This is a genomic window from Trinickia symbiotica (assembly GCF_002934455.1).
Classification (GTDB): domain Bacteria; phylum Pseudomonadota; class Gammaproteobacteria; order Burkholderiales; family Burkholderiaceae; genus Trinickia; species Trinickia symbiotica.
In genome coordinates this window covers 57672-100680 of sequence record NZ_PTIR01000023.1, presented here as the reverse complement: position 1 = coordinate 100680, position 43009 = coordinate 57672, and the positions used below count along the sequence as shown (strand labels likewise).

38 protein-coding genes and 2 pseudogenes (1 of these 40 running past the window's edge) are annotated in these 43009 nt (G+C 61.6%); 20 read left to right on the top strand and 20 right to left on the bottom strand.

The features are described 5' to 3' along the window. Positions 1-307: 307 nt before the first annotated feature. A complete protein-coding gene (locus tag B0G57_RS26050; protein ID WP_018441790.1) occupies positions 308-1366 on the bottom strand; it encodes a tyrosine-type recombinase/integrase in 1059 nt (352 codons plus the stop codon). A gap of 441 nt (positions 1367-1807) precedes the next feature. Between B0G57_RS26050 and B0G57_RS26045 the strand changes: the two genes are divergently transcribed. The 8 genes from B0G57_RS26045 to B0G57_RS26005 all read left to right on the top strand — a co-directional run bounded on the left by B0G57_RS26045 (position 1808) and on the right by B0G57_RS26005 (position 17897). Then, entirely contained in the window at positions 1808-3493 is a 1686-nt protein-coding gene (locus B0G57_RS26045; protein WP_083925675.1) for an OmpA family protein, read from the top strand. Between the two features lie 6 nt (positions 3494-3499). After that, a complete protein-coding gene (locus B0G57_RS26040; protein ID WP_018441788.1) occupies positions 3500-5257 on the top strand; it encodes a hypothetical protein in 1758 nt (585 codons plus the stop codon). A 78-nt stretch (positions 5258-5335) separates the two neighbouring features. Continuing rightward, a complete protein-coding gene (locus B0G57_RS26035; RefSeq protein WP_146013397.1) occupies positions 5336-6199 on the top strand; it encodes a hypothetical protein in 864 nt (287 codons plus the stop codon). A gap of 876 nt (positions 6200-7075) precedes the next feature. After that, positions 7076-11737: a DUF4347 domain-containing protein gene (locus tag B0G57_RS26025; RefSeq protein ID WP_018441784.1), complete on the top strand. Its 4662-nt coding sequence runs from the start codon at positions 7076-7078 to the stop codon at positions 11735-11737. Positions 11738-11790: 53 nt separating this feature from the next. After that, positions 11791-13380, top strand: a complete 1590-nt coding sequence (locus tag B0G57_RS26020; RefSeq protein ID WP_026229870.1) for a TolC family protein — start codon at positions 11791-11793, stop codon at positions 13378-13380. Continuing rightward, positions 13377-14261, top strand: coding sequence for an efflux RND transporter periplasmic adaptor subunit (locus B0G57_RS26015; protein ID WP_026229869.1), 885 nt, complete (start codon positions 13377-13379; stop codon positions 14259-14261). The genes B0G57_RS26020 and B0G57_RS26015 overlap by 4 nt, the downstream gene beginning before the upstream one ends. Positions 14262-14268: 7 nt before the next feature. Then, entirely contained in the window at positions 14269-15738 is a 1470-nt protein-coding gene (locus B0G57_RS26010; RefSeq protein ID WP_018441780.1) for an efflux RND transporter periplasmic adaptor subunit, read from the top strand. A 47-nt stretch (positions 15739-15785) separates the two neighbouring features. Then, the gene (locus B0G57_RS26005) at positions 15786-17897 is read left to right on the top strand and encodes an HlyD family efflux transporter periplasmic adaptor subunit (RefSeq protein WP_018441779.1); all 2112 of its coding nucleotides are present in this window, start codon (positions 15786-15788) and stop codon (positions 17895-17897) included. Between the two features lie 86 nt (positions 17898-17983). On the opposite strand, the gene B0G57_RS26000 is transcribed toward B0G57_RS26005, so the two are convergent. The 7 genes from B0G57_RS26000 to B0G57_RS31180 form a co-directional block, all read right to left on the bottom strand. Beyond that, positions 17984-18262: a hypothetical protein gene (locus B0G57_RS26000; RefSeq protein WP_026229868.1), complete on the bottom strand. Its 279-nt coding sequence runs from the start codon at positions 18260-18262 to the stop codon at positions 17984-17986. A gap of 835 nt (positions 18263-19097) precedes the next feature. Further along, positions 19098-19838 (bottom strand): class I SAM-dependent methyltransferase, encoded by a 741-nt coding sequence (locus tag B0G57_RS25990; protein WP_018441775.1) that lies wholly within the window; start codon positions 19836-19838, stop codon positions 19098-19100. 165 nt (positions 19839-20003) lie between these two features. Beyond that, on the bottom strand, positions 20004-20570 hold the full coding sequence (locus B0G57_RS25985) for a hypothetical protein (protein WP_018441774.1): 567 nt from the start codon (positions 20568-20570) through the stop codon (positions 20004-20006). Positions 20571-20582: 12 nt separating this feature from the next. After that, the gene (locus B0G57_RS25980; RefSeq protein ID WP_018441773.1) at positions 20583-21128 is read right to left on the bottom strand and encodes a hypothetical protein; all 546 of its coding nucleotides are present in this window, start codon (positions 21126-21128) and stop codon (positions 20583-20585) included. A gap of 618 nt (positions 21129-21746) precedes the next feature. After that, positions 21747-22460: an Imm52 family immunity protein gene (locus B0G57_RS25975; protein ID WP_018441772.1), complete on the bottom strand. Its 714-nt coding sequence runs from the start codon at positions 22458-22460 to the stop codon at positions 21747-21749. Position 22461: 1 nt separating this feature from the next. After that, complete coding sequence (locus tag B0G57_RS31185) at positions 22462-22815, bottom strand: restriction endonuclease fold toxin 5 domain-containing protein (protein ID WP_158256631.1); 354 nt, start codon at positions 22813-22815, stop codon at positions 22462-22464. A gap of 233 nt (positions 22816-23048) precedes the next feature. Beyond that, complete coding sequence (locus B0G57_RS31180) at positions 23049-23450, bottom strand: hypothetical protein (protein WP_158256630.1); 402 nt, start codon at positions 23448-23450, stop codon at positions 23049-23051. Between the two features lie 307 nt (positions 23451-23757). On the opposite strand from B0G57_RS31180, the gene B0G57_RS25960 reads away from it, so the two are divergent. Both B0G57_RS25960 and B0G57_RS25955 read left to right on the top strand, forming a co-directional pair. After that, complete coding sequence (locus B0G57_RS25960) at positions 23758-24561, top strand: sulfite exporter TauE/SafE family protein (protein ID WP_018441768.1); 804 nt, start codon at positions 23758-23760, stop codon at positions 24559-24561. A 33-nt stretch (positions 24562-24594) separates the two neighbouring features. After that, positions 24595-24813: pseudogene (locus B0G57_RS25955) on the top strand (VOC family protein); the annotation flags it as partial. A gap of 86 nt (positions 24814-24899) precedes the next feature. On the opposite strand, the gene B0G57_RS25950 reads toward B0G57_RS25955, so the two are convergent. The 3 genes from B0G57_RS25950 to B0G57_RS25940 all read right to left on the bottom strand — a co-directional run bounded on the left by B0G57_RS25950 (position 24900) and on the right by B0G57_RS25940 (position 26957). Continuing rightward, on the bottom strand, positions 24900-25610 hold the full coding sequence (locus B0G57_RS25950; protein ID WP_018441766.1) for an Imm52 family immunity protein: 711 nt from the start codon (positions 25608-25610) through the stop codon (positions 24900-24902). A gap of 160 nt (positions 25611-25770) precedes the next feature. After that, entirely contained in the window at positions 25771-26490 is a 720-nt protein-coding gene (locus tag B0G57_RS25945) for an Imm52 family immunity protein (RefSeq protein WP_223258741.1), read from the bottom strand. 119 nt (positions 26491-26609) lie between these two features. After that, complete coding sequence (locus tag B0G57_RS25940) at positions 26610-26957, bottom strand: hypothetical protein (protein ID WP_018441764.1); 348 nt, start codon at positions 26955-26957, stop codon at positions 26610-26612. A 343-nt stretch (positions 26958-27300) separates the two neighbouring features. Here B0G57_RS25940 and B0G57_RS25935 point away from each other — a divergent pair, with 343 nt between their 5' ends. From B0G57_RS25935 to B0G57_RS32430, 5 genes are all read left to right on the top strand, one after another. After that, on the top strand, positions 27301-27660 hold the full coding sequence (locus B0G57_RS25935) for a helix-turn-helix domain-containing protein (protein WP_018441763.1): 360 nt from the start codon (positions 27301-27303) through the stop codon (positions 27658-27660). Between the two features lie 92 nt (positions 27661-27752). Continuing rightward, positions 27753-27986 carry a SymE family type I addiction module toxin gene (locus B0G57_RS25930; RefSeq protein WP_026229864.1) on the top strand — a complete coding sequence of 78 codons (234 nt, stop codon included), beginning with the start codon at positions 27753-27755 and terminating at the stop codon, positions 27984-27986. A gap of 290 nt (positions 27987-28276) precedes the next feature. Next, complete coding sequence (locus tag B0G57_RS25920; RefSeq protein ID WP_018441761.1) at positions 28277-28618, top strand: helix-turn-helix domain-containing protein; 342 nt, start codon at positions 28277-28279, stop codon at positions 28616-28618. A gap of 224 nt (positions 28619-28842) precedes the next feature. After that, a complete protein-coding gene (locus tag B0G57_RS25915) occupies positions 28843-29787 on the top strand; it encodes an AAA family ATPase (RefSeq protein ID WP_199189652.1) in 945 nt (314 codons plus the stop codon). Next, a complete protein-coding gene (locus B0G57_RS32430) occupies positions 29679-30005 on the top strand; it encodes an AAA family ATPase (RefSeq protein ID WP_399278820.1) in 327 nt (108 codons plus the stop codon). The genes B0G57_RS25915 and B0G57_RS32430 overlap by 109 nt, the downstream gene beginning before the upstream one ends. Before the next feature lie 198 nt (positions 30006-30203). On the opposite strand, the gene B0G57_RS25910 is transcribed toward B0G57_RS32430, so the two are convergent. From B0G57_RS25910 to B0G57_RS25900, 3 genes are all read right to left on the bottom strand, one after another. Continuing rightward, entirely contained in the window at positions 30204-30395 is a 192-nt protein-coding gene (locus B0G57_RS25910) for a hypothetical protein (protein WP_018441759.1), read from the bottom strand. Between the two features lie 96 nt (positions 30396-30491). Next, a complete protein-coding gene (locus B0G57_RS25905; protein ID WP_018441758.1) occupies positions 30492-30809 on the bottom strand; it encodes a YnfA family protein in 318 nt (105 codons plus the stop codon). Between the two features lie 2 nt (positions 30810-30811). Further along, complete coding sequence (locus B0G57_RS25900) at positions 30812-31867, bottom strand: cation diffusion facilitator family transporter (protein ID WP_026229862.1); 1056 nt, start codon at positions 31865-31867, stop codon at positions 30812-30814. A gap of 81 nt (positions 31868-31948) precedes the next feature. Between B0G57_RS25900 and B0G57_RS25895 the strand changes: the two genes are divergently transcribed. Further along, positions 31949-32284, top strand: coding sequence for an ArsR/SmtB family transcription factor (locus B0G57_RS25895; protein ID WP_018441755.1), 336 nt, complete (start codon positions 31949-31951; stop codon positions 32282-32284). A gap of 93 nt (positions 32285-32377) precedes the next feature. On the opposite strand, the gene hpnI is transcribed toward B0G57_RS25895, so the two are convergent. Next, entirely contained in the window at positions 32378-33610 is a 1233-nt protein-coding gene (gene hpnI / locus B0G57_RS25890; RefSeq protein ID WP_020566309.1) for a bacteriohopanetetrol glucosamine biosynthesis glycosyltransferase HpnI, read from the bottom strand. A 344-nt stretch (positions 33611-33954) separates the two neighbouring features. Between hpnI and B0G57_RS25885 the strand changes: the two genes are divergently transcribed. Then, a complete protein-coding gene (locus B0G57_RS25885; protein ID WP_018441753.1) occupies positions 33955-35643 on the top strand; it encodes a hypothetical protein in 1689 nt (562 codons plus the stop codon). Between the two features lie 160 nt (positions 35644-35803). On the opposite strand, the gene B0G57_RS25880 is transcribed toward B0G57_RS25885, so the two are convergent. The 3 genes from B0G57_RS25880 to B0G57_RS25870 all read right to left on the bottom strand — a co-directional run bounded on the left by B0G57_RS25880 (position 35804) and on the right by B0G57_RS25870 (position 38722). Next, positions 35804-37156 carry a TRAP transporter large permease gene (locus B0G57_RS25880; RefSeq protein ID WP_018441752.1) on the bottom strand — a complete coding sequence of 451 codons (1353 nt, stop codon included), beginning with the start codon at positions 37154-37156 and terminating at the stop codon, positions 35804-35806. 5 nt (positions 37157-37161) lie between these two features. Next, on the bottom strand, positions 37162-37641 hold the full coding sequence (locus B0G57_RS25875) for a TRAP transporter small permease (protein WP_018441751.1): 480 nt from the start codon (positions 37639-37641) through the stop codon (positions 37162-37164). Between the two features lie 94 nt (positions 37642-37735). Then, the gene (locus B0G57_RS25870) at positions 37736-38722 is read right to left on the bottom strand and encodes a TRAP transporter substrate-binding protein (protein WP_018441750.1); all 987 of its coding nucleotides are present in this window, start codon (positions 38720-38722) and stop codon (positions 37736-37738) included. A 453-nt stretch (positions 38723-39175) separates the two neighbouring features. Between B0G57_RS25870 and B0G57_RS25865 the strand changes: the two genes are divergently transcribed. From B0G57_RS25865 to B0G57_RS25855, 3 genes and pseudogenes are all read left to right on the top strand, one after another. After that, the gene (locus B0G57_RS25865) at positions 39176-41323 is read left to right on the top strand and encodes a glycoside hydrolase family 28 protein (RefSeq protein ID WP_026229860.1); all 2148 of its coding nucleotides are present in this window, start codon (positions 39176-39178) and stop codon (positions 41321-41323) included. A 130-nt stretch (positions 41324-41453) separates the two neighbouring features. After that, positions 41454-41884: pseudogene (locus B0G57_RS32425) on the top strand (STM2901 family protein). Further along, positions 41885-42241: a DUF1493 family protein gene (locus B0G57_RS25855; protein WP_018441747.1), complete on the top strand. Its 357-nt coding sequence runs from the start codon at positions 41885-41887 to the stop codon at positions 42239-42241. It abuts the pseudogene before it with no gap. A gap of 45 nt (positions 42242-42286) precedes the next feature. Here B0G57_RS25855 and B0G57_RS25850 read toward each other — a convergent pair whose 3' ends face one another. Together B0G57_RS25850 and B0G57_RS25845 are read right to left on the bottom strand one after the other, a co-directional pair. Continuing rightward, entirely contained in the window at positions 42287-42589 is a 303-nt protein-coding gene (locus B0G57_RS25850) for an acylphosphatase (RefSeq protein ID WP_018441746.1), read from the bottom strand. A gap of 28 nt (positions 42590-42617) precedes the next feature. Next, positions 42618-43009, bottom strand: the 3' end of a protein-coding gene (locus B0G57_RS25845; protein ID WP_018441745.1) for a LysR family transcriptional regulator. 487 nt of this gene lie beyond the right edge of the window; 392 of the gene's 879 nt are visible here — the last part of the coding sequence; its start codon lies beyond the right edge, outside the window — the gene reads right to left on this strand; the stop codon is at positions 42618-42620.

Below are 43009 nucleotides of genomic sequence, written 5' to 3'. Positions count from 1 at the left end.
GCTAACCGCGTCAGAGCAAGATACGCCTCCGTGCTCACCCACATATCCAGACGTCGATCACCGTTGCCATCCTTGCCTGCCGTGTCGCGCCTTGCTCGATAAGCCGCTTGCCGTTGTGCCGTCGTTTGTGTCATCTCCCATCTCCCTCGTTACCCGGTAACTATCGATTCGAAAGATGTTACCCGGTAACGCGAAACCTAACGATGTGGGGCAGATTTAGCGCTTACGGTGGTCTCACGGCTGGCCAGACAGAGTTTGAGGTCAGACTGAAAACCTCGTCGGAGATGTCAAGGCCTAACCGATGATGCTAATCCAGCTTCTTCGCAAGGTCCTCAGCCCGCGGGTGGTAGTAGCGCATCAGCATTTTAGTGTCCCGATGGCCCGTAATCTTCGCCAGCTCATGAAGCGGAAATTTTTCGGCAAGGCGTGAGGTTGCCTCGTGTCGCAAGTCGTGAAAGCACAGGTCGACTAGAAAAGTAGGGTCCGCCGTTACGGCCTCGTTCGCACAGTCCTCCTCATAGGTTTTCCTGGCCCGAGCGACCGCTCTCTCGAACGCCCGAGTTACCGCATCGGGACGCAGTGGGAAAAACAATTCGCGGCCGTCTTTGACGAGCTCTTCAAACACAGCAACGGCTTTGCTCGAAAGGGGGACGTCACGTGAACTTCCATTCTTCGTGAGGGCAAGACGCGCAACGCGCTTTGTAAGGTCAACCTGGGCCGGCCCGAGCGAGACCAGCTCACCTCTACGCATCGCGGTTTCGACCGCTATGTCAATGAGGGCTGGCAGGAACGCGGACTCGGAAGCTGTCTTGACGTACGTGAGCTCATCGGTCGAGGCGCCTCTGATGGCATCTGATTCGATGCTGGCAATGCGGCGTGTGCGTTCGTTCTTGACCGTAGGCTTTCGAACTAACTCGACAGGATTGGAGAGGCTTTCCAGCCCCCACTCCTTCCGGGCAATCGTGAAGAGGTGAGAGATCACAGCTAGACGGCGGACGACCGTCGCCGGACTATGCGTGACACACCATTCGTCACGCAGCTTCGCAATATCAGCCCTCCGAATCCCGGCGAGTGGGCGCTTTGCGAGCCATGAGTCGCGGAGCTGGCGAATAATCGACTTCTCCTGCGTCGCACCTCGTTTGTTCGACGCTATCTCCCGCTCGTAGCGATCCAATGCTTCGGTAAAGGTTGTGCTCTCAGCTTCCGCGCTGCTAACGAAGCGCCCCCGGTCCATCTCCCGTTCGATGGACCTAGCCCACTTCTCAGCGTCGGCCTTGGTATCAAATGTCTTCGATTGTTGGGGGTAACCTTTTCTGCGAATTTTGGCTTGCCACTGCAGGTCGCCGCGTTTGGTAAAGGTCGCCATAGGCTAGGTGCCCGCCAGCAGTCATTTTGGAGAGGTCAGTGTCTCAAAATTGTCCCAATAATGCAATACGTGGCCACAGTGCGCGAATTCTAGAGGCGCGGCCTTCTGATTCGCAATGCGAAGGTCGGGAGTTCGATCCTCCTCCGCCCAACCGGATTTGAATTGGTGCAGTGCGGCCCATCCGACCTTGCGTTCGCCCCGACTGATGGCAAGGACTCGGATCGGACGAGCGGGTCCGCCATGATGGAGGCCGGGGAGCCGAGGCGACGCCAACAGCCGTACCACTAAAGCTTTCAGGCGATCTGCCGATATTAAACGATTAGCGTTTCCACACTGATGCAATGGGCCAATGCATCGGTTAGCGACGGACACGAACGCATTCCGAGCCGGAAGGCAAGTTAAAGGCGTTTACAAAAACATAACGTGTCATCAGGACAGCAAATGAAGCTAAGAAGAGCAGCCAATGCACCGCGGAAGAAGCTGATTGCGCTCGGGGTCTCGACATCCATGCTGGCGGGTTGTGCAATTAACCCACAGAGCGGCCAACCCGAATTCGCCCCGTCGGTGAAGACCACGTTCCAAAGCATCTTTGACAGTCCGGATCCTTGCTCGAGCAATGACCGCAATATCGGCGTGCTGGTCGGCGCCGGCATCGGTGCAATCGCGGGCCATTACCTCGGCAAGAACACGGGTCAAACGCTCGCCGGCGCGGCGGCTGGGGCTTTGGTAGGCGGTCTGATTGGCCATGCCATGGATCAGCGCAGATGCAACCTCTACCGAGTTGCGCAGCAGTACCACATGAAACTGGCAAGTGCGCCGGTCACGGCTAGCGGCCTCGGCATCTCCCCGCAAGCAGGCAGCAGCGCAAACGATACTGTCGGCCTTGATGTCCAAATGGGAAGTCAGGACGACGAATTCCTTCCCGGCACGGCAACCTTGACGCCTCGCTCGCGCGAGTATTTGGCGCACATCGCCGACCAATACAGCCCGGCGGCGTTAGGCCCTCAAGCGACGCCTGCGCAAAAGGCGCAGTTCGCACAACGCCACTTGCTGATCGTTGGACACACGGACGAACGTGACGACGCGTCCGGAGCCGAATTGGCAGCGCTATCCGAGGCTCGTGCTCGAGCAGTCGCCCAAGTATTTGCGGCGCGCGGCGTCCCGGCAGCGAACATCGAATACCAGGGGGCGGGCGACGCATTGCCTATCGTTCCCAATGGCACCCAGAACGGCCACAGCGACAATAATCGCGTCGAGGTCGTCGACATGCCGAACCTCGACTACTTGGCACGTTATGCAGCCAATCGCGCAGCGAACCCGGCGAATTTCTCGGTGGCGCAGCAGGCCGCAGATCGTCCGCACGTTTCAGGCGGAGCATTGGACGAGCAGATCGGCGAGGCGTCGCACACCGCGCCCGCAGCCGCGCTCGATTCGACGCATGCGGCAACAACAACGCACCCGGCCCGCAAGAAGGCGAAATCGAAGCTGCCCCCAAGCACGGTCGACGCGCGTTCGAGCAGCGCGCCCGTCGCCGCTGCCTCTTCAACTGCTCCCGCAATTTCGACGTTCGGCTTCGACGGAAAGCCAATGAATGACGCGGGTTACCGCGTGGACTTGGGCGCCGCGCGCGAGAATTCGTCGTTCTTCAACCTCATCCGCCCTGCCAACGCAGATACGCCGGTCACCATCGGCTCATGCCTGCTCGATCATCCGCATGTCAGTACGTCGATTCGGAACTTGGCGACGAACCAAACGTTGAAAGTTGACGACGCATTGCCGGGCCTCTATGGTCAGCCGTGGTTCGGTGATCAAGGCGCAGCGGGGATTGCGCTGATGCACGTCTACGTGCCGCGCGATGGCGCAGCACCTATTCCCCCTGTTACTGCGGAAATCTTCCGCCGTGATGATCAAGGCTATTCGCATGAGCCCATAGCTCGCTTTGCGGATGCGCCGGTCAACGTTTATCGAGGCAGCAGCGCCACGCTGTATCGAGTCTTCCTGCATGGGGGCGCGCAGTGCATCGATCTCCGCGTACCCGTTAAGTCCGCCAAGGCGGACGGCATCATCGTCTATCCATCGGACGGCAAGGAGTATCAAGCCGCCGGCGCGTTCACTTCGAAGGGATAAGCCATCGTGCACTCCATCATTTCCATTCTCACATCGCTGCCGGTCCTCATCTCTGTCCTGGCGAGTCTCGTGCTGGGAAGCTTCTATTTCTGGCTTCGGGCAGACAATTTTCGTTTCACGTCTTTCGCATATAAGCGTCCTTGGGTTCCCGGTAACGATCACAGCGGTGAATTTCAACGCCTTTCGAAGGAGAGCGGTGACTCAGTCGTTGATGAGAACGGACTGGTCCACGCGGAAGGTACGCTCTGTCAGACCTTCAAGGCGGTGATCGCGGGATCGAGCAATGCAGAGGTAACGGCCGAACAATTCAATCGCGCCAAGAGCTACCTAAAAATTACTCAGCAAAACGATGTTCATCCCCCGTCGATGCTTGCGCGCGTGGGCCTGTTCGTCCTGATCTTGGCCGAGTCTGTCGGAACGGGTTATGTGCTCGCACCTTGGCTATCGAACGACATCACGCCCGCCCGCGCAGATATGGCGGCAGCCGTCCTCGCGCTGGCAGTGGCGATCGTTCTTGCCATCATGACCCACGTCGCGGGTGCGGAAGCTGCAAAATTCTTTCACTATCGAAAGAGGGCGGGCTCCGAGGGGCTGGGGTTGCCAATCGACCTTGGCGACGATCAAGATCAAGACGCGTTCTATATTGATCCGAACACGGGAACGGTAAAGCAAAATCCTTTACCGCGTCGGTTCGCAAACCGCGTCGATGATCCGGGCGCTTGGGGGCCAGTCTTACTGGCGATCGTGACCGGCGTTGTCGTAACGATCATGGTCGTGATCTTTGTGCACCGTGTCGCTGGAGTGGAAAGCGAAGCGACAAAGCAGATTGTGTCGATGGAAGCAAACGGCGTCGCGGACTCAGGCAGTGGTTCAAGCCCGTTCGACACGGCCAGCTCCTCGTCGTTGCCGCCGGACGTTGTCGCGGCTCAGCAGCAGACGCGAAGGACGGTTGCGGAAAGTCTCGGTGGTGACTACAAGACGCAAGGAATGACGGCGTCGATCATGTTGGCGCTGATCTACCTTGTCACCCAATTCACGGCCTTCATCGTTGCGTTCAAGAGCACGTTCAGCGGCCAAGGGGAAGCGGCGTATAGCTTCACCCGCAATCAACCTTCGTTCGACACATTCCGCGCCAAGTTTTTGATGCCGAAGATCGCGCGGGCTGAGAGCTTCCTAACGCAGCTGCGCGACGCCCGTAAGAAGAAAAGCCATCGCATTGGCACTGGTAGATTCGAGGACTTCCTGAAGTCCGGCGAAGCCCGCGAGGCGAGCGCTCGCGATAATCTCATTACCCGAGCGGCGGCCGAGATCTCGACGGGTAAGACTGACGACGATCGCGAGTTGCATTGGGAGCTTGCGCTAAAGAACTACAACTTCTCGTCGGAGGAGCAGACGATCCTCGTCCAGAAATGCGAGGAGGCGCACGTAAAGAAAGATCGCATTCGACTGCGTGAACGCACGCATGATGCGTCTTTGAATCCGGTCGGCGCTGCATCTGTTATGGCGCCTGTGGCGGTGGCTGGTGCGTCATCTCACACGGTCGCTGCGGGCAACGCATCCTCGCCGGTTGTAGATACCCCTGCTATCGACAAACTCGCAAGAGACTTCCTCCAGTTGCCGGACAAGCAGGCAAAGACCGAATTCCTGGCCAAGCAGCAAGGAACCCTCGGCGAGGCGAATTTCCAGCTGCTTGCGGAGGAGATTAAGCGGCAGAAAGAATTGGCAAAAGCCACTGAAAAATATGGTGACCTGCTCGAAGACTGATCCGGTCGCCCTCCGCACGGCGACGCACCTATCATCGTGGCGATGATAGCGCAGGGTGAAAACATTCGATACGAATCTATGAAACTCATCAGAAGGATGGCGGCGTCTGCTGCGCTCGTCGCCATTCAAGCGCTCACGCTCGCTCATGCAGGCCTCGTCAACGACGTGCCGAGTTGCTATGGCGCTTTTCATCTCACGGCCGTTCCACAGCCCCCGGATCGGCTCGTCTATATTCTCATCGATCAAACGGTCGAGCTGGACGCGACCCTGCAGCAGTCCGTCATCGACAACATCGACCGCCTGATACAGCCAGGGTCGAAGTTCGTCATTGCCGAGTTTTCGGCCTTCTCGCAGGGGAGATATCTCCAGGTTGTTCATACCGGCGTCGTCGAATCTCCACTTCCCGAAAACGCCTATAGCGACATTCCTATCGCTAAGGCGCCGCAGATTCGGGCGTGCTTCGAACAGCAACGGACGTACGCCCGGCGAATGGCGGCGACAACGGCGAAACAGGTACTGGGGACCGCAACGTCATCGTTCGACCATTCGGAGATCATGGCGGCGCTCCAGACCGTCGGGCAGGCGATGCGTGCTGATTCCGCGCGAAGCAAAGTGCTGTTTGTTGTGACTGACGGCCTGGAGTACTCGAGTGTCGCGTCGTTCTATTCGCATAACACCGTGCGCGATATCAATCCGGCAACCGAGCTCAGTAAGGCGCGGTCCAGCCAGATGATTGCGGATCTTGCCGGCGCAAAAGTGTATGTGTTGGGAGGCGCGATGATGCCGCCCGCTAAGACCGGGACGCTTGCGGAGCGTAACGGCTATAGGGATGCGAAGACGTTGCGGGATCTCAAGGCGTTTTGGCAAGGCTATTTCCAGGAATCCAATGCTTCGCTGATCGAATTCGGGGAGCCGAGTCTCGTTGAGCCGGTATCCTACTGATCGAAGTTGTTCAGGAGGCGAATGGCTCTTTCTGGATCTCATGCCTCCGTGATAATTGCCGCCGCCACAGAAACGGCGAACCTTTGAAATGCAGTGTCCCGCGCACCAGTAGGGCCGCACAGACAATTGCTTTTTGAGCGGGCGGCTCATATAGCCCAAAGGGTGGCGTCACGCATTTTCCTGGGCGACCTTTAGCGGTCGCCCATCTTCAATGCAGGCTGCCCGTCGACCAAAACGTAGATCGGGGTACTTACGTAGAGGCCCGCGAAGTCGCGCGGTTGCTAGGTCACAATCTCTAGACTAATATCCGCTAGCGTTTGCAAATTTCGGTAAGAATCGGTCGGCCGGGGGATTTTCGACCGCCACGAAGGAACAGACTCGAAACGAGATCTCAGATGGTCGATAGCGTCGATGCTGCTTCCGACTCGATGCAGCTTGGCGGTAACGGCAACGACGACCTGTTGCGGCTCCGGCCTGCTCAAGAACACGATCGTGCTTCTTTACAGACCGCTTTCGAAAGCACTCGTCAAATAGACCAAGGCCGGCGGTGCCGGCCGCCACATAACGAATAACGAGCGGGGCTAGCTTGCGGTGCATCACTACCCATGAAGAACTGACCGAAGCGATCGGGCAAAGCTTCACGTTCGGCCGGGCCGACGGGCAAACCGTCGAGGCGGTGCTGTCACTGGCGCCGGCCGTCATTCTCATGAATGACAGCTTCGTCTGCTATGCGGCTACCTTCGAGTTGCCCCCGTCCCGCTCCGTAATCCATAGGTCAGTATCAACTTCAGCATCGCACTGCAAGGCGTCTTCCCACCGCACGGCTAAGAGCGTATGCGTGCCGCTCGAGCCGTACGCCTTTAAGGACATGAAGCGATGAAACTCGCCGCCCGCCTTTCGAAGATTCGCACCGCGCTACGTGCGTCCCGCACGACATCCCGAAGAGAAGTCGCCGCGCTGCCGGCGCCGCTCATCGTCGCGCTCGAGCCGCGCATCGTCTACGACGCATCGGCTGCCTCCATCGGCGCGGCTGCCGTCGCGGCACCGCACCATGCGGACGCGCAAGCGCATGCAGCGAGCGTCGCGCGCGAGCCGGGGCAGAACGCGGGAGCGGCGTTCGGTATTTCGGCGGCGGCGTCGACCCACACCGCAAGCGTGTCCAATTCGCCGCCGCCGACGCGTGCCGTGCATGGGTACACGCCTGCGGTGGCCAACGAGACGGCGGCCGGAACGGGCGACGCCCCCGCGATGCGAGCCGTCCAAGGCTTCACCGATACGCCGGCGCGCGCGACGGATGCCCAAGTCGTCTTCATCAATTCGAACGTCACCGATTATCAAACGCTCGTCGCCGGCCTGCCCCAGGGCACGCAGGTGGTCATACTGGATTCGACGAAGGACGGGCTTACGCAGATCGATCAATATTTGCAGCAGCATCCCGGTGTCGGTGCGATTCACCTCGTCTCTCACGGGGCCGACGGCAACGTTCAGATCGGTAGCACGTGGCTCAACCAACTGGATCTATCGGCGCATACCGCGCAGCTTGCGCAGATCGGCGCGGCGATGAAGCCGGGCGGCGACTTTTTGATCTACAGCTGCGATGTCGCCGAAAACGCAGACGGCAAGGCGCTGGTGCAGCAGATCGCCTCAATCACCGGATTGAACGTGGCGGCGTCGACCGATGCGACCGGTGCAGCGGCGCTCGGCGGGGACTGGGTGCTCGAATACGATGTCGGCACCGTCCGTACGCCGGTGATTTTTTCGCAGGCGGCGGAGCAGCAATACGGCGAGTTGCTCGTGGATCCGGTGCAACTGACGACCGATTCGGGTTCGGCCGCTTTCGTCGCCGGCGACAATACGGCCTCGACGCCGGTCGCAATCGATTCGGGCATTACGCTGAGCGATACGGCGACGGGTACGCTATCGACGGCGACGGTCGCGATCACGAGCGGCTTTGCCGGCGGCGAAGACGCGCTCGAGTTCACGAACCAGAGCAACATTACGGGTTCGTACAACCCGGCAACCGGGGTATTGACGCTGACGTCGGCAAGCGCCACGCTGGCGCAGTGGCAAAGCGCGCTGCAATCGGTGGCGTATACCGATACGGCCGTCACGCCGAACAATGTGACACGCACGATCAGCTTCACGGCGGTGGACAGTGCAGGGAACACGAGCGCCACGGCGACGCGAACCGTCACGGTGACGGACACCGACCAGACGCCGATCGTGAGGACGACGGGGGGAACGACGAACTATGTCGGCGGCACGTCGGCCACGACGATTGACGGCGGCGTCACCGTCAGCGATCTCGACAACACGACGCAATCGTCGGGGACGGTGTCGATCACGTCGGGCTTCCACAGCGGCGACACGCTGACGTTCGTCAACACGAGCTCGGCGACGTTCGGCAATATCGTCGGCTCGTATAACTCGAGGACAGGCGTGCTGACGCTGACGTCATCGGGCGCGGTCGCCAGCGACGCGCAGTGGTCCAACGCGTTGAGCGCGGTGACGTTCGTGGCGGGTTCGAGTGCGCCCTCGGGCAACCGCACGATCTCGTTCATGACGAACGACGGCACGGAGACGAGTGCGGCAGCGACTGATACGGTGACGGTGCTCGGGCCGCCGACGATTACCACCGACTCGGGCTCTGCAGCGTTCGTCGCCGGGGACAACGTGGCATCGACGCCCGTGACGATCGATTCGGGATTGACGATAACGGACGGCGAATCCCCCACCTTGGCCTCGGCTACCGTCGCGATCACGCAAAACTTCCATAGCGGCGAAGACATACTGGGATTCACGAACACGAGCGCGGCGACGTTCGGCAACATCTCCGCGTCGTACAACGCGGCCACGGGCGTGCTGACGCTGACTTCATCGGGCGCCTCGGCGACGCTTGCTCAGTGGCAGGCGGCGCTCGATGCCGTCACCTACACCGATACGGCCGTCACGCCGAACAATGCGACGCGCACGATCAGCTTCGCCGCGGTCGATACCAGTGCCGTCATCAGCAATACGGCGACGCGCACGGTGACGGTCGCCGACACCGATCAAACGCCGATCGTCACGACTACGGGCGGGACGACGAATTATGTCGGCGGCACGTCGGCTGCGACGATCGACGGCGGCGTCACCGTCAGCGATCTCGACAACACCACGCAATCGTCGGGGACGGTGTCGATCACATCCGGCTTCCACAGCGGCGACACACTGACGTTCGTCAACACGAGCTCGGCGACGTTCGGCAATATCGTCGGCTCGTATAACTCGAGGACAGGCGTGCTGACGCTGACGTCGTCAGGTGCGACCGCCAGCGACGGACAGTGGTCCAACGCGTTGAGCGCGGTGACGTTCTTGGCGGGTTCGAGTGCGACCTCGGGCAACCGCACGATCTCGTTCATGACGAACGACGGCACGAAGACGAGTGCGGCAGCGACCGACACGGTGGACGTACTCGGGCCGCCGACGATCACGACGGACTCGGGCTCCGCGGCGTTCGTCGCCGGGGACAACGTGGCACCGACGCCCGTGACGATCGATTCTGGATTGACGGTAACGGACGGCGAAGCGCCCACATTCGCCTCGGCTACCGTGGCGATCACGCAAAACTTCCATAGCGGCGAAGACATACTGGGATTCACGAACACGAGCGCGGCGACATTCGGCAACATCGCCGCGTCGTACAACGCGGCCACGGGCGTGCTGACGCTGACTTCTTCGGGTGCGTCGGCCACGCTCGCGCAGTGGCAGGCGGCGCTCGACGCCGTCACCTATACCGATACGGCCGTCACGCCGAACAGTGCGACGCGCACGATGAGCTTCACGGCGACCGATGCCGTTGCCGTCACGAGCAACAGTGCGACGCGCACGGTGACGGTCACCGACACCGATCAAACGCCGATCGTCACGACGACGGGCGGAACGACGAACTATGTCGCCGGCGCGCCCGGTGTGACGATCGACAGCGGGATTGCGATCAGCGATCGAGACAACGGGACGCAAGCGTCGGCGACCGTCTCCATCACGGGCAATTTCCACCGCGGCGAAGATGTGTTGGCGTTCACGAACGGCAACGCCGCGACGTTCGGCAACATCGTCGGCTCGTACAACGCGGCGACGGGCGTGCTCACGCTGACCTCGGCCGGCAGCACGGCCACCGATGCACAGTGGGCGAACGCCCTTAGCGCCGTTACGCTCTCGAGCAGCGGCACGCATTTCGGCAATCGCACGATCTCTTTCGCGACGAGCGACGGCACCAAGACGAGCGCTGCGGCAATCGACACGGTTGCCGTGCTCGACAAGCCGCACGTCGTCACGGATTCGGGTTCGGCTTCCTTCGTGGCAGCCGATGGCACGACCTCGACGCCGATCGCCGTCTCGCCTCATCTCACGCTCTCCGATGCCAGCAGCGCGACGCTGAGGTCGGCCACCGTCTCGATCACGGGCGGCTTCCATTCGGGCGAAGACGTGCTCGAATTCAAGAACGACGGCGCGACGATGGGCAACATCGCTGCTAGCTACGACGCGACGACGGGGGTGATGACGCTGACGTCGGCCGGCGGCACGGCCACGCTCGCGCAATGGCAAGCGGCGCTCGCGTCGATTACCTACACCGACATGGCGGTTACGCCCAATACCGCCACTCGCGTCGTCAGTTTCACGGTGACGGACGGCAACGGGGCGGCCAGCGACGCGCAAACGCGCAACGTGACGGTGACGAGCACCCATCAAACGCCAAGCTCGACCGTCGGCGGTAACGTAACGATCGTCAACCAGCTGCAGTTCCCGCCGATCTTGCCGCCGCCCGCAACCAAGATCGACTCGCCGGCAACAACGACGCCGTCGTTCGCCGGCTCGGATGCGACGTCGCCGCCGGCCGTGCTCGACGAGTTCGATCGGCCGCTGCCGATCGGCGCCGTGCCGCTCGTGCGGACGATGACGTTCGCCGACCCGAACGCGCCGGCCGGGACATATTCGCTATCCGGCACGACGGTGCCGCGTTTCAACATGGCCGGCTTCGACGCCGCGCTCGCAGTCGCGCCCGCCGGTTCGCCCCCCAGTCCGCTGCCCAGCGTCTCGTTCGACATGGCGCCGAACGACCCGTTCTCGATCAGCGTCGCAACGCTGCTGCCGCCGTCGGAAGCGATGCGCGGCGGCTCCGACATCACTGTCCAACTCGCTGACGGTCGATCGCTGCCGGGATGGATCCATTTCGACGCGGCGAACGGGGTATTACGCGGCAAGCTGCCGCCGGGCGTGGAAAACGTGCGCATTGTGATCGAGACGCGCGATGCGTCGGGCCATGAAACCCGCCGAGAAATCGTGCTCGCGCCGCATGACAAGCATGGCGGTTCGCACCACCACCAGCGCCATGTATCCCATTCGAAGGCACCCGGCCACGCCGCGCTGACCGAGACGACGCGTACTGTCGCCAATGCGGCGCGCCCCATGGGCAAACCTTCACTCGACCAACAATTCGCGCAGGCGCGCGCGGCATTGCACGTGTCGCGTCCCAGTGAGGCCGCGCGTCGCGTATGAGTTAACGTCATCCCTTGAGACCAATGAGACTCCAACCGTCAGTTGCCGAAGCGATGCCTTCGCCCGCCTTTGCATCCGCTGCACCCACCGCACCCGCCGCACCCGCTACCCCCAACGCGCGCGAGGCGCGTTCAAAGCGAGCCTTGCGCCCCTCGTTGATCGCCGCGTCCGTCGCCTTGCTGTGGCTGTCGGGGTGCGCGATCAAGCCGACGCCGTTTACCGATGCCGAGCGTGCGCAAAGCGCACAGACGACGCGCACGGCGATGTTCGCGGACCAGCCGCCCATTGCCGGCCCTGTCACGCTCGAAGAGGCGATGGCACGCGCGATCCGCTACAACCTCGATCATCGCCTGAAGATGATGGAAGAGGCGCTCGCGCAAAAGCAACTGGATGTGGCCAACTTCGACATGCTGCCGCGCTTGACCGCCGCGGCCGGCTATACGTATCGCGATCACCCGCTCGCTTCCGAATCCATCTCGCTGCGGACGCACCAAGTGTCGTTGGAGCCGTCGTACTCGACCGATCAGAACGACCGCACGGCTGACCTTGCCTTCTCGTGGAATTTGCTCGACTTCGGCGTTAGCTACTACGAGGCCAAAGAGCAGGCCGATCGCGTGCTCGTCGTCGAGCAGCGCCGCCGCAAGGTCGTGCAGCTGATGATGCAGCAAGTGCGCGAGGCATATTGGGAAGCGGTAGGGGCACAGCGTCTCGAGACGCGCATCGGCCCGCTGCTGGCGCAGGCCAAGCAAGCGCTCGACGAATCGCGTCGATCGCAATCCGAAGGGCTGCGTTCGCCGCTCGATACGCTCGGCTATCAGCACGCCCTGCTCGACATCATGCGTCAGCTCGAGGCCGTGCGCGATCAGCTCGACGAAGCGAAACCGCGGCTTGCCTCGCTGATGAACGTCGCGCCCGGCACCGACATCACGCTCGCACCGCCCGAGGGCTTCTCGGTGCCGACTTTCGATATGCCGATGGAGCGTATGGAAGAGACGGCGCTCGAGCGTCGCCCCGAGCTCGTCGAAGCGAGCTACGACGAGCGCATCAGCATCAACGAGACGCATAAGGCGATGGCCAAGCTGTTGCCCGGCATCGAATTCCAGTTGGGTACGCACTACGACAGCAACAGCTTTCTCGCCTATCACGCGTGGCGTGCGGCCGGCATCAACGTAAGCTGGAATTTGCTGAACGTGCTCAACGCCAAGAATATCCGCGGCATGGCCCGCGCTCAGCTGGAAGTCTCGCATGCGCAGCAGCTCGCGCTATCGATGGCGGTGCTGACGCAAGTTCACGTCGCGCGCACCGAGCTCAGCGCGAAGCAGCGGCAGTTCGATCTGTGCAAGCAGATCAACGACGTCGACGGCCAGATCCTGGAGCACACGCACAACGCCACGGTGGCCAACGCGCAAGGCAAGCTCGAAGAGATTCGGGCGGCCACTTCCGCCATGATCTCGGCGCTTCGCCTCTATCAAAGCTATGGCGAACTCGAAAGCGCCTACGGCCAGATGCTGGCGACCCTTGGGCTCGATCCGGTGTCGGTCGACGCAGGCAAGGGCGATTTGAAATCGATCGAGCAGTCGATCGATAAGGAGCAAACGCGGTGGGCCGCCTTCGGCCGCTCGGACGGAGTAAAGACGCAATGAATCGATGGTGCAGGGCAGGGCAGCGCAGTGCGGCCCTGATGGGCGTGGTCTTCTGCTGTTCGGCCATGACTGCGCAAGCCGCGGGGCCTCAAGTCCAATCGGCCGCAACCGCAACGGCAACGGCGCAGCGTGCGATGCCCCCTGCGCCGGTATCGTCGCTATCGTCGGGCGCACCGGCGCTAGCGGCCGTTTCTTCTGCAGGGCGGCCAGACGACGACGGCCGCATCCGCATTCAACTCGTCGCGCGCGACCAGGTCGACCTATCGAGCGAAATCAGCGCGAAGATCGCGTCGATGCCGCTGCGCGACGGCGACGCATTCCATACAGGGCAGATGCTCGTTTCGCTCGATTGCTCGCTCTACGCGGCGCAATTGCACAAGGCGCAGGCCGAAGCCGAAGCCGCCGTGCAACTGAAGCGCGTCAACGATCGTCTGGCCCAGTTGCATTCGATCGGCCAGATTGAAGTGGACGAAGCGGACGCCAAGGCGAAAGCCAGTGCGGCGGAAGTCGCCTACATGCAGGCGACGGTGCGCAAGTGCGGTATCGCTGCGCCGTTCGACGGCCGCGTCGTCAAACGCAGCGCATCGGCCCAGCAGTTCGCCGAGCCCGGCAAGCCGCTGTTGACGATCGTCGATACGAGCCACCTCGAACTCAAGATGATCGTGCCGTCGAAGTGGCTCTCGTGGCTCAAGCCCGGCCATCCGCTGACGGTCAATATCGACGAGGTCGGCCGGGCCTATCCGGCCACCGTTGCGCGCATCGGCGCGCGTGTCGATCCGGTGACGCAGACCGTCGACGTGACGGCGGCGCTCTCCGGCCGCACGCCCGAGCTCTTGCCCGGCATGAGCGGCTGGGCGAAGTTCGCCGACGCCGGCCGCTAGGCGCATCATGAACGCCCCGCTGCACGTCGAAGCGAGCGCCCTCGCGCTCCTATGGCAATTGTCCGCGCGCGCGAGAGAAGCTTCGAGCGAGGAGACGCTCGGCTTCGTCATCGTCAACGAAACGCTCTCGCTCGTGCCGTACCGTCAGGCGGCATGGTGGCGCGCGCCGGCTCCCGTGCCCGGCGCGGTCGCGGCCGTCTCCGGGCTGCCGCGGAGTGATCCGGGGGCGCCATACGTGCAGTGGCTCAGCGAAGTATGCCGCGTGCTCGAAGGGCGCTTCGTGCAGGCCGGGGCCGCTACGTCGTCGGCGCCAGCGCAGCGGGGCGACATCGCGGGCACCGCAACGACCGCGAACACGGCAGCGGCGAGAGCCGTACCGACGGAACCCCTCGATCCTGCCGCCCACACGAGACCATACGCCTTTACAGCGGACAGCCTGCCCGAACCGCTTGCCGCCGATTGGGCCGCCTGGTGGCCGACGCATGCCTTGTGGGTGCCCCTCGCCGACCGCACCGGCCGCTCGCTGGGCGGTGTCATCTTTGCGCGCGAAGCGCAATGGACGCACGTCGAAGAAGCGCTGCTCGGCGAGCTCGCGCGCGTCTGGTCGCATGCGTTGGCGGCGTTTTCGCCGCGGGCGTCGTGGATCGAGCGCGGCAAGCTCGCGTTGCGTGCGGGCAAGCATCGGCGCCGCGTCATTGCCGCCATCGCGGTGGCGCTCGTCGTGCCCGTGCCGTTGACGGTACTCGCACCGGCCGAAGTCACACCGAAGGATCCGTTCGTCGTGCGCGCGCCGCTCGACGGGGTCATCGATCGTCTCTTCGCGCAGCCGAATCAGCGCGTCGAAGCGGGCACGCCGCTCTTCGCACTCGATTCGACGACGCTTGCCTCGCGCTATGCGCTAGCCGACAAGAACTACGCCACGGCGCAGGAGGAATATCGCCAAACCGCGCAGCTTGCCGTCACGGACGACAAGGACCGGCTCGACATGGCGTTGCGCAAAGGCAAGCTCGAGCAAAGCGCGGTCGAGCTCGACTACACGGCGCGCGAGCTGGCACGTGTGCGCGTGAACGCGCCGCGCGCGGGGGTGGCCGTGTTCTCCGATCCGAACGATTGGAACGGTAAGGCCGTCTCCATCGGCGAGAAGGTCATGCTGCTGGCCGATCCGGCCCACGTCGAGCTGACGGCGTACGTACCCGTCGCCGACAACGTCGACGTCGTGCCCGGCGCCACCGTGACGCTCTATCCGAAGAGTTCGCCGCTCGCCGCGTACGATGCGCGCATCGATACCGTGGCCTATCGTGCGGAGCCGACGCCCGATGGCGTCGTCGCCTACCGGGTAAAGGCGACATTCGTCGGTAGCGTCAAGCCGTCGCTCGGCGTGATGGGCACCGCACGCATTCACGGACACTGGGTGCCGCTCGCTTATTATTTGCTGCGCCGCCCGCTCGCCACGGCGCGGCAGTGGCTCGGCTGGTAGGCCATGCGCCATGCACGGTTCCTGCCTTCATCTCACGTAGCGCGTCGATGTCTCGCCTGCCGCCCCTTCGCCAAGAACTGACGCTGACACCCGGCCCCGCGACGCCGGAGGGCGCGCCTACCTGGATGCTTCACGATCCGGCGGGAAACCGTTTCTTCCAGATCGGCTGGCCCGCCTTCGAGATGCTCGCGCGCTGGCCGCTCGACGATGCTGAGGCGATCGTCGCATCGGTGAACGCAGAGACGACGCTGCATTTGACGATGGACGACTTTGAATCGCTCGTGCGGATGCTGCATCAGCAGCATTTGCTCGTGGCGATGAGCGCCACCGACACCGGGCGGCTTGCGAGTGCCGCCGCGGCGGGCAATCTTTCGCACGCCATGTGGCTGCTCAAGCACTATTTGATGATCCGGGTGCCGCTCTGGCGGCCGATGCCGTTTCTCAAGCGCTTCGCGCGCTATGCCGAAGTCGCTTACCGTCCCCCGTTTTGGGCTGGCGTCGCGCTCGTCGCCCTAACGGGGCTCGTGCTCGTCTCGCGCCGCTGGGACGAGTTCATTCATACGTTCCACGGCTATGCCGATTTGCGCGGGCTGATCGCGATCGGCGTGGCCCTTGGCTGCGCGAAGGTGCTGCACGAGTTCGGGCATGCGTTCACGGCGCATCGATACGGCTGCCGCGTGCCGACGATGGGCATCGCGCTGCTCGTGATGGTGCCGGTGCTTTACACCGATACGACGGAAGCGTGGAAGGTGCCGGGGCGCGCCGAGCGATTGCGCATCGGGGCGGCCGGCATGCTGACCGAGCTCACGCTCGCCGCGTTCGCGACGTTGGCTTGGAGCGTGTTGCCCGACGGCCCGGTGCGCGCTGGGGCCTTTTTGCTCGCGACGACGACATGGATCGGCACGTTGACGATCAATGCGAGCCCGTTCATGCGCTTCGACGGCTACTTCCTGCTGTCCGATTGGCTCGACATGCCGAACCTGCACGATCGCGCGTTCGCGTTCGGCCGCTGGTGGATGCGCGAGCGCCTGTTCGGGTTCGACGATCCACAGCCCGAGCCGTGCGCGCCGCGGCGCCGGCGCTTCCTGATCGCATTCTCGTTCTCGACATGGCTCTATCGGCTCGTCGTGTTTTTTTCGATTGCGCTCATCGTCTACCACGCCTTTTTCAAGGCGCTGGGGATGATGCTGTTTTGCGTCGAATTCGGATGGTTCATCGTGCGGCCGATCGTGCGCGAAATCAGCGCTTGCTGGCGTCGTCGAGCGGCGCTGCGTTGGTGCCGGCAGACGCGGCGCAGTTCGATCTTCGCGGCGGTACTGCTGGCCCTCATCCTGCTGCCGTGGCACGGCGGCGTCGGCGCGCCGGCCGTACTGGGGCCGTTGCGCGCACAGGGGCTCTATGCGCCCGAGGCCGCTTACGTGACGGGCGACGCGCCGCTTGCGCACGACGGCCAGCGCGTGCATGCGGGCGATGTGCTGGCCGTGTTGGCATCGCCCGATCTTACGCATCGCCTGCGAGCGGCGCAGGCCGACGAAGCGCTGTTGCGTTGGCAGGTCCAGCAACAGTCGTTCGACGATCGTCTGCTCGAACAAGGCGTGGCGCTGCGGCGTCGCTGGGACGCGGCGCGCGAAACGGTGGCCGGCCTGAGAGCGCAAGCCGCGCAACTGACGCTGCGCGCGCCGTTCGACGGCGTCGTGCAAACGGACGATGCGTTGGCCCCCGGCACTTGGCTGCCGCGCGGCGAGCGCGTGTTCGACGTCGTCGGGCCGATGGGCGTGAAGGGTGAGGCGTTCGTCGGCGAAGACGATGCGGCGCGCGTGGTGACGGGTGATCGCGTGAGCTTCGTCGCATCGCTGCCCGAGCTCGGCGCGGTGCGGTGCCGCGTGACCGCCGTCGATCGCGTCAACGTCGCCACGCTCGACGAGCCGTCGCTCGCCAGCGTCTACGGTGGCCCGCTGCCCGTACAGAACCAGCCCGGCACGCACCAGCTCGTGCCGCTCGCGGCACTCTACCGGGTGCGGATCGGCGATTGTCCGGCGAACGAAGCATGGCCGCGCGAAATCGTCGGCACGGCGACCATCGGCGGCGCGCGGCAAAGCTTCGCTTGGCGCGCGCTCAAGCGGCTCGTCTCTGTTTTCCAGCGTGAGAGCGGCGCATAGCGCTGCGGTGTTTGCGCGCGCCGGTGTGGCTGCCTGGTGGGAGAGATGGCAGCGACGGGCCTGGATAAAGCGGCGATTCGACTTGGCTAGACATCGTCTCCCGGTCGAGGAATCGGCCCTGGTGTGACGCTTATGTACTGCTTCAGTTCAGGCTTTCCCAAGGCGATCAGATTCAGCATTGCAACGCCAAGCCGTCGAGCAAACTCATCGTCAATCCGATAGTTGAACTCGTCAAGCAGGATCGGCATTTCGAGCCGGCCGGCCAATAACGGTGCTAGCTTTGCTGGATCGACTGTCTGGACATTGAATTTTTGTTGATCGTCGTCGTATGTCAATACGACCGAGTAAGGCGGGTGCGTCGCCATCAATATCCCCTGCATTGCTGGTAGTTCATGAAAGCCTGCTGTTTGCACAGCGCCAAGCCTCGAGCGCCCCCCATAGGACTCGCGAGCGCATGGCACAGGTCGAGATCACGCTCATACTGCTCAAAGCACTCAGCCAAGAGTGTAGCGTGCGAGTAGAAACCGCATCGTCCAGCGTCGCGGACACATGAGTTCGGCTCTCCGCCATCTCAGCAAATGATTGGCGGGAAGGCTCGATTGGGGCACGTCGGAACGTCGGCTGAATCGCCCCAACGCGGCCTCCCGAACGGGCCGTAGCGCGCTCGATTGCGACCATGATCCTGCCGCTTTTCACGGCCCATCGAAGCAAGGCGACCGTATCACTCGGATTCACGCCGGGCGGCTTGTACGTCACATGGAGTCCCAGTTGCTGGAGGTACCCACGCGCTTGGTGGAGCGAACGTGTCTGTGGCCAGCGTCGCAAGAATTCCTCGGCGTCTCGCTGATGCTTCGCCGCCGGTATCCCCGAGATTGCCCGGTCGGAAAGAAATGCTTCGTCACCGAAACCCAAGTCGATTTTGACCGACTTCATCGATCAATCTCCTCCACGTGTCACGGGATGGGATGCCATCGTAGCATTTCCCCTATGAGACGAAACCTATCGGTTTTAATGGCGGGGCTCCAGTTCGTGGTCACCAACTCTCCGTTCGCCGACGTTTCGGCGCTCATGCTGTTGAACCTGTATTTCATCGATAGGTCGACTATCTGAGACCATCGAAGACCCGCGGGAGATCCGGATCATCGTTGCTGCTGACCATCAACTTGCCCGTACTCGAGTGCGTCGCGGACTCCTGCTCTCCTAGCACCGCGCGCGCACGCAAATGAAAGCTGGCGCCCGGGACAGCTCCCGATAAAGCCATTCCGAGACTGCCTTCATCTCCGACAGCGGCAGTGGCTCGACGAATCGATCGAGTCGCCACCCACCGTCGACCAACGCGTTCAAGATATCCGAGAGCGGCCGCCGATAAGCCTGCACGTATGGCTTCGGCTCACCGAATCCCGACCAGTAAAACCCGAATCGACTGGTATCGAAGTACGTCCCTTCCCCACGAGTTCGCTCGTCGGTCCAGTCCCGCATCGGATGCGCCATCGAAAACACCAGCGTCGCTCCGGGGCGCGCCACTCTGCGGAATTCACTGAGCGTTGCCCCGAGGTCTTCCACGTAGTCGAGTGCGAGCGAGCACAGTATCTTGTCGAACGCCTGATCGGGCAGCCACGATAGTGGAGCCGTGAGGTCGCCAGTCACCACCTCGACTGGCAGCCCGGCACATCGAACGCGAGCGAGCTCCACCATCTGTGGCGTGACATCGAACGCATGCACGGACGCCCCGCCACGAGCGAGATGTTCACTGCAGATTCCTGGTCCACATCCGGCGTCGAGTATATGCAAGCCGCTGACGTCCCCTAGAAGCGACATCGTCGCAGGACGCTCGTAAAGGGCGTTATGTGGTTTCGTCGGCGCGATCGCGGCATAGCGCTCCGCAAACTCCTCGTATGCGTTGCCGCCGATGGTTTCATTTGCGGTATCCGAATCGCTCATGTGCTGCGCTTCCGCTGACGAGGGAGAGCGGCCATTGTGCCTTAAGCCGGAGGCGCCAAGCGAGGATGAAGTCATGCCGACGAAAGTTGCGCAACGCTTCGCTCACGGGGTGAGTTGCCAGTGTGCCCAAGCGCACGTGATACCAGGCATGCCCCACCCGCTGTTTTATGCGCCTGTCCCGACATCCGTGTCGATATCGGCCTGTTCCGCAATCTCGCTCACTTCGAGCGTGCGGCCGTAGCCAGTTTCGACAAGGTCGCCCCACGCCTGGACGCGGGCGCCGGGTGTGAGATACGTCCGCAGTTGTTCGGCGGTGTGATGGGGTATCCGCAGCGAGGTACCGTCATCGAGCAATGCGCCACGCAACTCGCCCTTCGGGCCAAAGAGCGACAGGACGACGGTTCCCGCTACTTCTGTCGCGTGCGGTTCGGCCTCGGGCCTTTCGTGCTCATCGTCATCGCGAGGGGGGCCATCGTCGACGATGGTCTCGCCGTCTTGGGAGGTAATCGAAATTGCCGCGATGATGTCCGCCGCGCGTGGCTTGATGCCTCGCACGATGACGATGTCACCGGGCGCAACGCGTTGCGCGATGCGTGCGCCAAGGTGCGGGGGGCAGTAGACCTGCCTTTCCCCCTCAAGGATGAATCCGTCGGGATCGCCGTGCGGATCGAGCAGGAATTGCGTGACGGCGCCCTTGGTTTCGGGCAGGCATGCCGGGTCAATCCAGTGCATGGTGTTTCTCCTTCAGTTGGGAAAGTTGCTGTACAGCCGGGTGAGGTTGCCGGGAGTGCCAAACGCGGTGGCCTGCAGGGCTTCGCCGTACTGGTTGCGGGTGCCGTAGCCGGTGGCGGCGACGGACGCGCCTGGGCGCAGCAGGCTCACGAACTGCTGCGCCGCGCCAGGCGTGAGCTTGATGACGGTGCCGTTGCGCAGCACGACCCCGTCGGGTTCTCCGCGACGGGCGGTTGTCACGCGCATGACCTCGCCCTCGGCGCTGAGCCGCACGAGCCCGGCGCCGCGAAGCGCGGGCGGTGGACGCGGTACGTCGCGTGGCGGAGGCTGGTCGAAGAGCTGCTGGCCGGTGCGCTGGTTGACGATTTGCCGTGCCTTGACGTCGCCGCTGCCGTCCATGAACCCTGCAATTTGAACGGCGTCTCCTGGCCTTACGGCAGCGACCAACTGCGTACCGAGATGCGGCGGGAAATGCACGAGCGACCCGTCACTCAGGATGAAGCCGTCGACATCGCCCTCGGGGTTGATGACAAACCGGCTGACGGTGCCCTGCGCCACAGGGGACTGCTGGATTGCAGGTTGCGCCCATGCGCGCGGAGGCGGAGCAGACAGCGGTCCACGACCCGGCGGCCCCAATGGAGCAGCCACCGTAGGCGGCGCGTCCGGTGCGGCCGGTCCGGACGATGTCTGCGCAACGCATGCGCTGGTCCAAGGGCTTAGCGCGATCAGCAATATGCGAACTGCAACGCGCACGGCGTGCGCTGCAGGCCGCATCGGGCGTTGAGGGTCGAGCGGGGATGTCCGGTACATGGTTCACTCCTGTCAGAAGACGGCGAGTGAACTGCAAGGCCGATGCCATGTGCGATGGCATGGCCGGATAAGGGAATGACGGGGCGCCCAAAAGGGAAAGCGTCTAGTTGCTGTACACCTGGCGTCGGATTCGTTGACAGACTAGGTCAGTTGGTATCCGAATCGCTCATGTGCTGCTGTTCTGCTGACGAGGGAAAGTCGCCCATTCTGCGTCAAGCGAGAGGCGGCAAGCGAGGATTAAGTCGTGCCGACGAAAAGCTGCGCAACGCTTCGCTGACGGGGCGGGTTGCCGGTGTGCTCATGCGCACGTGATACCGGGCATGACCCACCCCGGCGATGCAGCCGCCTATCTCACGGCGGCACTCTCTATCGGCACAATAGGTCTTGATCTGCCAATCGCACTTCGATTGCGTTGGCGACCTTCACGTGCTCGGGGTTGTCGACGGAGAAGACCTCTCCGGCGACGCTGACGACGATGGTGCCTTGCTGCCTTTCGCCTTCCATGACCGGCACGAGTTCGGCCGCTTCGGGCAAGTCACTGGCCGTGATTATCTGCGGAAGATAGATCATCCAACCCGCTCCGGGTCTCTGGGGAAAGACTTGAAGCGTGGTGAAGTACTGCAGCGGTCCCACTTCGATTACGGACGCGCCAGGCCATATGTCTAGCAGGCCAAAGATGAATCGCTGCATACTTTTGGCATCGTTGAGCTGCTCCAAATCATACAGTTGGAGCCTGAGCACACAGATTGGGTTACCGACGTCAGAGGACAGCGCGAGAGAGAAGATGGCCCGCGTGCCCTTCATCTTGCCGCACCAGATGGTCGTTATTCGATAGTTGGTTGTGGAGTCCCTTACATCTTTCACTGCAAGCATTTCCACGGCGGCCGGTGTCGGGCCGCTATAGTCGAAAGCGGGGTTAGCGAGAGACTTTTTCGGTGTGCCGGCGGCGGACGGATACCACTTCTCAATGGGGAAGCCAAACGGCTCGAACAGTTTCGCGACGCGCCAGAGATAGCGAAGATGCTCTTCCGGAGAAGGGAGTTCGCTTCGTTGTAGCCGGAAAGTGAGAATTACCTTCATATCATGGATCCAGAAAGGATTGGATCGCGAGTCCCTCGGATTGGAATTCGCGGGAGAAATAGGTGTAAGAGATCGGCTGCATGAAATGCCACGTCAGCTTTGCTGGCGGGTTACTCCTTACGATGTCGCTTTGCTTGCGAGCTTGGTCGAGCATGTCTCCCACTCCACCAAAAATCACAAAGAAGTCTTCTGGAAGACCGGTTTTTGAGTCAAAGAACTGATCGTACTTTCCCTTCGCTTCTTGCAAGCGACACTCCTGCGGGCGGAAGCCGTCAAACTCGATTTCGAATAGCCATTCCGTGTACGGTTGGAAACCGGTGATACGGGCCTGGTACTCACGCGAAATGTCGGACATGCTCCACCTGCGTATCACTAGCCGCCCCCGAGTTGGAGGGCAGTGTTCTCGAGACTCATCGGGTATAGGTAACGCGTGCGTGGTCGACTTCGCTTTGTCTCGTTCGAGATCGTCCGAATCAGTCGATGCACGATCGGAGGTCCCACGAACAGCGCTATCCACGGCGACGGCGGCAAGCAATGCCGCGAGGGCGATGGCGGCGGCTTCAAGACCGGAGAGAGGTATCGTTGCCATTAGTGATCCTCTCTGCTTAGTACAAGCTTCTTCCGAAGCACGGCGAGCAAGTCCTTGAAACGGTCGTCGACCGGAGCGCCCGGCTTTTCGAGCCAGTTCGAGATCGCGGGCTGCCCGTAAAAGCCCGGCACCTCCGTTTCGAGCCATAGGAATTTCGCAAGCAGTTCGTCCTCTGTAAGCCCCATGCGTTTGCCTTCGTCATATGCCATGGTCAGCCGGTCGAGTAATTCGGGATCGTCGCCCAGTTTCGGATGGGCGCTGACAATGCAGTTTCGGACGGCTGTGACGAAGCCTCGCTCGTCGCTGGTGAGAAGGTCGTTGAGTTGTTGATCGGTTTTTTTCACGCATAGATCGAGATGTGAAAGTGTTTGCCTTCCGCCTGTCGCACCGTCGAGCGGCATGACAAACGGATCGTTCGCACGAGGACCGGCGACGGCGAGGGCGTCGCAATCGCTGCGGTCCGGCGGACATTCTTCAAGCGCAACGGCGGCAGCGACTCTTTTGAGCAAAGAATCAGACCAACGGACGCCGGCACGATCCAGGCAGTCAGTGCACTTGCGACGTATCCGGATTGGTTACACTTGGCGGTTGTGTAGCGAGTAGGGGGTGGCGTTGCTCGCCGCGATTTCGGAATCGCGCTTGCGCCGGCACGCGTTTGGCAGCATTCGATTACACCCACACCACGATAAGCACGACACCAAACGAACGATGAACGAGCTGTCCCATTTCCACGCTCATGCAGGCCTGTTGTTGCCCGCGCTGCAGGCGCTCGATGCGCGTGCGCTATTCGGCATCGCCGCGGCGCTCATACTCGGCGGAATCGTCAAAGGCATCGTCAGCATCGGCGTACCGATCATTGCCATGCCGATCCTGAGCCAGTTCATGCCGATCAAGCAAGCGGTGCTGCTGCTCTCGATGCCGGTGATTCTCGGCAACATTCCGCAAGCGCTCGAGGGAGGCGAGCTGTTGCCAACCGTGCGCCATATCGCGGCCCCACTCGTGGGTACGGTGCTCGGCAATCTCGTCGGTGTCTCGGTGCTGATATCGCTCGAGCCCCACCATGCGCAGATCGTGGCAGGCGCGCTTTTGGCTTTCGCGGCCATGCTGCTGCTCATTTCGCCGCGATTTTCGCTGGCGCCGCGTTGGATTAAGCCCGTGGGGTTCGTGCTCGGCTTCGGGGCTGCGATGATGGAAAGCATCGCGTCGATTCCCGGGCCGTTGCTCGCCATCTATCTGATCGCGTCGGGTGCGCGCGGCAAAACGTTTACGAAGCAGATGGCGGTGATCCTGGTCGTATCGGTCATCACGCTGCTGATTGCATTCAGGGGCGGCGCACAGGCGAGCGGCTTCGATCTGCTGATTTCGGCCGCGGCGAGTGTGCCCGTGATCGCCGGAATCGTGCTTGCGCGTCCGCTGCGCGACAAGCTGCCGCCGCACGCGTTTCGTATCATCGTGCTTTTGTTCGTGCTTGTGGCCGCGGCGCAGATGATTCGTAAGGCGGTGGGGTGGTAGCGGCAGCAAGATTCCAGACGTAGTGACCGACGGGATCGTCGGGCGCTTGCTCAAGTGCTGCTGTGCCTGTCAGCGGATAATCGCGAGGAGGTGTCCAGCATGGTCGATAAGGCGACTGGTGCCGGCGGCAAGGCAGACCCCACCCCTGTGCAAGACCTCGGCTTTATGTATGGACGCAGCTTCGAGGATCCGGATGGCCATATTTGGGAAGTGATGTGGATGGATCCCAAAGCCGTGCCGCCACACGGTTGATATTTCTCGAACCAGAATCGTGGATCGCCTGGAGGTTCAGCCCGTTTTTGGCGATGCCCTCGGGCGATAGCAGGCGATGGGTCTTGCTATCGGCACAAGAGGTCTTGGTCGGCCAACCGCACTTCGATCGCGTTAGCGATCTTCATGTGCTCGGGATTGTCGGCGGAGAAGACCTCGTTGGCGATGCTGACAATGATGGTGCCTCTCTGTTTATCGCCTTCCATGACCGGCAACAATTCGGCCGCTTCCGGCAACTGCTCCGCTGTGACGATCTTTGCAAGGTACAGCATCCATCCAGCACCCGGCTTGTCGCGGAAGACCTTACGCGTTGTGTAGTACTTCAGAGGTCCAACTTCAATCCCAGCGGCAGCGGGCCATACGTCGAGCAAGCCAATTATGAGTTGTTGCGCCTTCTTCGCATTGTCGAGCGTCTCAGGATTTTGGAATTGAAGTTTGAAAACACAGATGGGGAAGTTGCCGTCGGTGGAGAACGAGACGTAGAACGCGCTTCCCCCGGCTTTCTGTTTACCGTTCCAGACGGAAGTGATTCGATAGTCGGTTGTCCGGTCTTTTCTGTCTTCCGCTCGGAGCATTTCGACGGCAGCAGGCGTTGGACCATCGCGGTCGAAGGCTGGAGTCGCGAGGGACTTCTTCGGTGTCGCCGCGAGCGGATACCACTCTTGCATGGGGAATCCGAACGGCTCAAGCAGTTTGGCGATCTTCCAAAGATAGCGAAGATGCTCCACCTGCGACGGGAGCGCAGCTTGTTGTAGTCGAAAAATCAGGGTTACCTGCATGTCTATGTCACGAGTGGAGTAACGATTCGATCGAAAGCAGTTCTCTCGAAAATAGCTCGAGGTGCCTTCTGTGATTTATTTCAATCATGACGCCGTGGCGCCGCCGATGGCGCCGAACGGCGAGCCCTGATTCGATTCTTGATGTTGCTTGCTCAGCTCGTTACTGAGGCAAGAGGTCCTGATCGGCCAAACGCACTTCGATCGCGTTCGCGATCTTCACGTGCTCGGGATTGTCGACGGAGAAAACCTCGTCGGCGACGCTAACGATGATGGTGCCTTTCTGTCCGTCGCCTTCCATGACAGCGACAAGCTCGGCCGCTTCTGGCAACTCCCGTGCAGTGATCGGCTTTGCAAGGTAGAGCATCCATCCCGCTCCCGGCCTCTTGGGAAATACGGCCCGCGTGGTGTAGTACATCAGCGGCCCAACTTCGATGACAGATGCATTCGGCCATATTCCAAGCAAGCCGAGCACGAGTCGCTGCATGTTGGTCGTGTTTAGAAGTGCCTCGGCAGCGTCGAATTGGAGGCCGAGCACACTAGTCGGGTTGCCGGGATCAACGGACAACGAGACGGAGAAGGCGCTGCCTCCCTCCTTCTGTTTGCCGTTCCAGACCGAAGTGATTCGATAGTCGGTTGTCTTCTCTCTCTTATCTTCAGCTCGAAGCCTCTCGACGGCAGCAGGTGTCGGGCCGTTGTGGTCGAAGGCGAGGGTCTCGAGGGACTTCTTCGCAGTTGCTGCGGGCGGATGCCAGTTTTGAATGGGGAAGCCGAACGGCTCAAGCAGTTTTGCGACCTTCCAGAGGTAGACGAGATGCTCTTGCTGTGACGGTAGCATGGCTTGCTGTAGTCGAAAAATTTGCGTTATTTGCATGTTAGGCATGAAGTAAGGATTCGATCGGAAGAGCTTCGCGCGCAAATTGCTGCGAGAGGAACGCGTGGGAAATGGGCTGCATAAAGTACCAAGTGAGCTTCGCCGGCGGGTTTTTCGTGACGACATCATCAGCGATCTCCTCTTCCGTCCTCGGTCTTCTTGCGAAGCACGTCGAGCAGGTCCTTGAAACGGCCGTCGGTCGGAGCGCCCGGCTTTTCAAGCCAGGTCGAGATCACGGGTTGACGATAAAAGCCCGGTACTTCCATTTCGAGATACAGGAATTTCACGAGGAGCCCGTCCTCTGAAAGCCCAATGCGTTTGGCTTCGTCATATGCCGACGCGAGCCGGTCGAGCAACGCGGGGTCGGCGCCGAGCTCAGGATTCGCGTTGACGATGCTGTCTCGGACAGCTCTGACGAAGTCACGCTCGTTTCCGTTGAGAAGATCGTTCTGTTGTTGGTCTGTTTCTTCACGCATAAGTCGATGTTTGAAAGCGTTTGCCTCCCGTCTGCTCGCGCCGACGAGGGCGCGCCAAACGGATCGTTCGTACGAGGACCGGCAACGGCGAATGGGTCTCGGTTGCATTAGTCCGGCGATGATTCTTGACGCGGGGCGGGCTGCAGCGGCCCTTTTCGGCAAAAAATCAGACCAACGGAAGTCGTTTCCTGGAGCCGAAGGTGAAGGAGGCGTGATGCATCGGCTCGTTAGCCATTCGGCTACGTTCCGCCATATGTTTTTGAGATACACATGGTGATAGTCTTAAGCAATTCGGAGCAAGCCCGCAATGGCGAACTGCCTTTAACGATTTAGGTATTCGAGCATGGAATTTTCACAGCGCTTATTTCGGCTACGTAAAGCACGCGGGCTATCGCAACAGGCCCTGGCCGACCTGATCGGCGTTACCGTCGTGCAGATTTATCGATATGAGAAGGGGGCGTCGCAACCCCCCTTTGCCGCAATTCGGAGGCTAGCAATCGCGCTGGGTGTCAGCGCCGATGCGCTCGTGTTTGATCGCGACGAACGCCGTCCCGATGACAAGTTGCGCTACCACTTCGAAACGATTTCGCGTATGCCGGAGCACGAGCAGCAGATCGTGCGCGAGCTACTGGATGCGCTCATTTTCAAGAGTCACGCGATCAACGAGCAAGCAACGAACTCGTACCTACGCAGCAGGAGGTAAAGAAGGCAAGCGGTAAACGAAGCGCGGGCCGAGAGTGTTAGCAGCACTCACGACCCGCTAACCACAACCCACTCTTCACTGGAGAGCAGATCATGGCTGATGCCAATCATAAGTCACGTAGTCTCGTGTCGGAACGTTTTGTCACCGTTCAGGAATCGAGGCGCTACCAATCGTCGTGGAACAAACCTCCATACCGATACCCGGCGCCGGTGTTTTATCCCTGGCTGAAGCTTGCCGGTCGATGGATCGAGCATGCGGGGTTCCGGCCCGGGCAACGCGTGAAGATCGCTGTCGAAGTCGGCAGGCTGATCATTACCGCTGCTTGAATATGGGCAGGGCCGTGCCACGGTTCTGCTCGCGGGCGGCATTCGCCCATATTTTCGATAAAAGAAAGAGCGGGCGCTCGTCTTTATGTCGCGGAAGCTAGCGTCCGTTCAAAGCGGGGATCAGCCGCAACTTATCGCGCTGTTTACACGGTACGGTATGCGCGAGCGGTGTATGTGGTTCCATTGCTTCCAGAAGAAGTCGATGAGCGCGATTACCACGCCGAACCCGGACCTGGGGTTGGTCGAGCGGCGATTCAAAGCGGTGGCTGAGTTGGAACAGGAGTAGGGACGTGAGCAGGATAGTGACCGTTAACGGCATAGCCATTGAGCAAGGCAGCGACAATCCGTATGCGGACCTAGGCTACCCGGCGGCTGAAGAGATGCTCGTCAAAGCGGGGCTGGCGCACGAGATTGGTGAAATTATCAAGAGCCGGCATCTGACGCACCAGCGGGCGGCTGAGTTGCTCGGTATGCCGCAACCGGAGCTGTCGGAAATGCTGCGCGGCAAGTTCCGAGGAGTTAGCCAAGCCAAGATGATCGACTGTCTGAATCGGCTGGGGCACGATGTGGACATCGTGGTGAGGAAGGCGAAACGGCGCACGATGGGGCATACGCACGTGGTCATGGCCTAAGAAGTCGCAACAAAACGAGTCGAGGGGCGGTCGGCCACTGTCGAAACCTACCTTCGTGAAGGTGACCGCAGCTAGACGTTGGTGGCGCGGCGAGAAGCCATCCAATTCGTCCTCGACGCAATGACCCAACCCGGCCGCGCGCTGCGAATCGGTTCGATCGAGTGCGACGCGGGCGAAGACGCTGGCGAGTTGCGGCTCGTCATCGAATAGAGAAGGGCGTGATCATGCTGCTCAAATCCATCAAACTAGAGAACTTCCTGAGTTTCGGCGATTCAACCCAAGCGGTGGAACTGCTGCCGCTCAACGTAGTGATCGGCCCAAATGGCTCGGGAAAGTCGAACCTGATTGAAGCGATCGAACTCATTCGCTCCGCGCCGAGGGACTTACTGACTCCGATTCGTGACGGTGGGGGAGTGCACGATTGGTTGTGGAAGGGAGCATCGAAGACGCCGACCGCAACGATTGACGCCGTGCTCGAGAATCCCATAGGCGCAGTGGACCTGCGCTATGTCCTGAGCTTTACGGAAGAGGCTCAACGTTTCGAGATATTGGACGAGCGCATCGAGAACGAGCGTCCAGATGCCGGTCACCGCAAGCCGCATCTCTTTTATTGCTTCGAGTATGGCCGCGGTGTCCTAAACGTCAAGGGTAAGGAGCGGCATTTGCCGCACGAGGAAATCGAATCCGCAGCGTCCGTATTGGCTCAACGGAAAGACCCGGACCAGTACCCCGAGCTCACCTACCTCGGCAACGCTTTTTCCAAGATCCGCCTCTACCGCGAGCGGAGTTTCGGCCGCCACACGGCTCCGCGTCTACCGCAGAAGGCGGATCTGCCAAACGATTTGCTGGAACCGGATGCCAGTAACCTCGGGTTGGTACTCAATCGTCTTGGTCGTGAACCAGCTGTCAAGCGGCGACTATTGGAAGCGCTGCGCGCCTTGTACGAGGGCATTGATGATTACGACGTACAGATCGAGGGCGGGACTGTGCAGGTCTTCTTCCATGAAGGTCGCTTTACGGTCCCCGCCACCCGTCTGTCGGATGGCACATTGCGGTACCTGTGTCTCCTCGCCATCCTGATCACCCGAACCCGCCACCTCTGGTGTGCATCGAAGAGCCAGAACTCGGTCTGCACCCTGACGTACTTCCCACTGTTGCTGACCTTCTGAAGGAAGCCTCGGAGTGCACTCAGCTTGTCGTCACCACGCATTCGGACGTGCTGATCGACGCGCTGACGGATCGCCCGGAAGTCGTTCTAGTGGCGGAAAAGACCGCCGGTGGCACGACGCTCAGCCGGCTCGATGCTGAAAAACTCAAACCCTGGCTCGAAAAATATCGTCTCGGCCAGCTCTGGACACGCGGTGAGATCGGGGGGACTCGATGGTAAAGCTTTATGTGGAAGGGGGCGGTGATACGACAGCGCTCAGAACTGTCTGCCGAGAAGGTTTCACGGCGTTCGTCACCAATGCACGAATCACGGCTCGACGGCCGCATTGTTCCTTTTGCTGCAGCAGTACTACATCGAGGGCCTCGTCGCCGGCGCGGTAAACGCTTGAGCCACCGCGGCGAAGACGAGTCTCCCTCGTCAAAGAATCCTGAGCTGACGAATCTTCCCGATCTGCGGTGAGCGCTTGAGAATCATGTCGGTGATGTACTCGACCAGGAGCGCGCGCGGCACATTGTCCGGCACTCCCTCCACAAGCTGCGTCGGAACATGAACGATGAATTCGTCCGGTTTGCTCTTCAGGCTGTGCTCGTAACTTACGCGGTAATCCATGATTTTGCCTAACGTTGGTGCGGCTGTTGCAGTGCTGATTCTACCGGTCCCGTGAATCTCGGAGGGATAGAACACTGGCTGCGCGTGCGTGACCCCTCACTTGGGTTGAAAGGCAATAACAGCCATTCCTCCGACAGTCAAAGCAACGCCAAGGCAGTCCCACCCCGTCGGGCGGATACCTTCGACAATCCATAGCCACAGAATAGCGACAGCGATGTAAACGCCGCCGTATGCGGCGTAGGTCCGGCCAGCCGCCGCCGGATGCAGTGTGAGCAGCCAGGCGAACGCCGCCAGACTGACGGCTCCCGGCACGAGGAGCCACGCGCTCGCCCCTTCGCGAAGCCAGCGCCATGGCAAATAACAGCCGAGTATTTCGGCAACGGCGGTGATAGCGAAAAGCGCGAACGTCTTCACGCTCAATGACAGTCCTTCGCGCCGGCCCCGCCACGAGCGGACGCGTGCTGGTCCGCGCACTCGTCGTGCTCGATCTGCACGGTGACATGATCGATCTTGAACTGCGTCGCCAGCCGGCGCTGAACCGCCTTCACGACATCATGCGGATCGGCCTCGACCGCAGGATGCACATGCAGCGTCAGCATATGCTGCTCGCCTGTCATCGACCATGCGTGGATGTGATGCGCATCGCGCACGCCCACGACGTTTTGCTCGAGGTCCGCTTTGATGTCGGCCAGGTTCACGCCCGCAGGGGTGCCTTCGAGCAAGATATGCGCGGACGACTTGACGATACCCCATGCGCTCTTGAGGATCACGAGCGCAACGAATATCGACAGAATCGGGTCGATGGGCGTCCACCCGGTAAGAAGGATGACGCACGCCGCTACGATGGCTGCCGCCGAGCCGAGCATGTCGCCGAGAACATGCAGCCAGGCTCCGCGCAAATTGAGGTTTTCGCGGTTGCCGCCGTGCAGAACCGCGAACGCGGCGATGTTCGCGGCAAGACCCGCGATCGCCACAACGAGCATCGTCTTGCCGACGACGGGTACCGGTGACGCAAATCGCTGGATGGCCTCGATCACGATCCACGCGGCGATGACGAACAGCCCACATCCGTTGACGAATGCAGCCAGAATCTCGAGGCGCTTATAGCCATACGACAGTTCGGCCGTTGCCTCGCGCCGGCCGTAGTGAATCGCGAACCAACTGAATCCCAGCGCGGCGGCATCGCTCACCATATGGCCCGCATCCGCCAGCAGCGCGAGGGAGCCTGCCATCAGGCCGCCGACGATCTCGACGATCATGAAGACGGCGATGATGACGAATGCCCAGCCGATGCGGTGCTGGTCCGTTACGCCGTGCAGATGGTTATGGCCGGCATGACTGTGCCCTGCATGACCGTGGCCGGCGTGGTCATGTCCCGCATGGTCATGGGCATGATCGTGGCTCGCATGCGAGTGACCTCCACCATGGTTGTGGGCCGCATGGCCGGAACCGTGGTCGTGATTGTGTGCCATCGGACTGTCGCTCTGCTGGATTCTGGATGGGCTATTATATACACATATAAGTATGTGTTAATGTGAAATATCGGAGGCGAGATGCGGCCGTTCGAATTGAGCGACGACCAGGTCACGGAGTTGTCGGAGATGTTTCGGCTGATGGGCGATCCGACGCGCCTGAAAATCATTGTCTCTTGCCTGAGCGCGCCGATGTGCGTCACCGACATTGCGGCGAAGCACGGTCTGTCTCAGCCGCTCGTCAGCCATCATTTGCGGCTGTTGCGCGCGGCTCGCGTGCTGCGGGCTGAGCGCCGCGGGAAGCAGATTTTCTATGAGGCGGCGGACGAGCACGTGAAGCGCGTCATCGGCGATATGGCAGACCATGTCTGCGAGCATCCGGGCTCTGAATTCGAGGAGTCGGCGAAGGAAGCGTGAGCTTCTGGCAGCCAAGCGTTGGAAAGTGCGCCCGCGCGCGCCGAGCGGAAAGGCGCGTCGTCGTTTGGCGATGAAAACGACCGTAAGTCCTGCTCAATCATCTTGAAGCGGATTCAAAAGGCCTTTCGGGCCGACATCGAAACTGGCGCCGCGCCAGACCACGCGCGTCGAGAAGAAACTCGCGATCAGGATCGCGACCGAGTAGAGGTCCCGCAACGGCAGCAACCATAAGTCGCGGCACCGCTCGTGCACCGCGGCGTCAGCGACTAACTTCAGTGCGACGCGCGCCAGCAGCGCGACGATCGCGAGCGGCCATGACCATATCGCACCGCCGGACAAGCCGGCCGCCATGAGCGCGAGCGGGAACGGGTGCGTGAGCACTGAGCCCAGATGGCCAAGCGGATCCATGATGCGCAGCGAGCGGCTCCAGCGAAGCTCGTGCGCAGTCAGTGCGCTGAAAGTCGGTTCAGCCGAATTATGGGAAATGACGATCGGCGGGATGGCGGCCTGCTCGCCCGCGCCCCGCACTGCTTCGCCGATAGCGTTGTCTTCAACGAGGATGTGCCCAAAGCGCGCGAAGCCGCCAATCCTGGCGAGCGTCTCGCGCCGCGTCGCGATCGTCTGCCCAAAGCATGGCCGGGCGATCCTTAGTGCAAGCCCCGTAACGACGCTTGGCAGGAAGTTGTAGTTGATGCCCTGCGCCGATAGGTGCGGCCAGAATCCCGGCGCCGGTCGGCCGCGGTAAAGGCAAGTCACGAGGCCGACGTTCGGTTTTTGCAACTCGCCGATGACACGCCGGAGATAGTCTGGTGAGACGCGGATGTCGCTATCGGCAAATACGAAAACATCGTGCACTGCATGCGGCATCATGTTGATGAGATTGCTGACCTTTCGATTCGGGCCATGCAGGCGCGGATCGATGATGACGGTGATGTGCGCTTCCGGAAAAAGCTGCTTCAATTTCTCGACGGCTTTTAACGCGGGGTCTTCGCTTTGCTGGACGCCGAACAGGAATTGGATGGCGCCCGCATAATCTTGCCGGCAGAAGCTTGCGAGGCCGTCGAGAAGCCCCCATTCGTCGCCGGATAGGGGTTTTACGATCGTGATGGGCGGAAAGCTCGAGGGTTCGGCCTTGGGCTTCTTGAAGAATCGCCAGACCAGTGCGGTCGCCGCGAACGTGTACACGATACCGACCGATGCACATAAGGCGAAGAATGCCGCTAGTGCTGTAAGAAGGATGTCAGCGGCTGTGGGATCGATGCGGGCGATGCCTTCCAATGCCGCTGGAGTGCCGACCAGACAGGCGAGCCATATGACGTACCTCATTCACCGAGCTTCCAAAAAATACCGCAGGCGGGCCGCAGCCCGGCATACGAGGTAGGTCTTGCACACGCGCGCCCGCGTGCCATACGACAGTCCTCCATTCAGCTCCCGCATATTTCCTGCCACGGCCTCGGATACCGCGGTGGTCCCGCATCAATGTCGGTCAGATGGTCGCGCCGCCAGCCTCCGGGGGTTAACCGGAGAGCAATACACCGATAGCCTTCCTCGCTTAGCACGGCCAAATAGCTGCAATCAAACGGTCATCAAGCGCCTCTAGGGTAGCGCGTGGTTCACCTGCTGGTCCGTCTTAGAACAAATCCACTCGATTCCCCTGCGGAGACTCCAGAATGACAACGACGTCCCTTCGTCCGACAAATCATCGCCCGTTGCAAGCCGGGCGCGCTTCGCTTTTCGCGCTGACCTTGATTGCCGCCAGCCTCAGCGCACACGCGGAGCAGTCCGACTCGCACCGCGACAGCCATTTTTATCCCGGCATGTTGGTAGTCAGCCGGAGCGTTTACGACAACCTTTCGAGCAACGTTCAAACCGGGGCAATCCTCCCGCCGAACTGCGCCAGCACCAAAGGCGGCTGCGGCGCGGCGACCGGCGCTCCGTACGACGGCACCTACCCGTACGTCTGGAACAACGATCTCTATGACGGCAGCTTCGGCATCACGTCGCGAGTCTTCCTCGATCAAATCACGCCGGGCGGGGCGCTCGTCAGCACGCTCGAGGTGCCGAACAGCTTGCAAAGCGGCTCGACGCACGACGAGCTCGTCACGAGCTTCAGCTCGAAGTCGGAGCTCGGGCTGCACCTCTCCACGAACGGCAAGTACCTGACGTTCATGGGATACGTCGCGCCCGTCAACACGCTCGACGTATCGAACTCGAACACGCCGGACGCGGTCGATCCTACCAATCCCGTCGGCCAGTCGTTCTATCGCGCTGTCGCGCGCATGGACCGCGAAGGGCATTTCCGCTTCACGGAAACCAACGCCTACAGCGGCAACAACGGACGCAGCGCGATTCTGAACGACCGCGACGGTGAGGACGTGTTTTACACCGTCGGCAATGCCGGCAATGGCGCGAACCCGCAACCGGATGGCGTGATCCTCGGCGCCGGCGCGCAGCTCGTCGTTCCTTCGCATGAGTCCGAAGCGAAGCAGATCCCCGGTACGCCGACGCCGGTCGGCAGTTTCTCCGTCACCGAGCTCGGTGCGAAGGCGGACAAGATCGGAAAGGACGACAACTTTCGCGGCATGACGATCTTCAACAACGTCCTGTACTTGACGAAGGGCAGCGGCGGCAACGGCGTCAATACCGTGTACTTCCTCGATACGACGGGCAACGCGTGTCCGTCGGGCGTGGGTGTGCCGGGGCCGAACGCAAAGCTTCCGAGCACAGCGCTCGCCTATAACGCGGCGACGCTGCAAAGCTCAGGGCTGCCGAACAATCTTTGCATTCTGGCCGGCTTCCCGTCGACGCCGAACAAGACGGCTACTAAGCTTTCCTATCCGTTCGGCCTCTGGTTCGCCGATGCGAATACGCTCTATGTGGCCGATGAAGGCGACGGCTACGTGGGCGGTGCGGATCTCGATACGCATGCCGGAGCGCAAACGACGGCAGGGCTGCAGAAGTGGGTGTACAACGCCGCCACGAAGACGTGGACGCTCGCGTACACGCTGCAGGCTGGCCTCGACCTCGGCAAGCCGTACGCGGTGCCGGGCTACCCGGCCGGGTACAACTCGGCGACGGGCCTGCCGTGGGCGCCCGCGACGGATGGGCTGCGCAACCTGACGGGCCGCGCCGACGACGACGGCACGGTGACGATCTGGGCCATCACGTCGACGGTCAGCGGCAATGGCGATACGGGCGCTGATCCGAACAAGCTCGTGGCGATTCGCGATCTGCTCAAGAACACGAGCGCCGCGTGGGCTGCGCACGAAAAGTTCGTGACGCTGCGCACGGCGGGGTTCGCTGAAGTGCTTCGCGGCGTGTCGTTTGCGCCGGGAACGGATTTCGACCGGCGGTTCTGATGTCGATGTGGACGTCGCGGATCTGATCCGCGACGAGTGTCTCGGGCGGCACGGCGCAACGCTCTCTCTTGCGGCCACGGGCTCATCATCGGGCCCGCTCCGCAGCCTTGCCGCTTCGCAATGCCGCCTGAGCGCATCGCGCCAGGCGGCCCGCACCGAATCAATAAACCGGATGTCCGCTGATGAGGCTGGGCAGCCAGGTCGAGAAAAACGGCAAATACGTCACGATATTGATCGCACTGAATATCGCGAGGTAATACGGCCAGGCAACCTTCGTCGTTTCCCCGATCGAGACATTGCCGATCGCGCATCCGACAAACTGCACGGACCCGATCGGCGGATGCACGAGCCCGAGCGAGCAGTTGAGCAGCAGCATGATGCCGAACTGCACCGGACCGACACCGCAAGCCATCGCAATCGGCAGGAACAGTGGCGTCGTGATCAGGATGTGCGCCGCCATGTCGACGAACGTGCCGAGGAACACCTGCAGGACATTGATGTAGAGCAGCATCAGCCAAGGCGCGGCGCTCGATTGCTTCAGCAACGCCTCGATCGCATCCGGAATCTCCAGATACGACATCTGGAAGCGCAGCATATTGGACACGGCGATCAGCAGCAAGACAACGCCCGTCGTGCGCGCGGCGTGCGACAGGGCGCGCCACAGCTTCGCGCGATTGAGCGTGCGGTAGACGACAGCCGTGAGTACGAGCGAGTAGACCACGGCGATCGCGGCGGCCTCCGTCGCCGTGGCAATCCCCTTCGCGACACAGACGAGAATGATGGCAATCACCATGAGCCCCGGCACAGCGCCCGCAAAACTGCGCGCGACGGCATACCAGCCCGGAAACTTCGGCAATTCGCTCGACCCATCGGCGCGACGCGGATAACCGTGACGCACGGCCTGCCAGTAGGCGGCGGCAAGCACGAAGCCCATCACCCACAGCACCGGCAAAAGGCCCGAAAACAGCAAGTCGCCGATCGACACGCCGCTCACCGGATGCCCATTGAGCATGCCCGTAATGCCCTGCGCGGCGAAAGCATAGATGATCATGTTCGTTGACGTCGGCATCAGCGCGCCGGCCAAGGACGCGTGCGTCGTCACGTTGACCGCATACGCCGCGCTATAGCCTTCGCGCTTCATCAACGGAATGACCACACCGCCCATCGCCGACGTGTCGGCCGTCGGCGAGCCCGAAACGCCGCCGAAGAGCGTGCAAGCGACGACATTCGCCATGCCGAGACCGCCGCGGAAGTGGCCGACGGCGGCCTGCGCGAACCGCAGGATGCGGTCGGCAATGCCGCCGTGCAACATCAGCTCGCCCGAGAAAATAAAGAACGGCACGGCGAGGAACGAGAAGGCATTCATTCCCGAGACCATCGACTGCATCGCGGTCGCAATCGGCAGGCCTTCGGCGAAATAGGTGGCCACGCACGAAAGCCCGAGCGCGAACGAGACGGGCACGCCGAGGACGAGAAACAGCAGAAAACTGCCAGCGAGGATCGCAAGTTCCATGACTTTTAACGGTGTTCGTGACTACGGAGCGCAAGCAAGTGCTCGAGCGAGAAAAGGATCATCGCGATGCCGGCCGGAAGCGCGATCATGTAGCGCAGTCCCTCGGGCAACCCGAGAATCGGAATACGGTCTTCCATCGTCGTGCTCGCCATGCTCCCGCATCCGACGATGATCGCGATGGCGAATCCGATCAGGCACAGGTGCTGGAATGCGATCGCTACCGTGCGAGCCTTCGGCGATAAGCGCTGCACGAACGAATCGAGGCCGATGTGGCCGCCGTCGCGAACTTTCAACGCGGCGCCGAACATCGCGATCGTGACGACGAGCAGCAGTGCGATGGGCTCGACAAAATCGGGCGCGTTATCGAAGACGTAACGCATCACGACGCCGTAGAACACGAGCACGGTGAGTGCGATGAGACAGACGGACGCAACGATGGCGAGCGCCCGAAAGAGCGCATCGTTCGAGCGCTTGAGGAGCTTCATGACTTCGGTCCTTCAACGAATACCGCCCGCCTCGCCGCCGGCCATCGGCCGGAGGACGTGCGGGCGTTGCCTGATGAACGCGCGTCGCGCGTCGTTACCTGATCGCCTGGATTTCGTCGACGATCTGCTTCATCTCCGGCGTCTTCTCGTACTTCGTCCAGAGCGGCTGCATGGCCTTCACGAACGCCGCGCGGTCCACCTGCGCCGCGGGGATGATCTTCGCGCCGCCCTTCGTCACGGTGTCCTGCGCCTCGGCTTCACGCGCGGTCCACAATTTCTGGTAATAGGGCACCGAATCGGCCGCCGCCTTCTTGATGGCCGTCTGTTCCTGCGGCGTCAGCGTATCCCATACCTTCTTCGAGAACACGAGCACTTCCGGCGTCATCGCGTGCTGCGTTTCCGAGTACTCCTGCGCGACCTCGAAGTGCTTCGTCTCTTCGTAGGACGGCAAGTTGTTTTCCGCTGCGTCGACGAGCCCCGTCTTCAGACCCGTGTAGACCTCGGCGAACGGCATCGGCGTCGGCGTGCCGCCCATCGCCTTGATCTCGTCGACCATCAGGTCCGACGGCTGCACTCGCACTTTGAGGCCCTTCATGTCGGCGGGCGTACGCACCGGGCGCTTCGCATAAATCGAACGCGCGCCGCTCTCATAGAAGGTCAGCGCGATCATGCCCTTCGCTTTGAACGCATCGAGGATCTTCTGACCTTCGGGGCCGTACATCACCTTGCGGAAATGATCGATGTCGCGGAACAGGAACGGGAACGACGGAATGAGCGACTCGGGCACGATCTCGTTGAATGCGGCACCGTTCGCGCGAACCATGTCGATCGCGCCAATCCGCACTTGATCGATCGTGTCCTTTTCGGAGCCGAGCGCGCTGTTGCCGAACACCTTGATCGAGTCTTTGCCGCCGGTCTCCTTCGAGAGCTCGTCGCTCATGAACTTCACGGCCATGTTGGTCGGGAAGTTGTCGCCGTGCACGTCCGCCGAGCGGAAAACGCGTGCCTGCGCGGACATGGCGAAGCCGGCGAGCAGCGCCGCTGCAAGCGCCACGCGGGAGCGTGTGAATGTCTTTTTCATCGTCAGTTTCCTGGTTCTAAAGCCTGTCTCCGAAGATCGTACATCGTACGACACGTTGCGCGACTTTACGGATATGCGTCTCTTCGCTCACTCGGTAGTTACCCTTAGGTGCGCGGAATGAGGGCGCCACGGTAGGATAAGCGGGCCGTCGTGCTGCGACTCGGCGAGGCAAGCGTTCGAAGGAAATTCGAAGGTTTCGCGAAAACGGAGAATTGTCACGCGCGATAATCGCGATCGCGCGATGGCTATTTCTTCCGCTGCGCTTGCTGCGCTAGATGTTGTAGGACGACTGATGACGATGATCGCGTACGAAGGGAGATGCCCGCTCCTTGTCTCGTACGGCCGCACCGTCCCGCGGAGGGGCCGGTGTCGAGTTGCCCGATCTCGTCTGCTCCACAGAAAAAACCAACCGGCATCGCCTGCCAGCGAGGCCACGACATGGAGACACGCGTCATGACATCCCGCTTTCCCGCTTTGAAGAGAAGATCGAGGCCCCTTGGCCTGTTCGCGGCGCTATTGGCCGCCGCCACGACGTTGGCCGCATGCGGCGGCAGCGACGACGCGCCGATCGCAGCCGCCGCGACACCGACGGTCAACAGCGTCTTCCAAGTCGGCACGACGACGTTCGATGCAAACTTGCCGGCAGAACCGACGCTGCCGACCGATGCGCAAGTTTGCAGCACGCTCGAAGCGAGCAATTCGCTCGTGAGCCGGCCGGACGGCTCGCTGCCGCCGGAAGCGGATCCTTCTATCGTGGGCGTGGGCAAGGCGGTCTCCACAGCCACCGCGAATCCGGACCAAGCTCGTATACAGGCGGCACTCGATGCTTGCGGGGCATCCGTCGATGCCCAAGTTGGCACAACGATCGCGGCTGCCGACGCCGCCGCGACCGCTTCCGAGGTGGCGGCCGCGGTTCCTAACGTCAACATCTCCGGCGCGTCGGGTGACGAGCTGGCCAAATCCAAGTACCGCGCCACCAAGTTCGCCGTACGGCTCGTCGTGAGCAGCACGGGGCCGGGCAACAGTTTCATCAGCGGTCCGTTGACGCTGCCGTCTGGCGTGACGCTATGGATCGACAAGGGCGCTACGCTCTACGCATCGCGCGACGTCAAGGCTTATTCGCCGAACGTGGCGGGGCCGTATTGCGGCAATACCGCCGTCAGCGCGACGAAGGCCGGCAGTTCGTCCAACTGCCTGGCGCTGATTACCGGAACAAACCTCGTGAACTCCGCCGTGGTCGGCGACGGGCGCATCGACGGACGCGGCTATGCGGAGATCGTCACGTCCGATGCGAAGTATCCGTTGATGAAAGTCGATCTGACGTGCTCGAACACTTACGCGGCCTACAAGACCGGCACCGTTGCAGCCGACGGCACCGCTTGCGATGACGGCGGCACGGTCGTCGATTCAAAGTCGCCGGCGCGCAACATGACGTGGTGGGACCTTGCCTATCTCGGCAACATGGTCGACAACGGCACGACCGGCGTCGGCTCGCAGTCGAACTTCCGTCTGATGGTGTTCAACTACGCGAAGAACCTGTCGCTCTATCGAATCACGCTGAGCAACAGCCCGAATTTCCATGTGGTGCCGAGCGGCGTCGACGGTTTGACCATATGGGGCGTGAAGGTGCAGACGCCGAACCTCGCCGCGTTCGCGAATCCCGCAGGCAATGGCAACCCGCTTTATACGGGGCAGACCTTCAATCGCGACAACGTCAAGAACACCGACGCGTTCGATCCGGGCTCGGCATCGAAGGCCATCTCGGCGACGCTATCGACGGGCAGCACGACGACGTCCGCGAGTCCCATCTCTTTCGACGGTTATCTAAAGAACTTCGTGTTCGCGTACAACTACGTGAGCACGGGCGACGACGATATCGCGCTCAAGGGGAGCGCCAATCCGTCGCCGGCCGGCTCGGGGCTGTTCGGCATCGACGGCAACCGCGACGTGAGATCCGATCGCAAGTGGGGCGTCGTCATTGCCCACAACCACATCTATTGGGGGCATGGGATTTCGATCGGCAGCGAAACGAATGCGGGCGTCACGAACGTGCAGGTCTTCGACAATTCGTTCTGGAATTCCGAGGAAGGGCTGCGTATCAAGTCAGACTATGCGCGCGGCGGCGAGGTCAGCCACATCCAGTACTCGAACATCTGCATCCAGGATGCGACGAACGCGTTGTTGTTCACGCCGTACTACAGCACGAAGGCCGTGCCGTCGACCGGTCCGCTGTATCCGAACTTCCATGACATCTCGCTCAACAACGTCGTGATCATGGGCAATGCCGGTGTGAAGCTGCAGGGGTTCGAGGCCAACACGGGCGGCTTCGGAGAGCCGGCCTTTCCGCTCGTGATGTCGCTGACGAACGTGGTGGCGGATACGCCGACGGGGATCTCGCTGATCTCGTCCGACGCCAATCTGACGGTCCAGCATGTGAATCTGCCTATTGCCGCATCGACGGCGAACCGCGTCGTCGTCAACGGCACAGTGCAGGAGAACCTGCCGACGAGCAGCGTGCTCGATTGCAGCAAAGCGTTCGTCGACTTCCCCGGGATCGATCAATCGAGCATTTTCGGGACGACATGGGCGTCTTTGCAGTAGCGGTCTGATCGCGGCGACTCTCGAGGGCGGCTCGAGGGTCGGCCGAAGCGGCGTAAGGACGCGGTGTTCTTGATCGCTGCGCGCGTGTCGGCTATCCTCGGCTCAAAAGTTAGACAAAAGAGAGGGCCGAGTGAGCAACACTTATCGATATGGCATACCCGAGGGGCTGACGCCCGCCGAGCTGTTCTTCCTCGTCGTGCTCGACGAAACTTGCAAGCAAACCGGCATCGAGGACCTTGTCAGCGTCTCGATGATTTGCTTGGGCAGCGTTTTATACCGACGAGGGGAAAATTCAACGGCGCAGTCAAGGGCACGTCAATCGCCTCGGTCGTCTCGCGAAGGCTCCTTCCATACGAGATCAAGCGAAAAGTGCTGCCCACCGTTACATCGTTCACTAGCTTGGTGACGCTGCGACTCAAGTTCACCGGCAACCTCGGCGTCTTTGTCGGGCGCGCGATACCGGGGGTAGGCTGGGTGGTATTTGCCTCCGACGCGTCAATGATCATTTTCCGTTCTGTCAACGCGTACAACCGGATGGTGAAGCCGGAGGATAGACTGTAAATGCCCGAATCAAACGAGACATGGGTACAGCTCGTGAGATTCTTCGAGCCAAGGCTTGCGAAACCGATCTTTGGCGAGAACCGGCTTACGAGGAATACCGATCTTTACCACGACCTGGACATGGAGCCGGACGAGATTGAGCAGGTACTGCGCGAATGGGCTACTGCGTTCGACGTCGACATGTCCGCTTTCGACCTTGGGCACTATTATCCGGCCAGTGAACTCAATCGGAAGGACTTCTTTGTCACGCTGCTCAAAGTGCCGTTCAGCAAGCGGGCTCGAGAAACGCTAGGCGGGTGGCAACTCACGCTGGGGATGTTGGAAGACGCTATGCGCAGCGGCAAGTGGGTGATCTAGCGCCTGGTTCCGACAAGCGCGGCAGCGGCACTGACGCGCCGCGCCTCAAACCGTGGGTAGCTGCTCGAACCCGTTGAAGCGCGGAAACGGCGGCGCGATGTCGGCAATCTCCATTTCCTCGACCAAAGCGGTCGGCATCCCGTCCTCCAGCCACTCGCACATCTCGGCAACCTGCTCGGTCGATCCTTGCAACATCGCCTCGACCGATCCGTCCATCCGATTGCGCACCCATCCGCTGATGCCCAACGCCCTTGCGTGCTCGACGCACGCATCCCGATACCCCATACCTTGCACCGTTCCGCGTACGCGCACGAGTCGGGTCTCAAGCATGCTCTCGCTGGATTCCATCGCGATTTCCCTCCACGCGAAGTCCTGCCTAAGCTTGCAACGCTCTTAGCGCCCGCTCCACAGCCTCCGAATCGCGCTCGGCGAACGTACTATCGTGCCTGCGCGAGATCCTGTATAGCGCAATGTCAGGCGGGGGCTGATGCGCGAGTCGGTGGATCGAGCAACCCGTCTGCGCGCGCAACGCCTCCACCATGAACGACGGCACCAGCGCCCACGCGCCCGGACGCTTGAGCAACGGCGCAAGTAAATGGCTCTTATCGGCCGAGTTCAGCGGCCTGAGCAGCCCGCGCTTCGTGCGCCACAAATCGAACTGCCCCGACCAGGGCAGGTAGACCTCGCGCGAGTAATCAAAGCTCGTCAAATCGGCGCACTCCTCGATCTCCTGCTCTCCGTTTTGCGGCATGTAGGCGATCCGCATGG

What these genes read in the sequence shown, in the direction of transcription:
- B0G57_RS25935 (WP_018441763.1), top strand. Translation starts at nt 27,301, where the DNA reads ATGGAATTTTCACAGCGCTTATTTCGGCTACGTAAAGCACGCGGGCTA.
- B0G57_RS25870 (WP_018441750.1), bottom strand. Translation starts at nt 38,722, where the DNA reads ATGAAAAAGACATTCACACGCTCCCGCGTGGCGCTTGCAGCGGCGCTG.
- B0G57_RS31180 (WP_158256630.1), bottom strand. Translation starts at nt 23,450, where the DNA reads ATGCCGCTCGACGGTGCGACAGGCGGAAGGCAAACACTTTCACATCTC.
- B0G57_RS26005 (WP_018441779.1), top strand. Translation starts at nt 15,786, where the DNA reads ATGTCTCGCCTGCCGCCCCTTCGCCAAGAACTGACGCTGACACCCGGC.
- B0G57_RS25910 (WP_018441759.1), bottom strand. Translation starts at nt 30,395, where the DNA reads ATGGATTACCGCGTAAGTTACGAGCACAGCCTGAAGAGCAAACCGGAC.
- B0G57_RS31185 (WP_158256631.1), bottom strand. Translation starts at nt 22,815, where the DNA reads ATGTCCGACATTTCGCGTGAGTACCAGGCCCGTATCACCGGTTTCCAA.
- B0G57_RS25960 (WP_018441768.1), top strand. Translation starts at nt 23,758, where the DNA reads ATGAACGAGCTGTCCCATTTCCACGCTCATGCAGGCCTGTTGTTGCCC.
- B0G57_RS26020 (WP_026229870.1), top strand. Translation starts at nt 11,791, where the DNA reads ATGCCTTCGCCCGCCTTTGCATCCGCTGCACCCACCGCACCCGCCGCA.
- B0G57_RS25875 (WP_018441751.1), bottom strand. Translation starts at nt 37,641, where the DNA reads ATGAAGCTCCTCAAGCGCTCGAACGATGCGCTCTTTCGGGCGCTCGCC.
- B0G57_RS25945 (WP_223258741.1), bottom strand. Translation starts at nt 26,490, where the DNA reads ATGCCTAACATGCAAATAACGCAAATTTTTCGACTACAGCAAGCCATG.
- B0G57_RS26015 (WP_026229869.1), top strand. Translation starts at nt 13,377, where the DNA reads ATGAATCGATGGTGCAGGGCAGGGCAGCGCAGTGCGGCCCTGATGGGC.
- B0G57_RS26000 (WP_026229868.1), bottom strand. Translation starts at nt 18,262, where the DNA reads ATGGCGACGCACCCGCCTTACTCGGTCGTATTGACATACGACGACGAT.
- B0G57_RS25865 (WP_026229860.1), top strand. Translation starts at nt 39,176, where the DNA reads ATGACATCCCGCTTTCCCGCTTTGAAGAGAAGATCGAGGCCCCTTGGC.
- B0G57_RS25940 (WP_018441764.1), bottom strand. Translation starts at nt 26,957, where the DNA reads ATGCGTGAAGAAACAGACCAACAACAGAACGATCTTCTCAACGGAAAC.
- B0G57_RS25895 (WP_018441755.1), top strand. Translation starts at nt 31,949, where the DNA reads ATGCGGCCGTTCGAATTGAGCGACGACCAGGTCACGGAGTTGTCGGAG.
- B0G57_RS25900 (WP_026229862.1), bottom strand. Translation starts at nt 31,867, where the DNA reads ATGGCACACAATCACGACCACGGTTCCGGCCATGCGGCCCACAACCAT.
- B0G57_RS25880 (WP_018441752.1), bottom strand. Translation starts at nt 37,156, where the DNA reads ATGGAACTTGCGATCCTCGCTGGCAGTTTTCTGCTGTTTCTCGTCCTC.
- hpnI (WP_020566309.1), bottom strand. Translation starts at nt 33,610, where the DNA reads ATGAGGTACGTCATATGGCTCGCCTGTCTGGTCGGCACTCCAGCGGCA.
- B0G57_RS25985 (WP_018441774.1), bottom strand. Translation starts at nt 20,570, where the DNA reads ATGCACTGGATTGACCCGGCATGCCTGCCCGAAACCAAGGGCGCCGTC.
- B0G57_RS25850 (WP_018441746.1), bottom strand. Translation starts at nt 42,589, where the DNA reads ATGGAATCCAGCGAGAGCATGCTTGAGACCCGACTCGTGCGCGTACGC.
- B0G57_RS25990 (WP_018441775.1), bottom strand. Translation starts at nt 19,838, where the DNA reads ATGAGCGATTCGGATACCGCAAATGAAACCATCGGCGGCAACGCATAC.
- B0G57_RS26045 (WP_083925675.1), top strand. Translation starts at nt 1,808, where the DNA reads ATGAAGCTAAGAAGAGCAGCCAATGCACCGCGGAAGAAGCTGATTGCG.
- B0G57_RS25855 (WP_018441747.1), top strand. Translation starts at nt 41,885, where the DNA reads ATGCCCGAATCAAACGAGACATGGGTACAGCTCGTGAGATTCTTCGAG.
- B0G57_RS25930 (WP_026229864.1), top strand. Translation starts at nt 27,753, where the DNA reads ATGGCTGATGCCAATCATAAGTCACGTAGTCTCGTGTCGGAACGTTTT.
- B0G57_RS26050 (WP_018441790.1), bottom strand. Translation starts at nt 1,366, where the DNA reads ATGGCGACCTTTACCAAACGCGGCGACCTGCAGTGGCAAGCCAAAATT.
- B0G57_RS25975 (WP_018441772.1), bottom strand. Translation starts at nt 22,460, where the DNA reads ATGAAGGTAATTCTCACTTTCCGGCTACAACGAAGCGAACTCCCTTCT.
- B0G57_RS25885 (WP_018441753.1), top strand. Translation starts at nt 33,955, where the DNA reads ATGACAACGACGTCCCTTCGTCCGACAAATCATCGCCCGTTGCAAGCC.
- B0G57_RS26010 (WP_018441780.1), top strand. Translation starts at nt 14,269, where the DNA reads ATGAACGCCCCGCTGCACGTCGAAGCGAGCGCCCTCGCGCTCCTATGG.
- B0G57_RS25950 (WP_018441766.1), bottom strand. Translation starts at nt 25,610, where the DNA reads ATGCAGGTAACCCTGATTTTTCGACTACAACAAGCTGCGCTCCCGTCG.
- B0G57_RS26025 (WP_018441784.1), top strand. Translation starts at nt 7,076, where the DNA reads ATGAAACTCGCCGCCCGCCTTTCGAAGATTCGCACCGCGCTACGTGCG.
- B0G57_RS26035 (WP_146013397.1), top strand. Translation starts at nt 5,336, where the DNA reads ATGAAACTCATCAGAAGGATGGCGGCGTCTGCTGCGCTCGTCGCCATT.
- B0G57_RS25915 (WP_199189652.1), top strand. Translation starts at nt 28,843, where the DNA reads ATGCTGCTCAAATCCATCAAACTAGAGAACTTCCTGAGTTTCGGCGAT.